Source organism: Phyllobacterium sp. TAF24, from assembly GCF_052113785.1.
Classification (GTDB): Bacteria; Pseudomonadota; Alphaproteobacteria; order Rhizobiales; family Rhizobiaceae; genus Phyllobacterium.
In genome coordinates, this window is record NZ_JBFRDN010000007.1 from 1 (window position 1) to 57164 (window position 57164).

At 54.8% G+C, this 57164-nt stretch carries 55 protein-coding genes and 3 tRNA genes; 28 read left to right on the forward strand and 30 right to left on the reverse strand.

The genetic code is table 11. The features are described from left to right. From AB4Y96_RS08065 to AB4Y96_RS08075, 3 genes are all read right to left on the reverse strand, one after another. Window positions 1–373 (reverse strand): GTP-binding protein (locus AB4Y96_RS08065; RefSeq protein WP_441916555.1); only part of this gene is annotated, 373 nt, incomplete at its 3' end. Between the two features lie 240 nt (window positions 374–613). Then, window positions 614–687 (reverse strand) — tRNA-Gly (locus AB4Y96_RS08070). A gap of 123 nt (window positions 688–810) precedes the next feature. Continuing rightward, a tRNA-Tyr gene (locus AB4Y96_RS08075) sits at window positions 811–895 on the reverse strand. Between the two features lie 258 nt (window positions 896–1153). Here AB4Y96_RS08075 and rlmB point away from each other — a divergent pair. The 5 genes from rlmB to AB4Y96_RS08100 all read left to right on the forward strand — a co-directional run bounded on the left by rlmB (window position 1154) and on the right by AB4Y96_RS08100 (window position 5441). Next, window positions 1154–2017, forward strand: a complete 864-nt coding sequence (gene rlmB, locus AB4Y96_RS08080; protein WP_091877016.1) for a 23S rRNA (guanosine(2251)-2'-O)-methyltransferase RlmB — start codon at window positions 1154–1156, stop codon at window positions 2015–2017. A 99-nt stretch (window positions 2018–2116) separates the two neighbouring features. Beyond that, complete coding sequence (locus tag AB4Y96_RS08085; protein ID WP_441916556.1) at window positions 2117–2707, forward strand: cytochrome b; 591 nt, start codon at window positions 2117–2119, stop codon at window positions 2705–2707. Further along, a complete protein-coding gene (locus AB4Y96_RS08090; RefSeq protein ID WP_441916557.1) occupies window positions 2704–3297 on the forward strand; it encodes a YceI family protein in 594 nt (197 codons plus the stop codon). Before AB4Y96_RS08085 ends, AB4Y96_RS08090 begins: the two co-directional genes overlap by 4 nt. Window positions 3298–3463: 166 nt before the next feature. Beyond that, window positions 3464–4534 (forward strand): GSCFA domain-containing protein, encoded by a 1071-nt coding sequence (locus AB4Y96_RS08095; RefSeq protein ID WP_441916558.1) that lies wholly within the window; start codon window positions 3464–3466, stop codon window positions 4532–4534. 13 nt (window positions 4535–4547) lie between these two features. Then, complete coding sequence (locus AB4Y96_RS08100) at window positions 4548–5441, forward strand: WcbI family polysaccharide biosynthesis putative acetyltransferase (RefSeq protein WP_091877023.1); 894 nt, start codon at window positions 4548–4550, stop codon at window positions 5439–5441. Window positions 5442–5458: 17 nt separating this feature from the next. Here the strand turns inward: AB4Y96_RS08100 and AB4Y96_RS08105 are convergent, their stop codons facing one another. Together AB4Y96_RS08105 and AB4Y96_RS08110 are read right to left on the reverse strand one after the other, a co-directional pair. Beyond that, window positions 5459–6433 (reverse strand): sterol desaturase family protein, encoded by a 975-nt coding sequence (locus tag AB4Y96_RS08105; RefSeq protein WP_441916559.1) that lies wholly within the window; start codon window positions 6431–6433, stop codon window positions 5459–5461. 356 nt (window positions 6434–6789) lie between these two features. Continuing rightward, on the reverse strand, window positions 6790–7794 hold the full coding sequence (locus AB4Y96_RS08110; protein WP_441916560.1) for an alpha/beta hydrolase: 1005 nt from the start codon (window positions 7792–7794) through the stop codon (window positions 6790–6792). 251 nt (window positions 7795–8045) lie between these two features. On the opposite strand from AB4Y96_RS08110, the gene AB4Y96_RS08115 reads away from it, so the two are divergent. Next, entirely contained in the window at window positions 8046–8621 is a 576-nt protein-coding gene (locus AB4Y96_RS08115) for a transglycosylase SLT domain-containing protein (protein WP_091877028.1), read from the forward strand. Between the two features lie 104 nt (window positions 8622–8725). Here AB4Y96_RS08115 and AB4Y96_RS08120 read toward each other — a convergent pair whose 3' ends face one another. From AB4Y96_RS08120 to AB4Y96_RS08130, 3 genes are all read right to left on the reverse strand, one after another. Beyond that, the gene (locus AB4Y96_RS08120) at window positions 8726–9847 is read right to left on the reverse strand and encodes an ABC transporter substrate-binding protein (protein WP_091877030.1); all 1122 of its coding nucleotides are present in this window, start codon (window positions 9845–9847) and stop codon (window positions 8726–8728) included. A gap of 164 nt (window positions 9848–10011) precedes the next feature. Next, entirely contained in the window at window positions 10012–10932 is a 921-nt protein-coding gene (locus AB4Y96_RS08125) for an aminoglycoside phosphotransferase family protein (RefSeq protein WP_441916562.1), read from the reverse strand. A gap of 12 nt (window positions 10933–10944) precedes the next feature. Further along, entirely contained in the window at window positions 10945–11478 is a 534-nt protein-coding gene (locus AB4Y96_RS08130) for a cupin domain-containing protein (RefSeq protein WP_441916564.1), read from the reverse strand. A 168-nt stretch (window positions 11479–11646) separates the two neighbouring features. Here AB4Y96_RS08130 and AB4Y96_RS08135 point away from each other — a divergent pair, with 168 nt between their 5' ends. Beyond that, window positions 11647–12135 (forward strand): RrF2 family transcriptional regulator, encoded by a 489-nt coding sequence (locus tag AB4Y96_RS08135; RefSeq protein ID WP_091877036.1) that lies wholly within the window; start codon window positions 11647–11649, stop codon window positions 12133–12135. Here AB4Y96_RS08135 and AB4Y96_RS08140 read toward each other — a convergent pair. From AB4Y96_RS08140 to AB4Y96_RS08155, 4 genes are all read right to left on the reverse strand, one after another. After that, the gene (locus tag AB4Y96_RS08140) at window positions 12118–13137 is read right to left on the reverse strand and encodes a mechanosensitive ion channel family protein (protein ID WP_441916566.1); all 1020 of its coding nucleotides are present in this window, start codon (window positions 13135–13137) and stop codon (window positions 12118–12120) included. The genes AB4Y96_RS08135 and AB4Y96_RS08140 overlap by 18 nt on opposite strands. A 68-nt stretch (window positions 13138–13205) precedes the next feature. Continuing rightward, window positions 13206–13628 carry a cupin domain-containing protein gene (locus AB4Y96_RS08145; RefSeq protein WP_091877040.1) on the reverse strand — a complete coding sequence of 141 codons (423 nt, stop codon included), beginning with the start codon at window positions 13626–13628 and terminating at the stop codon, window positions 13206–13208. 35 nt (window positions 13629–13663) lie between these two features. Next, window positions 13664–14416 carry an SDR family oxidoreductase gene (locus tag AB4Y96_RS08150; RefSeq protein ID WP_441916568.1) on the reverse strand — a complete coding sequence of 251 codons (753 nt, stop codon included), beginning with the start codon at window positions 14414–14416 and terminating at the stop codon, window positions 13664–13666. 61 nt (window positions 14417–14477) lie between these two features. Further along, window positions 14478–14957 (reverse strand): carboxymuconolactone decarboxylase family protein, encoded by a 480-nt coding sequence (locus AB4Y96_RS08155; protein ID WP_441916570.1) that lies wholly within the window; start codon window positions 14955–14957, stop codon window positions 14478–14480. Window positions 14958–15085: 128 nt separating this feature from the next. Between AB4Y96_RS08155 and AB4Y96_RS08160 the strand changes: the two genes are divergently transcribed. Both AB4Y96_RS08160 and AB4Y96_RS08165 read left to right on the forward strand, forming a co-directional pair. Next, window positions 15086–16015: a LysR family transcriptional regulator gene (locus AB4Y96_RS08160; protein WP_441916572.1), complete on the forward strand. Its 930-nt coding sequence runs from the start codon at window positions 15086–15088 to the stop codon at window positions 16013–16015. A 143-nt stretch (window positions 16016–16158) separates the two neighbouring features. Next, a complete protein-coding gene (locus AB4Y96_RS08165) occupies window positions 16159–16596 on the forward strand; it encodes a VOC family protein (RefSeq protein ID WP_091877049.1) in 438 nt (145 codons plus the stop codon). A 263-nt stretch (window positions 16597–16859) separates the two neighbouring features. Here AB4Y96_RS08165 and AB4Y96_RS08170 read toward each other — a convergent pair whose 3' ends face one another. Further along, complete coding sequence (locus tag AB4Y96_RS08170) at window positions 16860–17174, reverse strand: PepSY domain-containing protein (RefSeq protein ID WP_441916574.1); 315 nt, start codon at window positions 17172–17174, stop codon at window positions 16860–16862. A gap of 105 nt (window positions 17175–17279) precedes the next feature. Between AB4Y96_RS08170 and AB4Y96_RS08175 the strand changes: the two genes are divergently transcribed. After that, a complete protein-coding gene (locus tag AB4Y96_RS08175; RefSeq protein WP_441916576.1) occupies window positions 17280–17555 on the forward strand; it encodes a hypothetical protein in 276 nt (91 codons plus the stop codon). A gap of 330 nt (window positions 17556–17885) precedes the next feature. On the opposite strand, the gene AB4Y96_RS08180 is transcribed toward AB4Y96_RS08175, so the two are convergent. Next, window positions 17886–18206 (reverse strand): hypothetical protein, encoded by a 321-nt coding sequence (locus AB4Y96_RS08180; RefSeq protein WP_441916578.1) that lies wholly within the window; start codon window positions 18204–18206, stop codon window positions 17886–17888. A 262-nt stretch (window positions 18207–18468) separates the two neighbouring features. On the opposite strand from AB4Y96_RS08180, the gene AB4Y96_RS08185 reads away from it, so the two are divergent. Both AB4Y96_RS08185 and AB4Y96_RS08190 read left to right on the forward strand, forming a co-directional pair. After that, entirely contained in the window at window positions 18469–18993 is a 525-nt protein-coding gene (locus AB4Y96_RS08185; RefSeq protein ID WP_441916580.1) for a hypothetical protein, read from the forward strand. A 173-nt stretch (window positions 18994–19166) separates the two neighbouring features. Continuing rightward, entirely contained in the window at window positions 19167–19454 is a 288-nt protein-coding gene (locus AB4Y96_RS08190; RefSeq protein WP_441916581.1) for a putative quinol monooxygenase, read from the forward strand. 157 nt (window positions 19455–19611) lie between these two features. Here the strand turns inward: AB4Y96_RS08190 and AB4Y96_RS08195 are convergent. Beyond that, window positions 19612–19687: transfer RNA gene (locus tag AB4Y96_RS08195), tRNA-Thr, on the reverse strand. A gap of 155 nt (window positions 19688–19842) precedes the next feature. Between AB4Y96_RS08195 and AB4Y96_RS08200 the strand changes: the two genes are divergently transcribed. From AB4Y96_RS08200 to AB4Y96_RS08210, 3 genes are all read left to right on the forward strand, one after another. Then, window positions 19843–20616 carry an NAD kinase gene (locus AB4Y96_RS08200; protein WP_091877056.1) on the forward strand — a complete coding sequence of 258 codons (774 nt, stop codon included), beginning with the start codon at window positions 19843–19845 and terminating at the stop codon, window positions 20614–20616. 189 nt (window positions 20617–20805) lie between these two features. Beyond that, window positions 20806–22341, forward strand: a complete 1536-nt coding sequence (locus AB4Y96_RS08205) for a DEAD/DEAH box helicase (protein WP_441916583.1) — start codon at window positions 20806–20808, stop codon at window positions 22339–22341. Window positions 22342–22351: 10 nt separating this feature from the next. Beyond that, window positions 22352–22753, forward strand: a complete 402-nt coding sequence (locus AB4Y96_RS08210; protein WP_441916585.1) for an NUDIX domain-containing protein — start codon at window positions 22352–22354, stop codon at window positions 22751–22753. A gap of 60 nt (window positions 22754–22813) precedes the next feature. Here AB4Y96_RS08210 and AB4Y96_RS08215 read toward each other — a convergent pair whose 3' ends face one another. Both AB4Y96_RS08215 and sufA read right to left on the reverse strand, forming a co-directional pair. Further along, window positions 22814–23131, reverse strand: a complete 318-nt coding sequence (locus tag AB4Y96_RS08215) for a TfoX/Sxy family protein (RefSeq protein WP_091877061.1) — start codon at window positions 23129–23131, stop codon at window positions 22814–22816. Window positions 23132–23208: 77 nt separating this feature from the next. Beyond that, window positions 23209–23583 (reverse strand): Fe-S cluster assembly scaffold SufA, encoded by a 375-nt coding sequence (sufA, locus tag AB4Y96_RS08220; RefSeq protein ID WP_091877062.1) that lies wholly within the window; start codon window positions 23581–23583, stop codon window positions 23209–23211. A 126-nt stretch (window positions 23584–23709) separates the two neighbouring features. Between sufA and AB4Y96_RS08225 the strand changes: the two genes are divergently transcribed. After that, window positions 23710–24327 (forward strand): hypothetical protein, encoded by a 618-nt coding sequence (locus tag AB4Y96_RS08225; protein WP_441916587.1) that lies wholly within the window; start codon window positions 23710–23712, stop codon window positions 24325–24327. Window positions 24328–24332: 5 nt separating this feature from the next. Here the strand turns inward: AB4Y96_RS08225 and AB4Y96_RS08230 are convergent, their stop codons facing one another. The 7 genes from AB4Y96_RS08230 to AB4Y96_RS08260 all read right to left on the reverse strand — a co-directional run bounded on the left by AB4Y96_RS08230 (window position 24333) and on the right by AB4Y96_RS08260 (window position 31544). After that, window positions 24333–24590 carry a hypothetical protein gene (locus AB4Y96_RS08230; RefSeq protein WP_139210358.1) on the reverse strand — a complete coding sequence of 86 codons (258 nt, stop codon included), beginning with the start codon at window positions 24588–24590 and terminating at the stop codon, window positions 24333–24335. 220 nt (window positions 24591–24810) lie between these two features. After that, the gene (locus tag AB4Y96_RS08235; RefSeq protein ID WP_091877068.1) at window positions 24811–25230 is read right to left on the reverse strand and encodes an SUF system Fe-S cluster assembly protein; all 420 of its coding nucleotides are present in this window, start codon (window positions 25228–25230) and stop codon (window positions 24811–24813) included. Between the two features lie 5 nt (window positions 25231–25235). Continuing rightward, window positions 25236–26477, reverse strand: coding sequence for a cysteine desulfurase (locus tag AB4Y96_RS08240; protein WP_441916589.1), 1242 nt, complete (start codon window positions 26475–26477; stop codon window positions 25236–25238). A 68-nt stretch (window positions 26478–26545) separates the two neighbouring features. Further along, complete coding sequence (gene sufD / locus AB4Y96_RS08245; protein WP_441916591.1) at window positions 26546–27817, reverse strand: Fe-S cluster assembly protein SufD; 1272 nt, start codon at window positions 27815–27817, stop codon at window positions 26546–26548. A gap of 11 nt (window positions 27818–27828) precedes the next feature. Next, a complete protein-coding gene (gene sufC / locus AB4Y96_RS08250; RefSeq protein WP_091877072.1) occupies window positions 27829–28584 on the reverse strand; it encodes a Fe-S cluster assembly ATPase SufC in 756 nt (251 codons plus the stop codon). Window positions 28585–28674: 90 nt separating this feature from the next. Continuing rightward, window positions 28675–30201, reverse strand: coding sequence for a Fe-S cluster assembly protein SufB (sufB, locus tag AB4Y96_RS08255; RefSeq protein WP_091877074.1), 1527 nt, complete (start codon window positions 30199–30201; stop codon window positions 28675–28677). Window positions 30202–30368: 167 nt separating this feature from the next. Next, window positions 30369–31544 (reverse strand): cysteine desulfurase family protein, encoded by a 1176-nt coding sequence (locus tag AB4Y96_RS08260; RefSeq protein WP_441916592.1) that lies wholly within the window; start codon window positions 31542–31544, stop codon window positions 30369–30371. A 206-nt stretch (window positions 31545–31750) separates the two neighbouring features. Between AB4Y96_RS08260 and AB4Y96_RS08265 the strand changes: the two genes are divergently transcribed. Beyond that, on the forward strand, window positions 31751–32425 hold the full coding sequence (locus AB4Y96_RS08265) for an alpha/beta hydrolase (protein ID WP_091877079.1): 675 nt from the start codon (window positions 31751–31753) through the stop codon (window positions 32423–32425). Window positions 32426–33238: 813 nt separating this feature from the next. On the opposite strand, the gene AB4Y96_RS08270 is transcribed toward AB4Y96_RS08265, so the two are convergent. Continuing rightward, entirely contained in the window at window positions 33239–34372 is a 1134-nt protein-coding gene (locus AB4Y96_RS08270; protein WP_441916594.1) for an anhydro-N-acetylmuramic acid kinase, read from the reverse strand. Between the two features lie 110 nt (window positions 34373–34482). Between AB4Y96_RS08270 and tyrS the strand changes: the two genes are divergently transcribed. Then, window positions 34483–35736: a tyrosine--tRNA ligase gene (gene tyrS, locus AB4Y96_RS08275; protein WP_441916596.1), complete on the forward strand. Its 1254-nt coding sequence runs from the start codon at window positions 34483–34485 to the stop codon at window positions 35734–35736. A 328-nt stretch (window positions 35737–36064) separates the two neighbouring features. Here tyrS and AB4Y96_RS08280 read toward each other — a convergent pair whose 3' ends face one another. After that, on the reverse strand, window positions 36065–39400 hold the full coding sequence (locus AB4Y96_RS08280; RefSeq protein WP_441916598.1) for an RNA-binding protein: 3336 nt from the start codon (window positions 39398–39400) through the stop codon (window positions 36065–36067). A 208-nt stretch (window positions 39401–39608) separates the two neighbouring features. Here AB4Y96_RS08280 and bcp point away from each other — a divergent pair, with 208 nt between their 5' ends. Both bcp and AB4Y96_RS08290 read left to right on the forward strand, forming a co-directional pair. Beyond that, window positions 39609–40076: a thioredoxin-dependent thiol peroxidase gene (bcp, locus tag AB4Y96_RS08285; protein WP_091877088.1), complete on the forward strand. Its 468-nt coding sequence runs from the start codon at window positions 39609–39611 to the stop codon at window positions 40074–40076. A 96-nt stretch (window positions 40077–40172) separates the two neighbouring features. Then, complete coding sequence (locus AB4Y96_RS08290; protein ID WP_441916600.1) at window positions 40173–41465, forward strand: M23 family metallopeptidase; 1293 nt, start codon at window positions 40173–40175, stop codon at window positions 41463–41465. A gap of 9 nt (window positions 41466–41474) precedes the next feature. On the opposite strand, the gene AB4Y96_RS08295 is transcribed toward AB4Y96_RS08290, so the two are convergent. From AB4Y96_RS08295 to AB4Y96_RS08310, 4 genes are all read right to left on the reverse strand, one after another. Further along, entirely contained in the window at window positions 41475–41918 is a 444-nt protein-coding gene (locus tag AB4Y96_RS08295) for a hypothetical protein (RefSeq protein WP_441916602.1), read from the reverse strand. Between the two features lie 225 nt (window positions 41919–42143). Further along, window positions 42144–43272 (reverse strand): peptide chain release factor 2 gene (gene prfB, locus AB4Y96_RS08300; RefSeq protein ID WP_441916604.1). Its coding sequence is split into 2 segments (ribosomal slippage): window positions 42144–43202 and window positions 43204–43272, totalling 1128 coding nucleotides; the frame shifts between segments, so codons are not numbered across the junction. A gap of 114 nt (window positions 43273–43386) precedes the next feature. Next, on the reverse strand, window positions 43387–45846 hold the full coding sequence (locus tag AB4Y96_RS08305) for a penicillin-binding protein 1A (protein ID WP_441916606.1): 2460 nt from the start codon (window positions 45844–45846) through the stop codon (window positions 43387–43389). Between the two features lie 268 nt (window positions 45847–46114). Further along, a complete protein-coding gene (locus tag AB4Y96_RS08310; RefSeq protein ID WP_441916740.1) occupies window positions 46115–47344 on the reverse strand; it encodes an N-acetylmuramoyl-L-alanine amidase in 1230 nt (409 codons plus the stop codon). 715 nt (window positions 47345–48059) lie between these two features. Between AB4Y96_RS08310 and AB4Y96_RS08315 the strand changes: the two genes are divergently transcribed. The 8 genes from AB4Y96_RS08315 to AB4Y96_RS08350 all read left to right on the forward strand — a co-directional run bounded on the left by AB4Y96_RS08315 (window position 48060) and on the right by AB4Y96_RS08350 (window position 57027). Then, the gene (locus AB4Y96_RS08315; protein WP_441916607.1) at window positions 48060–50963 is read left to right on the forward strand and encodes an Rne/Rng family ribonuclease; all 2904 of its coding nucleotides are present in this window, start codon (window positions 48060–48062) and stop codon (window positions 50961–50963) included. A 185-nt stretch (window positions 50964–51148) separates the two neighbouring features. Next, the gene (locus AB4Y96_RS08320; RefSeq protein WP_441916742.1) at window positions 51149–52552 is read left to right on the forward strand and encodes a M48 family metalloprotease; all 1404 of its coding nucleotides are present in this window, start codon (window positions 51149–51151) and stop codon (window positions 52550–52552) included. A 41-nt stretch (window positions 52553–52593) separates the two neighbouring features. Continuing rightward, window positions 52594–53382: a DsbA family protein gene (locus AB4Y96_RS08325; protein WP_091877102.1), complete on the forward strand. Its 789-nt coding sequence runs from the start codon at window positions 52594–52596 to the stop codon at window positions 53380–53382. 140 nt (window positions 53383–53522) lie between these two features. Further along, entirely contained in the window at window positions 53523–53966 is a 444-nt protein-coding gene (aroQ, locus tag AB4Y96_RS08330; RefSeq protein WP_091878367.1) for a type II 3-dehydroquinate dehydratase, read from the forward strand. A 38-nt stretch (window positions 53967–54004) separates the two neighbouring features. Beyond that, complete coding sequence (accB, locus tag AB4Y96_RS08335) at window positions 54005–54475, forward strand: acetyl-CoA carboxylase biotin carboxyl carrier protein (protein WP_441916609.1); 471 nt, start codon at window positions 54005–54007, stop codon at window positions 54473–54475. A gap of 12 nt (window positions 54476–54487) precedes the next feature. Next, complete coding sequence (accC, locus tag AB4Y96_RS08340; RefSeq protein WP_441916611.1) at window positions 54488–55852, forward strand: acetyl-CoA carboxylase biotin carboxylase subunit; 1365 nt, start codon at window positions 54488–54490, stop codon at window positions 55850–55852. Further along, complete coding sequence (gene aat, locus AB4Y96_RS08345; RefSeq protein WP_091877108.1) at window positions 55849–56463, forward strand: leucyl/phenylalanyl-tRNA--protein transferase; 615 nt, start codon at window positions 55849–55851, stop codon at window positions 56461–56463. Before accC ends, aat begins: the two co-directional genes overlap by 4 nt. Window positions 56464–56619: 156 nt before the next feature. Next, complete coding sequence (locus tag AB4Y96_RS08350) at window positions 56620–57027, forward strand: VOC family protein (protein ID WP_091877110.1); 408 nt, start codon at window positions 56620–56622, stop codon at window positions 57025–57027. Window positions 57028–57164: the final 137 nt, after the last annotated feature.

Sequence of the window (57164 nt, forward strand, 5' to 3'; positions counted from 1 at the left end):
CAGGAACACCAACCTGACGGGCAAGCAGGATGTGCTCGCGGGTCTGTGGCATCGGGCCGTCGGCAGCCGACACAACCAGGATCGCGCCGTCCATCTGCGCGGCGCCGGTGATCATGTTCTTCACATAGTCAGCGTGGCCGGGGCAATCAACGTGTGCATAGTGACGCGCTGGCGTCTCATACTCAACGTGTGCCGTCGAGATCGTGATACCGCGGGCCTTTTCTTCAGGCGCTGCATCGATCTGGTCGTAAGGCTTGTACTCACCAAAATACTTCGTAATCGCTGCTGTCAACGACGTCTTGCCATGGTCAACGTGACCAATCGTGCCGATGTTGACGTGCGGCTTGTTACGTTCAAACTTGCTCTTAGCCATAGCTGTCGTTCTCTCGTCATCACAACCGGTCTAGGGCCGGTACCATGTTTGTAGCTCAGACGAGACAGCACGCCGTCCGTCAGCTCAGTCGCCCGCCCGATCAGTTACGATCAATCCGGGTTAGCTTTGTCCTGATCATGCTCGTTCATATGGGGACACATGAGCGGCGTGCAATGCTCAAGACAAAAATCGAAGAGCACCAATACACGCTCACGCGTGCACGCGGTGCTCTTGTAAATCTGGAGCGGGTAGCGGGAATCGAACCCGCATATTCAGCTTGGAAGGCTGCTGCTCTACCACTGAGCTATACCCGCACACCTTACTGTGCCGTGCATTCATGACGCACAAGGACAACAGTAACACTCATCACAGCGCACAAGCCATACCAAAACCATTTCAGGTCTTGGCGGCGTGCGCCAGGCGGGCGGTTCCGGCAGTGGTGGAGGAGGTTGGATTCGAACCAACGTAAGCCAAGCTAACGGATTTACAGTCCGTCCCCTTTAACCACTCGGGCACTCCTCCGGTCACTGCCGTGGAACCGCGCCATCAGGCACTCTGCAAACCGTCTGCCGAATTTGTTTTCCAGCGGCGGCTTGCGGGTGGCCTTATGCCGACTAGCTTTCGTGGTGTCAACAGTCTGCAGAAGAAAATGACGGGCCCTGTGAAAATCAATGCTCCGGGGCGCCGGTTCATGCCGTTGCAGCGCAGAAAACCGAAATGCCCGCATTTTCGCCAATAAGCATATATCGCCGGGCGAGCTGAAAGGTTATAGGTTGCGCCATGAGCGAAGATAAACCATCCCACACACCCAAAGATTCCCACTATGCCACGCTGCGTCGCCAGTTCCGCGACAAGAAGGCAGGAGGCCCGCCACAAGCGCAGCGCCCCACACGGCCAGCGACGGAAGGCACGCAGGCGCCGGAAGGACTGGTGCGCCTTTATGGCCTGCACACGGTGCGCGCGGCGCTGGATAACCCAAATCGCCAGATCAAGCGCATGCTTGTGACAAAAAATGCCCTCGACCGGCTGGAAATTGCCGATTCGGACGCCCTGCCCTTTGATGTCGATATTGTCGATCCGCGTGCTATCGACCGGGAGACCGGTTCGGAAGCCGTGCATCAGGGTGTGATGATCGAGGTCAAACCGCTAAAGGCCCAGTCGCTGAAGGCGCTCAAAGACAGCAAGCTCCTGCTGATTCTCGATCAGGTCACCGATCCGCACAATGTCGGCGCCATCATGCGCTCTGCCGTGGCTTTCGGTGCCGGTGCCATTGTAACGACAGCGCGTCACAGCCCGCAGGAATCGGGTGTATTGGCCAAGGCTGCCTCCGGCGCACTTGAACTTATTCCGCATATTGAGGTGCGCAATCTCGCCGAAGCGATCGACGAACTGCACGAACTTGGCTTCGCCACGATCGGGCTTGATTCGGAAGGCCCGCTGGAGCTGGAAAAAACCATGGCAGGTGATCGCATCGCTCTGGTTCTCGGTGCAGAAGGCAAAGGCCTGCGCCAAAAGACGCGTGAAACAGTGACCCACCTCGCCCGGCTCGACATGCCCGGTGCGATCAAGTCACTTAACGTTTCCAATGCGGCGGCTATATCGCTTTATGCAGCTCAGCGTTTCCTGACTGCCAAGGCCGATTAAAAAAGAATCATCGATCTGAATATTTTTCGCTGCTGCGGTGTTCATTCCACGTCAGGGCACGCACTTGAATAAGTGGTGCCCTCCTGACGGAGTGTACCGATGCTGCGAAATAATACGGAATCTTATGGGCTGGTGACGATCCTATTCCATTGGATCATTGCCATCATCTTCATAGGGCAGATTCTGCTCGGCTATCTGATGGTTCGAACCAGCGATTTCGCGCTGCAGTTCAGCCTTTTTCAATGGCACAAGTCCTTCGGATTTCTCATTCTTGGCCTTTCAGCATTCCGGCTGCTCTGGCGAATGGCAAATCCGCGCCCGCGCGATCCGGTTGATATGAGCCGCATTGAACGTTTGGCAGCGCATATGGCGCATGGCATCCTTTATCTCGCGCTCTTCCTCATTCCATTGACTGGCTGGGCACTGGCGTCGAGTTCACCGCTGCAGATACCCACCTTTGCCTTCAATCTCGTCGTCATACCGTCGCTACCTCTGACAATATCAGATCAGGCGGAAGCATTCTGGACAGCCAGCCACGCCTGGCTGGCCTATCTCTCCGCATTCATAGCCGCCGCACACATATTGGCGGCCTTTCATCACCATTTCTGGAAGAAAGACGCTGTCTTGCGGCGCATGCTCGGTTGGCATTCTCGCATCCGCATCGCCGCACAAAAGGATATCAGATCATGAAAAACGCCAAGAAATTTGCTTCAGGCATAGCAAGGACTGCGGTGGCTTTGTTCATCGCTATAGTGCCCGCCATGGCCAATGCAGACACCCTGTCGGAGGTGGCGGGCCGCTATCAGATAGATGCCGCTTCCCGTATCGGGTTTGTTGTCGCCCAAATCGGCGGCGGCGGCATATCGGGTAACTTCAAAAAGTTCTCCGGCGTGTTTGCCCTTAACAACAGCGACATCAGCCGGTCGACCATCGAATTCACGCTCTTTCCTGAGAGCGTCAGCACTGGTCAGGCCCGCATTGAGAGTTTCCTGCGCTCCGACGCAGTGTTTGATTCGCAGAATTTTCCAAAAGTGACGTTCAAGTCGACACAAATCACCCAGACCGGCCCCAGCACGGCCAATGTCGATGGCATATTGACCGCACGCGGCAAAAGCAGCCCTGCCAGTTTCCAGGCCAGCCTTTCCACCCACGACAAGAATGCGATTGTCTTTCATGTCGAAGGTAAGGTCATGCGCTCGCGCTATGGAATGGATGTAGGCACACCAATCTATTCCAATGTTGTACAGTTCGACATGACAATCCACGGGCAGAAAAGTTAGTACAAATTACGACAATTAAAGACAATTTACGGTTTTTACTTGCTAACGCGTTAATCATCAAATCGCGAATAGACAAAATTGGCAGAATACACTGAACGTAACAGGGGTTATCCATTGTCATATACTTTAGTATGAATTAGCTTAACCGTGTGTTGGAGGAAGATTCATGTCGCATCCGTACCGTGATTTACCTGACCACCAATATTGGCGCCGCGCGATAAGCTCGCACACCTGGGACGAAATCGATCCAATTGTTGATACACCCGTCAAACTGCAGCGAACCACACGGGTCGCCACAGCGGGCAGTTGTTTCGCCCAGCGGATTGCGGCCTCGCTAATGGATCAGGGCTACTCCTATCTCAAGACCGAAGATCCTCCGAAGGGTCAGGAAGAGAACCCGCTCTACGGGCAGTTCTCCGCCGCCTATGGCAATGTATACACGGTTTTGCAGCTCCACCAGCTGATGGGGAGAGCCTACGGGACCTTCAAACCGGAAATCAATTACTGGGTCAATTCACAGGGCCGGTATATGGACCCGTTCCGGCCTGYGGTACGGGAAGAAGGTTTTGAAACTCTGGAAGAGTTGCTCGATCTGCAAAAATCGCATCTTCGCGCCGTTCGCAGGGTTTTTGAAGAGTGTGAAGTCTTCCTTTTCACCTTCGGTCTGACCGAAGGCTGGCTGGCAAAAGGCGACAAAGCCGCTATCCCGGTTGTTCCCGGCGCCGTTGACTGCCCGGACTGGAATGATCGCTACGAGTTCCACAACGCCCGTGTCCATGAAATGAACGAGTTGTTGAATGCGTTTTTGAAGGATTTGCGGCTCGTCAATCCGACGGTCGAGGTAATCCTGACGGTTTCCCCGGTATCGATGATTGCAACCTACGAAAAGCAACACGTCCTTCTTTCAAACACCTATACCAAATCTGCTCTCAGGGTTGTCGCCGAAGAAACGGCTAGAGACCACGATTTCGTCTCGTATTTCCCATCATYTGAAATGGTTCACGCCCACCCGTCGCAAGCCCAATACTATGAAGATGATTTTCGTCTTGTTCGTTCTGAAGGCGTGGCACGCGTCATGGCAATGTTTGCAAAACATTATCTTGGCAACGACGATTCCCAGAAACCTCGGTCCAAGCCCGCTCCGCGCAGTGCCAACAAGGAATTGGCCGAAGAGACGGCACGGGAATACGCAAATGTTGCGGGCGTTCTTTGCGATGAGGAAAGACTGGCATTTTAGGAGCTGAAGTCGAATGACCGTACGCGTAGCTGTCGTTGGAAACTGTGCTGCACTTGGTATTGCGAATGCTGTTCAGGCATTATCACCCGATACTTATGTTCAACATTTCAGCGTTGCTGATATTTATGGCCTTGATCCGACACAGATCAAAGAGATGTTTGACGGGTTTGATCTAAGCTTGTCCTTCTCCGAAATTGGCAGCTATCAGGCAATTCACCAACAGGTCCTGAAGATTAACCGCTCCGTCATGTGGCCAAGCATTGTGTTTGCCGGATATCATCCGGATATCGCCTATTTTGGCATTGACGGTCGCATCGCCAGCTCCTGCCTTGGCGCATATAACTCACGCATAGTCGCACTGGGTTTTGCCCATGAGATGTCGGTGGAAGACACTGCCGAACGTTTCAACGCTTTGACTTACGGCCGCCTCGGCTATTTTGACGCCTATGATCTGGGCCGCGAAGAGTTCTTGCGCACGGCTCGCAATCACAACCTTGATCTTGAAGCAGATTTTGCAAAATGGGAGAAAACCGGCCCATTCATGTACACATCCAATCATCCCAAAATACAGGTGATTAATGATGTGGCTCGTAAACTGATCGAGGCATCCGGACTGGAGATTACCGGGGATATGGACACGGACGCCACCGTGCCCGATTATTTTGCCAACAACATCGTTTGGCCTCTTTACCCGGAACTCGCAAAACGCATTGATAATCCGAATGGCTCATACGAGTTCAGACCGGCTGGCCATCTCCACAACCCATCAACTGTATTGAATTTGGAAGAATTCGTTGATGGCTGTTTCAAGAAATACACGACTGACGGATTTACCCCCGCTCAGTTCAGAAACACCGGCCTTTATACCGTGCTGGGTCCGCGAATGGGCCTCGACCTGCGCCACTGACGCCTGCTACGACCACATCAATCCTTGTCCCCGACCGCTATCTCTGCCACGGCAGGTTGAACGGTTACCTCTTCGCTCTTTCGCGGAGCATAGCCAAGGATTTGCCGGACGCCTTTTGCTGAAAAGGGTTGAGCAAGCTGGCCAAGGAAACTCTTGGCGACACGGCCACTGATGCCGATGTCCACTGGTGAGGGGCGTGGAGGGTTAAAGTAAGTTCCGAGTATCTGGTCCCAAAGCACTAGATTCTCACCATAATTGGTGTTTCCCTCAGAGAGTTCCTTCGAGTGGTGCCAGCGATGCAGACGCGGCGTGCTCAAGAACCAGTCGAGGGGTCCGGTTCGTACATCCACATTGCAATGGGTCAAAAGACCGGTGAACGCAGTAACGGCGCTGATCCAGAGGAACACTGGCAATGGCGCACCTAGCAGATAGAGCGGTATCTGGCTGAGCACGATCTTGAACAGCGAGTCGATCACGTGGAACCGCCCCGTATTGACGACCCACAGACGCTCGACACTGTGGTGCAGCGCGTGAAACCGCCAGAGTGCAAGTTTCTCGTGAGCCAATCGATGCGCAATATAGAGCCCGAATTCCGCAATAATCAGCCCGAGAACGACCTGAATCGCCAGCGGCCAGTCGCTTGGCCATATATGCACGGATGTTGCGAGAACCGGCTGGGCAATGATGGCCACGGCCATGGGGAACGATGCTCCAATGGCAGCAGCGATCTGCACAGCGCCCTTTGTCAGCATTGTATGGGCGATATCATTGAACGTCTCGCCATCCCGTTTCAGCCATGTCTCCTCATAGGGCATGATGCGTTCGAATACGGCGATCAACGCCACCACGGAAAAATAAACCACATTGAACCACAGCAGCGGCGATTGGGTCTGGAAGGCTACATAAGTGCCGATGAGACCGACAATGTAGAACAGCGGCCAGAGCGAAAGGGAAAGCGCCGCATAGAGCCATGAATTTCTGGGGATTGTCATTTGAAAATCCCCCTATTTTGGATCGTCAATCTGTATTCCATTTTTGTCGCAGTCATATTGCTTCACGCGGTGTTAATTCAACTGGCTTGCTTCTCGCGCCAGGCAAGGAGGCTTTTCACCAGAAAAAGCAGAAGGAAGAGCAGACATCAAATCCTGGCGGGCACGGCAAGTTGGGTTTTCACTAGTTTAGATTGCAGGAACATTGCATGAAATCCTGATTATGACATTCCCAACCGGAACTTTTATTTGATTCCGCGGTTCAGTCATCGCTGGATTTCCAGCAGAGGCTTGACATTATTACCTGCTCTCCAAGTTGGTTGGTGGTCAAGCCTCTCCTATTTGGGACGTGCAAAGCGTCAACTCAAGGCCTTGGCGATAAACGGCAGACTTATGTCCATGCGATAATCCACAGCCGTATGATTGTCATCGAACTCCTCATAGCGATGGCTGATGCCAAGTCGGTCAAGCGTGCGATGGATGCGGCGTGAGCCGTAAAGGATGTTGTACTGATCCTTGGTGCCGCAATCGAAATAGACCGCTTTCAGTTTCTTGAGATTATGGCCATGCGTTTCCGCCAACTGTGCCGGGTCCCAGGCCAGCCAGTTGGCCCACCGCTCCTCGATAAGTTCACAGGTTTCCAGATCGATGGGTAGACGCAATCCAAGAAACGCAGCCGGGTCAGGGTCAAATGTTGCGGCTTGAGCCAGTGTCATGATCACCAATGTGTCATTGTCACTTTTCTTCGGCTTCGCCTCGAAAGCCTTTATCCAGGCTTCGATGGACAGGTCGTGTTCAGCCAAAGCCCGCAACACACCGGGGAACTCCGCGAGATAGAGCTGTTCAAACCCCGCATCGCCGGAATGGCTGGCCGCCGCCGACCAGACGTCAGGCCGGCGCATTGCGTGCACATGCGTGCCATAGCCACCGGAGCTTTTACCGAAAACCCCACGCTTGCCAAAACCACCGCAGCGAAACTGGCCTTCGACCTTCGGCAACATCTCATCAATGAGGAAATCTTCCCAATTGCCCATTGCCGCACTGTTTATGTACTGGTTGCCACCCAGACGGGTAAAACAGTCAGGGAATGCAACGACCACAGGCGGCATCTCACCACAACCAATCAACCGGTCGAGCCGCTCCGGCACATTCTCGCCAAACCCCTTCCAGTTGGTATGCGCAGGACCGCCAGCCGTGAAACCAACCAGATCGACAAGCAGTGGCAGGCCCGCGCCATCATGGCCGGCAGGCACATAGACATCGACAATTCGATCGGTCGGATCGCCCAGAACATTATTGCGAAGATGCACGCTGTTGATATCAAGGCGGTGCACAGTTCCGGCCGGATGATTGGTGACACGCATGGGAAAGCCTTCGGATAATTGACAAGCGAGCCTCCGCCACAAGGACAGATTCGCGTGATCAAACGTGCTACCGGCGCAGCGCGAAGGCAAGCCTGTTTGTAACCGCTACCCGTCGCATCACGCCGCTTTACTGGCGGATCAATAAATTATCACATCAAATTTGATCGAAGCCGGTGGTCCTCACAACCCATTTGGTAAGATTCCGTTAGGATTTGAGGACTAGGTGATTGGGGAAGACAAAGGACTTGCCCATGCGCCGCGTGATGATGATTGCTTTGTTGTTGCTGACAGGCTGCGCCTCAGCGCCCACTCAGACCAACAATGTTTGTGCCGTGTTCGATCAAAAGGACGGCTTTTTCAACAATTGGTATTCCTACGCCAAGGGAGCGGAAGCTCAATATGGCGTGCCGGTTCCTATTCTTATGGCAACGATCAATACGGAATCCGGCTTCCAGGCGCGCGCAAGACCCCCGCGGACCAAATTGCTTGGCTTTATTCCATGGACACGCCCATCCAGCGCATATGGCTATTCCCAGGCGCTCGACGGGACATGGGCCGAATTCCAGCGCAGCACCGGCCGGTATGGCAGCGGACGGACAAGTTTCGCCGACGCTGTCTATTTCGTCGGCTGGTACCATGCACAAAGCCACCAGAAGAATGGCATTGCGCTCAACGACCCCTACAATCTCTACGTCGCCTATTATGCCGGTCCCAAGGACTACGCACGGGGCACATGGAGAAACAAACCTGATATCGACCGGGTCGCGCGCCGTACCGCTGCTATGGCAAGCAAATATGCGGCGCAGATGCAAAGCTGCGGCATGTAGATTTACAGCGTGGATCGCGGGCAACCCGCCTCAATCATCAATCAAACGAAACGGGCGCCATGAGCGCCCGTTCTGTTTATCGAAACAATGATGTTACGAATGGCTTATGGCTTCATCGCCGTGTACGCGCCATCATGCCAGACATTGATGTCATACTTGGCATCCTTGATGTCGCCCTTCTCATCAAAAACAACAGCACCAACAACGGTGTTAACAGGCTTTCCATCCTTGAGTGCGGCGGCAACCTTCACCGCATCGTCGCTGCCGGCGCGTTCCACGCCCTGGGCGATAGCTTCAACAACAGCATAGGAGAAAAGCGTGAAACCATCAGGCGTGAAGCCACTGGCCTTGATTTTCTCGACTGCTGCCTTTGCCTCAGGACGTGCCTGCGGATTTGCCGGGAACGTGAACATCACGCCTTCGCCAGTCTTTCCTGCCACCGCCCAGAACTCAGGCGAAGCAATGGAGTCACCCATCATCAGCTGGAACTTGACGTTCTGATCTGCTGCCTGACGCAGGATGAGACCGGCTTCCGGATGATAACCGCCGAAATAAACAAAGTCTGCCTTTGCTTCCTTCAGCTTGGTAATCAGCGCCGAATAGTCCTTGTCACCAGCATTGATGCCTTCATAGAGGACTTCCTTCAGTCCGCTCTCGTTCATCTTGCCCTTCACCGCATCGGCAAGGCCTTTGCCGTAGGCTCCCTTGTCATGCAGGATGACGACGCGCTTGCCCTTGTACGTCTTGGCAATCCACGGTCCGACAAATTCGCCCTGACCATCGTCACGCGTGTAAAGGCGCATGATCGTCGACCAGCCTTTTTTCGCGGCTGCTTCGGTCAGATCAGGATTGGATGATGCTGGCGTCATCATCAGCACACCGGCTTCCGCATATACAGCCGAAGCGGGAATGCTGGAGCCCGAGCAGGCATGACCGTCAACAAACTTGATGCCTTCCGCAACAATGCGATTGGCAATCGATACAGCCTGTTTTGGATCGCAGACGTCATCTTCGAACACCAGTTTGATCTGGCGACCTTTGACACCGCCCTTTTCATTGATTGCAGCGGCTGCCGCCTGTGCACCCTGTTTGAATTGATCACCGATATTGGCAAGCTGTCCGGTCATCGGACCGGCGACTGCGATTTTCAGATCGTCAGCCAAAGCTGCCGGTGCGCCCAAAGCAACACCCAGTAACGCAGCTTGCATTATTCTTTTTAACGGCATGTTTTTTCCCCTCATTTTTCTTCAATTGTCCCCAAGGACGAGCGAACCGTACTATAAGTAAAATTGAAATACCACGGCTCCCATATGATCATTTAGTAGGAAAAACGCTGCGTTGGTTAGTGAAATATTAGAATGATTTTCCGCCGTTTCGCCTATTGCCAATTTTACGGATTTTTTGTCGAAAGCTCATAATCAGCAAGGACTTCTTCGAGAACCTTGCGGGAATTCTCTGCTTCAAGCGGATTGGTACCGGCAAGTCCGGCATAGACAATCAATGCCTTCCACAATGTCCAGCCACGCCCCCGCACCCATGTTGCCTCGTCAAGTGGCAAAGCAGCGCGAAATGCCCCTCGGCTCTCGCCGTGAAAGAACGTCCAGGCGATGGCCAGATCGCAGGACGGATCACCTACACCTGATGTGCCGAAATCAATGACTGCGCTCAGCGTGCCATTCTTGACCAGAAGATTACCGAAGCTGATATCCCCATGAAACCATACAGGCGCACCGTGCCATGTTGCATCAAGCGCAGCATCCCAGGCGGCGGTGGCCGCATCGGTGTCGATCTTGCCCCGCAACGCCACAATAGCTTGCCGGGTTTGCCCGTCATAAATGGTCAAGGACCCACCACGATAAAAGTTGTGCGCCCCGGGTGCGGGCCCATCTGTTGCATCGGCTCTTTGCAAAACGGCGAGAAACGCCGCCAGATCGATAGCAAACTGTTTGAGATCGCCAATACGTTCCGGTTTGGCAACCTCCCCCTCAAGCCATTTATAAACGGACCAGTGCCATGGATAGTTATCGTCAGGGATTCCCATGGCCAACGGCGCCGGGATCGGCAGGGGCAAATGCGCCGCCAGCTTTGGCAGCCAGAACTGTTCCTTCTGGACTTGTTCCGCATAATCCCTGCTGCTCGGCAACCGCACCGTCATTGCATCGCCAAGATGAAACGTGCGGTTGTCCCATCCGCCATGCTCGACAGGTTTAACCGGTAGAGCAGCCCATTGCGGAAATTGCGTGGCAACCAGCCTTCTCACCAGCGCAACATCGATCACCGGCGCGCGGTCCTGCGGCTCATCCTCAGACATTGGCGACCACTCCTAATCCGGTTTGGCTTGCTTGGCCGCTTTCAAGACCCGCCGCTTGTCCGTTAATCCGTCGTGATCACCCATTGTTCGCTCTGGCGGATTCTCCCACCAATCGGAACGAAGCGGCTTTCGTTCTGGGTTACGGGGATAGTAGATGAGATTCTCCGGCTTTGGTGTTTCCCCCACAACCAGCAAACGCACCTCTTCCTCAGTATTGTTGAGAAAGCTGTGACAAATCCCCGTCCCTGCGGGAAAACCGACACCATCACCGGGCTTCAACCGATGCAATACCCCATCAATCCACACGTCAGGTGTACCGTGGATTACATAGACAAATTCTTCCTCTGCGCTTTCGGCATGCGGGAACGATGTGCGCCGTCCGGGCAGCAACCGCTGATGGTGGATACCAATTCTGCCAAGCCCGAACTGCTGCCCGAATGATGCATCCACGGCGAGCAGTTCATCATCGCCCTTGTAGTGATCTTCATCCGGCCGCTCGATATCGGACCAGTGCGCAATAAAGGGCGGACGCCCTGTTGATGTCATGTCATGCCTCCCGATCAAACGAACAGCGCGACGATAGATCGTGCAATTGATGCCAGCAACATTGATCGCGGTCTTTCCGCTGGCATTTGCGTGTTTACATGGCGATTAAATAGGGATATTTATTGTCCTTAATAAAATGCCGATTGTGTTCGGCTATGGAATGAATTCATGATCCTGAAAAGCCAAGTCGAATGGGCGTTGCATTGTTGTGCCATCCTCGCAGGTCTGCCTGACGGCCGCTATCTGTCAACCAAAGCACTCGCCGAGTTCCACGGGTTACCGAAAGAATACCTCTCAAAAGCGCTACAGAGCTTATCGCAGGCAGGTCTCGTCCACACGACGCTTGGTCCGTCAGGTGGATACAGATTGGCAAAGTCTCCAGCTGAACTCAGCTTCCTCGACATTGTCGAGGCGGTAGAGGGCAAGACCAGAACCTTTGTCTGCAACAATATTCGCGCCAACAACCCTTGCCGCCCGCAAGGCTATTGCGAAAGCAGCCCATGCGCCGTTGCCCGCATCATGTGGGAGGCCGATGAAGCGTGGCGTGAGCGGTTGCGCAGTGTCAATCTGGCTCAACTGACGGAAACCCTGTCTCAGGAGATACCGTCCAAACTCTGGAAGAGTAGCTTCGAATGGGTGTTAGACCGCGCGGGGTGAAGGGGCGGCCGCAGGCAGCGCATGCTGCGCAGCGGGCGTCTGGAACAGATAACTCTGCGGCGGCATCGCCAGAGAAAGGCCGCTGGCCTCACATTGGCGATAGACCAGATCAATCACCTCATTTTTCGCGGGCGTTCTATTGGCCGGGCTAGGCACGCGAAAGAATAGCTCCGCTTCGATTGCAATCGCATCGATTGTTTTGAGGGCGACGATTGGCGGCGGGTCCTTGATGATTTGCGTGCAGCCTTGCAAGGCAGCTTGCATGACATTCTCAATAACTTGCGGCCTGTCTGTTGCGGCAATACGCACCGTCAATACCATCTGATAGGCCTCATCGGGACGGCTGAGATTGGTCAGTCCGACCTTGGCCAACACGCTGTTTGGCAGAATGATAACGTTGTGTGAGCCGGTTAAAAGATAGGTGGAGCGCCAGTTGTTTTCGGTGACGCGTCCCTCCGTGCCATCACCCAGCAAAATCCAGTCACCGATAACGAAGGGCCGTCCCAGCGTTAGCGCAATGCCGGAAAACACATCACCAAGCGTGTTCTGTAGCGCGAGACCAAAAATAATGGCAACCACGCCTGAAGTTGCGACGAGCGTACCGATAGGCACGTCAAAGACGAAGGCCAAAATGGATAGGAAAACCCCGAGATAGACTGCCGCAACGATCAGATCCTGCAACAGGCGTGCTTCCTGCGGCCTCCGCTCCACAACAATATAGATACGAACAAATCCAATCATCGCCCAGGCTAGGTGTGTCCACCAGAGAATCTGCGCGGACATGGCCAGAAATGCCGCCACGCCTTGCAGGTGTTTCTCCGTGAACCGATGCGGCAGAATCCCATTGAAGCCAAGTATGGCAGTCATAACGACGAAGAAAACAATCTGGACGACAAGCCGCGCCGTCGGGCGGCCGCGACCCTGCAAAAGCCAAACGACGACCCCCGCAACGCCGAAAAGGTCGATCAGGATAAGCGGCAAGGGAAGATGATCATTGAACATGGCATGTCTCATTGGCACTGCATGGCAAAACCGGGTGCAATGAACGACACCCGGTTTTCATTTCTGACTTACTTCTTGATCGGAAAGGTCAGGCCCTTTTCTTTCGTATCGACAACGAAGACCGCCAGAAGCTTGGCCGGTTTTGTCTTACTGCCATTGGCACTGACACCATGGCGATCACCCGGCATTTCCGAAAAATTCTCGCCGGCATGGTAGACTTTCACCGGACCATCATTGACCTGACTGCGGATGGAGCCTTCCAGAACGGTGGCATAGATGAAAGCTGAGGTCGGATGCGTGTGGGCCTCGGACGAGCCGCCAGGTCCGTATTCGACCAGTATGCCCTTGATGCTCTTGCCGGGAACGTTCGGCAGTTCATGCTCATAGACGAGCGTGACTTTAGCGGTGTTTTCGCTTGCGGTGGCAGAGATTACCGGCGCGCCCAAAACCACGGTCGCAACAGCAAAGCCGGTGATGATTGATCTTAACATTTCAAAATCCTTTGTTTGGGTGGGATAAATGTCTTTTACGATTTCCGGCTGGTGGCAAACCACTGCTCGAACGTAATCCGGCCAAGCCGGGGATTATTGTCGGAGACCAGTGAACCTTCCTCCAGACGCGCACCAAAATAGCGAGCCTCCGGATCAGGCTGGACTTTGCGGGAATCGCCCATCGCCTTGAGGTATCGTTCGACCAGATCGCTCAGCCGCGAACGCTCCGGGCCAGCAATCTCAAGCGTCCCGTTGAGCGGTTGGGCAAGTGCGATATCGGCCATAACATCGGCAACGTCATCGGAAGCGATCGGCTGCACATAGGCCGGAGACAGATGCACCTCGTCACCCACTGTCCCGGACTGAGCGATGCCACTGAGGAATTCCATGAACTGTGTGGAATGAACAATCGTATAGGGAATGCCTGCGGCCCTGATCAGATTTTCCTGAGCAAGCTTTGCACGGAAGTAGCCGCTTTCCTGCAGACGTTCTGTGCCAACGACAGAGAGCGCGATATGATGTCTGACCGCAGCGGATTTTTCCGCCGCAATCAGGTTACGCCCTGAAGTTTCAAAAAACTCCAGCACGGCCTTGTCTTCGAAGGATGGCGAATTGGCCAGATCAATGACGACCTGCGCACCGGAAAGCGCTTCGTTCAGCCCCTCGCCTGTGATGGTATTGACGCCTGTGTTGGGAGATGCGGCAATCACCTCATGTCCTTGCTTGCGCAGGCGTTCAACTGTCTTGGAACCGATAAGGCCGGTTCCACCAATAATAACGATTTTCATATGACTTCTCCGTTCAAAGGGCTCTGTGCCCGCATGTATTTGTGACTGTTTGAAGGAGGCTTTAGTTCAAACCGGCTTTGTCGAGGCCGTAAGCTTTGTCGGCCGAACCCGGGACAGTCTTGAACGCGACGTTGACGCGGTTCCATGCATTGATGACCATGATCGAGAAGGTCAGATCGGAAACTTCCTTTTCAGATAGCTGTCCACGCACTCGCTCATAAAGCTCATCGGGAATACCGCTCTCCGTCAAGGTCGTGAGCGCTTCAGTCCAGGCAAGAGCAGCGCGTTCACGCGGGACGAAAAGGGTCGACTCTCGCCAGATTGCAACGTGATGGAGGCGCAGTTCACTCTCTCCGTGAATTTTTGCTTCCTTGACATGCATATCGAGGCAAAACCCACAGCCATTGATCTGTGACGCCCGGATATGGATGAGATCGTGGATAGTCTGCTCGATGGCACTGTCTTTCAGGGCCATGCTGAGGTCCAAAAGCTTTTTGAACAGTTCAGGCGATTGTTGAGCATAGTTCAGGCGCGACGTCATTGCTTTCTCCATAATTAAGGACATTTAATATCCTTATGGATAATTTATATCCTTAATTTCTGGACTGTAAAGCCATTCACGTATAAGTTGCAGACATAAGGCTTATGTCGAAAAGTATGAGGGTGACGATGGACATCGTATCTGCGTTGAGAACATTCCTTCGGGTGACTGAGACCGGCTCGTTTTCAGCCGCAGCAGCAAACCTTGATTTGACGCAGCCCGCCGTGTCCCGCCAGATATCGGCGCTGGAAGCGCATCTGAACACACGCCTTCTGCATCGCACCACAACTGCAATGACGCTGACCGTCGAAGGTGAGCAGATGATCCCGATGGCATTAAGGGTTGTCGAAGCGGTTGACGCTCTCGGCGAGGCAAGCTGCACGGAGAAGTCAGCCATATCCGGGAAAGTCCGCCTCTCCCTTCCTACGCCACTCGGGCTTTATGCAAGTGACAGGCTGGCCGGGTTGATCGAACGTCATCCGAACCTTTCCGTGGAACTGATCTTGCGCGAGGAACCATCAGATTTGGTTGGGGAAGGAATTGACCTTGAAGTTCGCCTTGGTCCGGTGGCAGACGGTAACCTGATCTGTCGCAGGATCGGATGGACAACCGCCTTTCTTGTCGCAGCACCGCACTATCTAAAAGGGCGAGTGGCCCCGGAAACGCCGGGAGACATCGACGCACATGATTGCATCTCCTATAGCCGCAGCGGGGATGGACGGGTTTGGTCGTTCTCCAGTGGCGCCAATGACATTGCCGTGCCAATTGCCCCCCGCATCATTGCAAACAACTCTGTCGCGGTTCATCGCGCGGTTCTGGCTGGAGGCGGGCTTGCGGTGCTTTCCCACATCCTTGTCTCCCGTGATCTGGAAGACGGCAGACTTGTCAATGTCATGCCCGATTTTCCACCAAGCCGCCTGCCGATCTGCGTTGTCTATTCAACCCGCCGAAACATGCCCCAGCGCGTCCGGATCGCCCTTGATTTCCTCATTGAGGCTGTGCGGGAAGACCCGATGATGGCGTCTTCGTCCTCGGCAAAAGGCATGGATGAGAATTAAGAACATCATGTCGGCGCGCCAAGCGGACACCCCTGAGCGCATTATTCACGCTTGACTCGCCATGGCAATGAGGCCCTGCTTCGGAAGATGCGGGGGCCCTCGTGGCCGTAGATGACACCTTGTGGATTGGAAAGGTTGGACACATGGCGCTGAAACGGATGGACAATATAGGAATCGTCGTCGATGACCTCGAAGAGACGATTGATTTCTTTCGCGAGCTTGGCCTTGAGCTTGAAGGACGGGCCATGATCGAAGGAGAATGGGCCGGGCGTGTCACCGGACTGGGCGATCAGCGCGTCGAGATTGCCATGATGCGTACGCCTGATGGCCACAGCCGATTGGAGCTATCCCGTTTCCTCACGCCACCTGTCATCGCAGATCATCGAAACGCCCCGGTCAATGCCTTGGGCTACCTGCGCGTCATGTTCACCGTAGATGACATTGACGACACGCTCGAAAGGCTCCGCAAGCGCGGTGCACAGGTCGTCGGCGAAGTCGTGCAGTATAAAGACGTGTATCGGCTCTGCTATATCCGCGGGCCCGGAAAACTTCTCATCGGACTCGCCCAAGAACTCAGCTAATTCGCACGATCGGGATCTGACAGGCATTTTCTCTGAAACGATGACAATAGAACAAGCCCTGATTGTTGGGCGCATCTTGAAATCGCCATATCGAAGCATCACGTTTTCTCTGTTGTCGCTCTCCAGGGTACAACATGAGGTCCGGCAACCCTTCCCCCGTTACTGCCGGGCCTCATCTTAGTTGAGCGAACCAACATTCCATCTTCCAGAAATGAAAAGCCCCACAATCCGCAGGAAAGTGGGGCTGATATAGCGCGGCCGATTTAATCGACCGAGATTACTTCTCCGGTTCGACGATCGACGGAGACTTTAATATCATCCCCTCGATAGTCGGTTCCCTCAATTATGAACCGCGACCGCGTTCTCGTAACATCGTCAACATCGCGAAGCCCCTCCGCACGCGCGATCCGCACGGCTGTTCTCTCGCTTATGTTGCTGATGCGCCGATAAGAACGTTCCATCTGAGGTTCAACAAGCCGAACCCCGCCCGGACCAATTTCGATGGATTGTGCGTATGATGGCGCTGAAGAAACCACCATCAGAGCCGCTGCTCCTGCCATTACCAGAACCTTGTGCATTACTCTCTCCTTAACTGTTCCTGCCAAGCTGTTTGACCAATGCTTCGCAGGCACCCCACAACTGACGGTTAAGAATCCGTTTAGGGCCATTGTGAGGCGAAAGGAATGAATGCACTGGCAAGGAGAAACAAGTTCCGTTCTCACAACCAGCTGTCGGTCGTCTCAAAGCAAAAGGACAACATCGTGCTTTATTTTCCGCCGGGCTTCTCAGATGCTGCCCGACCGCCACAGCGAGATCCGTCGGATGCAGTATCACCCGGATTATTGCACGGCCCCGCCATTGAAACGGAGCTTAAAAACATCGAAACTATAAATATTGACGAAATGATTACTTTCATTTTCTTTCCCCCTATTACGCAAATAATAGACATATATTTGTAGGTATTGTCAAAGTATATTTGTATAATATATATTTGAACTTGAGATAACACGTGTGTTAAGGTACCTTCAGCTACCGTTGATTGCAAACACTACAATTCCCAAGATCATAGCTGATACAAACAGCCATCCGATGGTGGGTTTAAAAATCAAGGCGGGTTTGAACATTGTTCGGCTCTTAGTTGATCGTCCTCGATGTAATGTCCAGACGTCTGGTCCATACATTTATCGATATGGTCGTTCACGACCCAACACCCGCGCATAACGAACATTGTCCCGGCGAACACCAACAACAGCAATGTCAACCAAAAGTATCTCTCCAGACGAGAAGTCTTATCCATGCTTGCGTTCTATAAGCATCCAAATCAATGAAGCAAATGTCGTGACCGCCAAACACGCCACTGCCATCATATGAAACTTTCCAAATTGCGTTGAATAATATTTTCCAATTTCCTTGAAGGCCATCAATTGACGTTTATTCTGTTCACGATAGATAGCTGCATTTTTTTCAGTGCTAGCAAACGGATTCCATGAAGGCATATTCGTTGGAAACAATCCGTTTCGCCGAACTATGCGAACAAAAAATACGACAAACAACGAGACCAAGGATAACCAAAACAGCACAAACGAAATTATCAATACGCCTTCGCCCATCACATGCTCCCTGCAATAGCTCAATGTCTTAAAAACACATGCGATCAGACTTCTTACAAACAGTCACATTCTCTTACCCGATGCCAACGCTGCAAGCACTACATTAAGCCGCGTGCTTGTTTTCCGCTGCCCTTCCCCTCAATTCACCCCGAAGTTCCTTTATCGCATCGTGGACAGGTTGGGACAGGAATGCAGCTATTTGTGTTCCGCCTGCTATGTCAAAGTCCTGTCGATACAATGATTGTATGAAAGGCGGATATCGGTGACGCAGCTCTTCTCGCAAAACATGAATGTCTATTACGGACAGATGTATTTTGAATTTGGGGCAACGTTTGATGGGGATATCGACAATTGTTTTCGCGGTCAAAGCAATGGAATATGTGGCGCGAGCGCTCCCAACTTGCTTTTCTTGATAACTGGCACACACACAGGCGAAGTTGGACTAACAATCAACCTCTTTGAAGCGGAACCCGGCATTGACGCGTCTTGGGACGAGATTGTTGAAGTTTCGTTATTATCCTCAACTGATACGGGCACGCTTCTCGAATGGGCAGCAGACAGCGGCCATGAATTCCCTATTCCTGCCGGTTCGTATCGGGCACGCTATTATGCACGCAACATGCAGGCGGGAAATGACTCCGATGGCAATGAAACATCCGTCCCAGCTGATATCTACCGACTGGATTTATGGAAAGCCGGGCCCTCGCATGACCATATCGTGAAACAAACCTCAGAGGTTGCCGCCTATTGGCACAACTGGGCGGCAAATCTGCAACGCAACAGGTAGCTGACGGGCCACACGCGTGAGCCATCCGAATATTTGCAATCTCCGGCCCTACATTGGCTGCATCGACTAAGTGTGCAGTAACTGCCCATAAGGGAGAAAAATTACCTTTGGCTGTCGGTTTTATCGCTCTCCACGCGTCTTCCTTACAAGGACATACTCAAGAGGAGACCAAGATGCTCATTATCGCAGGCCACTATTCCGTTTCACCCAAACTTCGCCAATCATATGTAGACGCTTTCGCCGATCTTGTTCACAGGGCGCGGGCTTATCCGGGCTGCATCGATTTATCAATCAGCGCTGACCCAATTGATCCAACCAGAGTAAATATGATCGAAATATGGACTTCCGACGAAGTGCTGGCGGCTTGGCGCAAGAATTGTAATCCGCCTAAGACTGGTGTCAAAATGCATGATGTCAAAGTGCAGAAGCACTATATCAGCCGGTCAGAAGCTCCATTCTGAATTTGGTACAACTCTCCATGGCGGTGAATGCCGTGGATCGAAAGATGCGTCGAATTAAGTCTTCGAAGCGCATTGCGGACCAGATTGAGAACGCATTGCCCCGCACCTTTAAAAAGGTGCTGGACAGTCAACAACTTAAGAATCGCTAAAAGAAAAATGGTGCCCCCGGAGAGACTCGAACTCCCGACCCTCTGATTACAAATCAGATGCTCTACCAACTGAGCTACAAGGGCAGCGGCGTCCGATTAGCACAAACATCCCGGATGTAAAATGGAAAAACAGCACTTTATGCAATTTTCCCGCTTTTTTTGATTGAGCAGCATTTTGCCAGATCAATCGCGCCGTGCTAGGCGATACGTCCTTGAGATGCTCGGACACGCAGGCAGCCATGAACCGGAATATTGAAACCTTCGCTTTTCTTTCCTCCGGAACACCGGAATCCGACGAGGCTATGCACAATCTCGTCAAGCTTTACGGCCAGACCGCACCGAAGGATGCCGATGTCATCGTCGCGCTGGGCGGTGATGGTTTCATGCTGCAGACCCTGCAGAACCACATGAACCAGGGCAAGATGACCTATGGCATGAACAGGGGCTCTGTCGGCTTCCTCATGAACGAGTATAGCGAGACCGACCTGAAAGAGCGTGTGGAGGCCGCACAGGCCGAAACGATCCGCCCGCTGAAGATGGTTGCAGAATCGCTTGAAGAGGGCACAGTGACCTCCTTTGCGCTCAATGATGTCTATCTGCTGCGACAGTCCTATCAGGCAGCCAAGATCAAGATCACCGTTGACGATCAGGTCCGGCTTGAAGAACTGATCTGCGATGGCGTGATGGTGGCAACCCCAGCCGGCTCCACCGCTTACAATCTGTCAGCTCAGGGCCCCATCCTGCCACTTGATGCACGGCTGCTCGCCCTCACCCCGGTTTCCCCGTTCCGCCCGCGCCGCTGGCGCGGTGCGCTCCTGTCAAACAAGGTCACGGTACGGCTCGACATCCTTGAACCGGAAAAGCGGCCGGTCAACGCTGTCGCTGATCACACGGAAGTAAAGTCGGTGCTTTCGGTGACAGTCGAAGAAGCATCCCAGTTGCGTGCAACCATTCTGTTTGACAAGAACCATTCATGGAATGAACGGATTCTCAAAGAACAGTTCCTTTATTGACAACATTAGACTAAAGTGATGCACAATTGTAACAGACTCTTAAATCTCAAGGGATGCAAGAGTTGACTTTTGTTGGTATGGGCCGTAACGCCATTCCTGCAAGACATTGTGCAATGAAAAGCACCCCATTCCATTGGCAAAATAACGGACATGTGCGGCATCGACTGCAGATAGAAAGTTAAATCTCCATTGACCACGTTCGCTGATCTGGGCCTTTCGCCGAAAGTGCTCGATGCTGTGGAAGCAGCAGGATACACCATCCCCACTCCGATTCAGGCTGGGGCGATCCCGCACGCGCTGCAGCGCAAGGATGTTCTCGGCATCGCCCAGACCGGAACAGGCAAGACTGCTTCCTTTGTGCTGCCGATGCTCACATTGCTTGAACAGGGCCGCGCCCGCGCGCGTATGCCCCGCACGCTGATCCTTGAGCCAACACGCGAGCTTGCCGCGCAGGTCGAGGAAAACTTTGTCAAATATGGCAAGAACCACCGGCTCAATGTCGCGCTGCTGATTGGCGGCGTTTCCTTTGATGACCAGTTGCGCAAGCTTGAACGCGGCGCCGATGTGCTCATTGCCACGCCCGGCCGCCTGCTCGACCATTTCGAGCGCGGCAAGCTGCTTCTGACCGGTGTTGATATTCTCGTCATCGACGAAGCCGACCGTATGCTCGATATGGGTTTCATTCCCGATATTGAGCGTATCTGCAAGCTGATCCCCTTCACCCGCCAGACATTGTTCTTCTCGGCCACCATGCCGCCAGAGATTACCAAGCTGACGGAACAGTTCCTGCATGCGCCCGTGCGTGTTGAAGTCGCCAAGGCCGCGACCACAGCCAAGACGGTTGAGCAGCAACTGGTCAAATCAGGCAAAAAAGATTGGGAAAAGCGCGCCAAGCTGCGCGATCTGATCCGCGCTGAAGAAGATGGCCTGAAAAACGCGATCATTTTCTGCAATCGCAAGAAAGACGTTTCCGAACTGTTCCGCTCGCTGGTCAAGCATGAGTTCGATGCCGGTGCCCTGCATGGCGACATGGATCAGCGCGCCCGCACGACGATGCTGGCCAATTTCAAGGACGGCAAACTGAAGATTCTCGTGGCCTCCGATGTGGCGGCACGCGGTCTTGATATTCCTGACGTGAGCCATGTCTTCAATTTCGACGTGCCTATTCATTCGGAAGATTATGTACACCGCATCGGTCGCACGGGCCGCGCCGGACGTTCCGGCAAGGCTTTTACGCTGGTCACGCCAGCCGACGTAAAACATCTTGCGTCCATTGAAAAACTGATCGGCGAAGATATCAACTGGTATGATGGCGATCTTGCCACCCTGCCCGTTTCGGAAGAAACCGACGAAGCACCACGCCGTGGCCGCAATGCCCGCGGCAAGAGTGAAACCAAGCGCAAGCCGCGCAATGAGGGCCGCGAACGCGAACGCCCGCAGTCGGAAATCGACATCATCGCCGCCGCCGAACGCGCCAAGGAAACCGGCGAACAGCCTGACGCCGTTGAAGTACCGGTCAAGAAGACCGCCGAGAAGCCGCAAAAAGCTGCCATCAAGGCCGACAATGAACAGCGCCGTGCCCGTCCTGCTGCCCCGCAGGAACAACCGCGCCGTGAACAGGAACCGCGCCGCGATCATCGCCGCGACCGAAATGACAATGATCCATCACCGGTTGGTTTTGGCGATGAAATCCCTGCCTTCATGCTGATCGATACAAAAATCTGAGGGCTCGATCGTGAATGCACCGGGCGTTGGATGTGGAATCGTCTTCTTAAGGGACGGCCATATCCTCTTGTTACAACGCAAGAAAAGCCCCGAGATCGGCGCCTGGGGTATCCCCGGCGGCAAGATCGATTTTCTGGAGACCGCCGAACAGGCAATCAGACGCGAAGCCTTTGAGGAGACCAGCCTTGAGGCTGGCTCCATCCGCCAGCTTGGCCTTAGCGAGCAGCTTTTCCACGATGAGCGCCAGCACTGGTTTGGCGTCCTGTTCCTTGCCGAAACATTTTCCGGCGAAATGCAGCTGCTTGAACCGGACAAACATGGCGGTATCGACTGGTTTCCTCTCGATAACCTCCCCGCGAAGCTTACGCTCCCGACCATTCATGCGCTGGAATTGATCCGTCAAGACGCCTGAGCCCCCTCTTACGGAGGGAGCTTTAATCAACGGGTCGGGCCATTCTGCTGACAGGTCCTGTTACTTCACCGCACGCAGCGAGGCCTCATAGGCCTTGCGCGCCCATTCGGTCATGATGTCAGGGTCATCAAACGCATCGGCAGGGATTGACCAATAAGGCATTTCGACAGTTTTTGATTTGCCTTCGTAGGTCCACCGCCGGCAACCGGCGGCCTCAAAATCCGGTGCAGAGACCTTGTCAGCCTTCAAGAGGATTTCGTCGGCAACCTCAAGCGCGAAAACCAGCCCGTGATGATAGATGCCCTTGCCGCCAAACATGCGTTTGATGGTGACGGGCCCGAGGCCGGAAAACAGGTCGTGAATCGCATCATTGTCCATGGCTTGAGTATTGCAGGCGCAAAGACGGGCGTCACGCCGAAAATTGCGCTGCCATGACGCAAGTGAGGCGGTATAACTCAGGAAGTGGCTGAAGCCAAAGCTTCCGGCTTGGCAGGGGTCAGCTCGACCGATTCGCCGCAGCCGCAGGCTGATGTCTGATTGGGATTATTGAAGACAAAGCCCGTGCGCAGAGTCGTTACTTCAAAATCCATCTGCGTGCCCAAGAGATAAAGCACGGCTTCCGGTGCTACAAATACCTTCGAGCCATCCTTTTCGACAATATCATCGCCGGGCTTGGCTTCTGTAACGAGATCAATGGTATATTCCATACCCGCGCAGCCGCCCTTCTTGATGCCGACGCGAATACCGAGCGCATTTTCGCGCGTCGCTACAATCTCGCTCACGCGGGATGCTGCAGCATCAGTCAACGTCATGACAGAAAAACGACCCATTTCTAATCTCTCTTGGTTCAGATCGTACAACGATCAGTCAATACCATAGTTAGTGTTACATAGTCGTCACCGCAAGTGTTCAAACTCACCCACGTCCCACAAACCCGCATGCAGAAGGCAGAAATCATGAATTACCGCCATCTCATTCTCTGTAGCGTCGCCGGTCTGGCGCTGAGCTTGACACCTGCGCTGGCCCAGGAGGCCAAAAAGCCCGAACCGCCAAAGCAGGAAACGGGGGCTAAGCCCGCAGCACCCACAGAGGCCGCGCCAGAAACCCCTGCCACCAAGGAAGCCCCGGCTGCCAAGGCCGAGGCCCCGAACCAGTCTGTGCCTGACTATCTTGACGACCGCAGCACGCCCGAACAGCTGGTCAAATCCTATTATAACGCCATCAACCGGCAGGAATATGCCCGCGCCTATAGCTACTATGCCGAGGAAGGCCACACACAGGCTTTCCCGCAATTCCAGGCTGGCTATGAAAACACCGTTTCAGTGGTCCTGCGCCTTGGCAAGGTTGAAAGCGAGGGCGCAGCCGGTTCCACCTATTGGAGCCTGCCATTGGCGATTGAATCGACCCAGAAGGACGGTAAGCGCACAGTTTATAACGGTTGCTATCGGCTGCGACTGGCAAATGCGGCCATTCAGGGCGTTCCCTTCGTGCCACTGTCCATTCTCGACGGCACCCTGCAGAAATTCGAGAAGCCACTGGATCAAAGCGTGCCTGAAGCGTGTGAAGCGCCCTGACGGCCTTAGAAATAACTGACAATGCTGACAATGGCGACCAGCAGGCATGCCAGCGCCGCAGCCATGGAGCCTTTTGCGTTCTGTTCTGCCTGTTCCAGCACGGATTCGGCTGCACAACTCATGGCAGACCGACCATCAAGCAATCCGGCAATATCAGCTCGTGTGAGAATCTCGGTCGATGAATGCCAGTGCCAAGCGGCCTTCAGCGCGAAGAAAATAACGCCCGCTGTGCCAAAACGCACAATCCATATGGCAATAGGCAAATCAAAAATCATAATAAAACAAATTCAAGCGCTGGGTGATGCCCCACCACATATTCGATGACATTATGTATCATCAATGGCATCCGGGACATAAACGGTTAAACTGTCTGCACCAAACGGTGCAGAGCGGACAACCATATCATGCTTGGCTACCGGACTTCTGGCAATTAGACTTTAGACGTAAGACCTTAGATTAATATCTGAGATGCGCGCGACTGGATCAGTACCAGCCGACGGCGACCTGCGCTTCTTCCGACATACGGTCGGGCGTCCATGGCGGATCGAAAGTCATGCTCACGTCAACAAAACTGACGCCTTCGACCGAGCTTACCGCATCTTGCACCCAGCCCGGCATTTCACCGGCAACCGGGCAGCCCGGCGCTGTCAGGGTCATTTCGATCTTTACGGACCGGTCGTCCTCGATATCGATCTTATAGACAAGGCCCAGCTCATAGATATCAGCGGGGATTTCCGGGTCATAGACCGTCTTCAGCGCGCCGATAACATCATCGGTCATGCGTGCCAGTTCATCGGCTGGAATAGCAGACGCAGAAACAGCACCGCTTACCTCGGAAGTCTCTACAGGTGCTTCCGGCTTCACAGTTTCGTCTTTTTCCAGTGTCTCGACTTTATCGGTCATCGTTTTCACCCAAAGAATTTCCGCGCTTTTTCCAGCGCATCGGCGAGAACATCGATCTCGTCTCTTGTATTATACATCGCAAACGATGCACGGCATGTGGATGTTACGCCGAAACGTTTCAAGAGCGGCTGGGCACAATGTGTGCCTGCGCGCACCGCAACACCCGCCCGGTCGATGACCATCGACACGTCATGGGCGTGAATGCCAGCAAGTTCGAAGGAGATGATCGCGCCCTTGCCCTTGGCATCGCCGAAAATACGCAGCGAATTGATCTGGCGCAGCCGCTCATGCGCATAATCGCGCAAATCTTCCTCATGGGCGAGAATGGCGGCGCGGCCAATCTTTTCCACATATTCAATGGCTGCCCCAAGACCAATCGCCTGAGCAATCGGCGGTGTGCCAGCCTCGAAGCGGTGCGGTGGATGGTTATAGGTGACAATATCCTCAGTCACCTCTTCAATCATCTCGCCGCCGCCCTGGAAGGGGCGCATGGCTTCCAGCTTTTCCTTGCGGCCATAGAGCACGCCGATGCCGGATGGGCCATAAATCTTGTGGCCAGTGAAAATATACCAGTCGCAGCCGAGATCCTGCACATCAACAGGCAGATGCACCGCGCCCTGACTGCCATCGACAAGCACCGGAATGCCGCGCGCATGGGCGATGCGAACGATTTCCTTGATCGGCGTCACCGTGCCAAGCACGTTGGACATATGGGTAATGGCAACCAGCTTGGTGCGATCAGTCAGCCGCGCCTCGAATTCCTCGATATGGAACGCACCCTGCTCATCAACAGGTACCCAGACCAGTTTTGCACCCTGCCGTTCACGGATAAAGTGCCACGGCACGATGTTGGAATGGTGCTCCATAATCGACAGGACGATCTCGTCGCCCTCGCCAATATTGGGCATGCCATAGCCATAGGCGACCGTATTGATCGCCTCGGTAGCGGACTTGGTGAAAACGATCTCGTCAACGGAAGCGGCATTCAGAAAACGGCGAACGCTTTCACGCGCCTTTTCATAGGCGTCCGTAGTGGCGTTCGACAGGAAATGCAGGCCGCGATGCACATTGGCATATTCATTCGAATAGGTGTGGGTGATCGCATCAATAACCGCCTGCGGCTTCTGTGCCGAAGCGCCATTGTCGAGATAGACAAGCGGTTTGCCGTAGACTTCACGCGACAGGATGGGAAAGTCGCGGCGGATCGCCTCGACGTCATAACCGGCTTGAATGATCTTCGTATCCATAGTGCCCGCGCTTTCCTGCGTTTGGGTCAAATGTTGAATGCCCGCCGGATCAACCGGCAGGCGAACAATCAGACATGAGCAGCCAGCCACTTGTCGAGAATAGCTTCCAGAGCTTCGACCAGCGGTTCGCTTTCCAGTTCTTCGATGATTTCAGCCACGAATGCCTTGATCAGCAGGCCGCGTGCATCACTTTCGGGGATGCCGCGCGCCTGCAGATAGAACAGGTGGTTGCTGTCGATTTCCGTCACCGTTGCACCATGGCCGCAAGCCACATCATCGGCAAAGATTTCGAGTTCCGGCTTGGCATCAAATTCACCATCATCGGACAGAAGCAGCGTGTTGCAGGCCATGCGCGCATCGGTCTTCTGGGCGATCCGGTTAACCTTGATCTGACCCTGAAAGACACCGCGCGCGCGATCTGTCACCACATTGCGGATGATCTGCACCGACGTGGTGTTTTCGACGAGATGACCGAGCGTCATGGTCACATCCGTATGGCTGTCGCCACCCAGCAGATTGACACCGCGCAACTGGAAATCCGAGCCTTCGCCCTTGGACAACACATGCACTTCCTGACGCACCAGCTTGCCGCCCGCATTGACGATATAAACCGTCAGCTTGGCATTGGTACCGATGGTCGCGGTGAACTGGGCAAGCTGTGTGGCTTCAACGCCCTGTTCGCGCAGGATGATCCAGACAATCTCTGCATCATCGGCAACAGTGATATTGCTGACGGACGTTGAAAAGCCCTCACCCTCGCCGCCAGTCTGACGCTCGATAATGGTTGCCTTGCTGCCCTTGCCGAACTTGACGGCAAACCGCACATGGCCCTGCCCACGCACCTGCGCATTCTGCAGTTCCAGCGGCGCTTCAAGCTCAACACCGTCGGCAAAGTTCACTGACCAGCCATCGGTCACGTAAGCGGCATTGATCTGGCCGATTGCATCGTCACCACCACGAATGGCAAGATCACGGATCGCCGATCCATCCGCCAGTCTTTCGCTGTATTTGGTGAATTCGACACCTTCAATCCGCGGCGCATTCAGTGCAACGCCGTTGGAAACGGTGGCAACAGCTGATCCCTGAATAACGGCCGGCAAGGCATTGGTACCAGCCGCGCCATCATAGGCAGCAACGCTACGCAGCAAGGTGCGCAGATCGGTATAGTGCCAGCTTTCGACGCGGCGCGACGGTAGGCCCTGCGTCTTCAATGCCTCGATGGCATTGTCACGCGCGCTGACGATTTCCGCATCGCCCGGCAATTCGCCCATCCGGTCGACGAACGAGTCGACCAGCGCCGCTTCTGCGGTTGTCGGCTGGCGTCCTGTATGAACATTCATAACGTCGCTCCTCAGGCTGCCTCGCCGATGATATCGGCATAGCCGTTCTCTTCAAGATGGAGGGCAAGGTTCTTGTCGCCCGACTTGATGACCTGTCCCTTGTAAAGGACATGGACACTATCAGGAACGATATAATCGAGCAGACGCTGATAGTGGGTGATGACAATCACCGCACGGTCAGGCGAGCGCAGTGCATTGACGCCATCGGAAACGATCTTCAGCGCGTCGATGTCGAGGCCGGAATCGGTCTCATCGAGCACACAAAGCTTTGGCTCCAGCAGTTTCATCTGCAGGATTTCCGCCCGCTTCTTTTCGCCGCCGGAGAAACCGACATTGAGCGGACGCTTCAGCATGGCGATATCCATATCGAGCGATGCTGCCGCGGTTTTAACGCGGGCGATGAAATCAGGAATTTTTAGTGGCTCTTCCCCGCGCGCCTTGCGCTGCGAGTTCATCGCCACTTTCAGGAATTCCATCGTCGCAACGCCAGGTATTTCCATCGGATACTGGAATGCCAGGAAAATGCCCTTGGCCGCACGCTCGGACGGATCGAGTTCCAGAATGGATTCGCCATTGTAAAGAATGTCGCCCGACGTGACTTCGTAGTCTTCACGGCCCGCAAGAATATAGGACAGCGTCGACTTGCCGGACCCGTTCGGCCCCATGATCGCCGCCACTTCGCCCGCCTTGACCGTAAGGTTCAGGCCGCGAATGATTTCGGTGTCCGTATCTGCGATCTTCGCATGAAGGTTGATGATCTCGAGCATTGTATTACCCTTTGAATTCCATGGGATCAGCCTTGGCGATCCCTAATATGATCTTGTTTGGCGAATGGCTGGCCCTTGGCCGCCACATGGCTATCCGACTGAGCCCTCAAGGCTAATGCCGATCAGTTTCTGCGCTTCCACGGCAAATTCCATCGGCAGTTCCTGAATGACTTCCTTGACGAAGCCATTGACGATCAACGCAATAGCCTCCTCTTCCGGAATGCCGCGCTGCATCACATAGAACAGCGCATCTTCGGAAATTTTTGAGGTCGTCGCTTCGTGTTCGAACTGGGCCGTGGCGTTCTTTGCCTCGATGTAAGGCACCGTATGCGCACCGCAATCATTGCCGATCAGCAGCGAGTCACACTGGGTGAAGTTACGCGCATTCTCCGCCTTGCGATGGGCCGAAACCTGACCGCGATAGGTGTTGTTCGACTTACCAGCCGAAATACCCTTGGAGATGATGCGGCTCGACGTGTTTTTGCCGAGGTGCAGCATCTTGGTGCCGCTGTCGATCTGCTGATGACCATTGGAAACCGCGATGGAATAGAATTCGCCGCGTGAATTGTCGCCGCGCAGGATCACCGATGGATATTTCCATGTGATCGCCGAGCCGGTTTCAACCTGTGTCCACGAAATCTTGGAGTTCTTGCCACGGCAATCGCCACGCTTGGTCACGAAGTTGTAAATGCCGCCCTTGCCTTCCGCATCACCGGGGAACCAGTTCTGCACGGTCGAATATTTGATCTCGGCATCATCAAGTGCAATCAATTCCACAACTGCCGCATGCAGCTGGTTCTCGTCGCGCTGTGGTGCCGTGCAGCCTTCGAGATAGGACACATAGGCGCCCTCTTCGGCAATGATCAGCGTGCGTTCAAACTGGCCGGTATCCCGCTCATTGATACGGAAATAGGTCGAAAGTTCCATCGGGCAGCGAACACCCTTCGGCACGTAAACAAACGAACCATCGGTAAAGACGGCCGAATTCAGCGTCGCATAGAAATTATCAGAGACCGGCACAACGGAAGCCAGATACTTTTTGATCAATTCCGGATGTTCGCGGATTGCCTCGGAGATCGAACAGAAGATGACGCCCGCTTTGGCCAGTTCCGCCTTGAAGGTCGTGACAACGGACACGCTGTCAAACACCGCATCCACAGCCACACGGCCTGACTTATAAACATTATCGCTGGCTTCTTCCTCATCGGAAGGGCTCGGCTCGCCCATTTTGCGCACGCCTGCGAGGATTTCCTGCTCTTTCAGCGGAATACCCAGCTTTTCATAGGTGCGCAGCAGCTCAGGATCGACCTCGGCAAGCGATGTCGGGCCGGTCTGGTTTTTTGGTCCAGCGTAATAAACCATGTCCTGGAAGTCGATCTTCGGATAATTCACCCGCGCCCATGTGGGCTCTTCCATGGTCAGCCAGCGTTCATAGGCTTTCAGACGCCATTCCAGCATCCACTCCGGCTCGTTTTTCTTGGCCGAAATAAAGCGGATAATATCTTCGCTAAGGCCCTTTGGCGCCTTATCCATTTCGATAAGGGTCTCAAAGCCATACTTGTACTGGTCCACATCCAGGGTGCGGACCTGATCAATAGTTTCCTGCACGGCAGGCATTGGCGTTCTCCATCCTCGCGGGATTCAAGGTCCCGCAGTTGCAAACGTCAAGGCGTGTGTCGTCTTGAATATTTGCCTCAATGTAGTGTGCTAACGCACGATTTAACACCGGTAATCACCGGATATTTTGTAATTATCGGCAAGTTGTTGCCAATAATCGCAATATTTTACGCCGCATCGGCAGCAGCCAGCTTCGACCGGTCGCGCCGCGCAACAATTTTTGTCAGCGCATCCAGAAAAAGCGCTATCTCGTCCTGCGTGGTTTCAGGCGATGTGGAGACCCGCAGGCCGCCTGTTCCATTACCAAAACCCATGGCCGCAAGCACATGGCTTGGTCCAACTTTTCCCGAAGAACAGGCAGATCCTGCCGATAGCGCAATTCCCGCCAGATCGAAAGCGATTTGAACGGTTTCCGCCTTCATATCTGCAAGACTGAAGAAGGTCGTATTCGCAAGCCTGTCGACCGTATCGCCATAGATAACCGCATCGGGTGCTATTGACCGGATACCGTCCTCGATGCGCTGCCGGTTGGTAAGCCCCCAGCCACCGGATTCAAGCTGCTCGCGGGCAAACCGCGCCGCTGCGCCAAAACCTGAGAGGATGGGCAAGGCTTCCGTTCCGGCGCGATGCCCCTTTTCCTGTCCACCGCCGCGCACGAGTGCTTTGGGCATGACCAGATCGGAAACAGCGATAATTGCGCCAACGCCCTTGGGGCCGCCGATCTTGTGTGATGACAAAATGAGATAATCAGCAGAAGCCGTTGTGATATCGAGAGGAATCCGCCCTGCTGCCTGCACGGCATCCACCACAAGAAATCCTCCTAACTCTTTGACAATCCTGCCGATTTCGCCAATGGGCTGCAAAACGCCGGTTTCATTGTTGGCAGCCTGTACGGCAACCAATGGCAGGCCCTCGCTCTTGTCATGGGCAGCGAGACGTGCGCGCAGTTGGCCAAGGTCAAGCAGGCCATTGCTATCAACGGAAACCGTTTCAATCTGCTCCGGCGCGAACTGACCGCCTGCCAGCACACATGGATGCTCGCTGGCACTGACATAAAGCCGCGAAAGCCGTACCGGTGCCCGTCCCATCACATAATGCGGGGTGAGCAGGGTTGACGCGGCCTCGGTGGCACCCGATGTAAAGAACACATGATCAGGTTTGGCATTGACGAGAGCGGCCACTTCGCGGCGGGCGCTTTCAAGAATTGCTTTTGAAGCACGGCCTTCCTGATGAACAGACGATGGATTGCCCGTCTGCGCCAAAGCATCGACCACAGCGTCGCGCGCCACCGCAAGCAGCGGTGCACTGGCATTGTAGTCGATATAGGCGCGTTTTTGGGCCATACCTGTCGCAAATCCTGTTCTTTTGAACTATGCGCTGGCGAAAAGCGCAATTTTCTTGAAATTCAACCTCGGACCAGCCTATTAAGCCGCTTCGAGACAAATTCTACACCAGTTTTGAACGGTTCTAAACTGGTTTTATGGGTGCTGTTGATCGCCGTCAAGTCCGGCTGATAAACAGGAACCCTGTGGCGAAGAGTGGAGTACACATGCCTGAAGTAATTTTCAATGGACCTGCGGGCCGTCTTGAGGGCCGTTATCAGCCTTCGATGGAAAAAAATGCGCCAATAGCCATCGTGCTGCACCCGCATCCACAATTTGGCGGCACCATGAACAACAAGATCGTCTACGATTTGTTCTACATGTTCCAGCAGCGCGGTTTTACGACATTGCGGTTCAACTTCCGTGGCATTGGTCGCAGCCAGGGCGAATTCGATCATGGTTCGGGCGAACTGTCCGACGCCGCCGGTGCGCTTGATTGGGTTCAGTCGCTGCACCCTGATTCGAAAACCTGCTGGGTCGCCGGTTATTCCTTCGGTGCGTGGATCGGTATGCAGCTTCTGATGCGCCGTCCGGAGATCGAAGGCTTTATTTCCGTTGCTCCCCAGCCCAACACCTATGATTTCTCGTTCCTCGCACCCTGCCCCTCATCGGGTCTGATACTGCATGGCGATCAGGACAAGGTTGCCCCGGCCAAGGACGTTCAGGGTCTGGTTGACAAGCTGAAAACACAGAAGGGCATCACCATCACCCAGAAAACGATGGTCGGCGCCAATCACTTCTTCACCGGCATGACCGATGAAGTCATCGTAGAATGCTCCGATTATCTCGACCGCCGTCTGAATGGCGAACTGGTCGAAGCCAAGCCAAAGCGCCTGCGCTAACGGCTTAGGGCATTCTTGCTGCATTGCAAATCCTCGGGCCCAAACCCGAGGATTTTTGTTTTGAGCAAGTTCTGTATGAAAGTGGTTCGTGGTTCGTGGTTCGACAAGCTCACCATGAGGGGAGGAGTGATGAAAGGGAGCCAAGTTCTGCAACCCTTGCGCTGCAATCTCTGCGATTAGCATTGCAACCCTCCCTCTCCCTCATGGTGAGCTTGTCGAACCACGCACGATGTTGCTGCAGCCATCAATTTAAAAAAATCATGCCAACTTATCCAACACCATCTCACCTCGCTTATTCTGATGGTGTCCTTTCCGGCGGGAATGCTCCGGAAACCTTCTGAAGTCAGGAAAGGATCGGTGATTTTGTCTGCGGGGAGAACCCAACCGCAGGGGAAAGGTTTTATCTCACAAGGGTAAAACCAGTCATCGGGACGGGTGATCCGGGAGTTTTCTTGGTTGAAACAGGAAAATCTCTGGGGAACGCATTGATTACACTACCAATACCAAGACACCCGCGTTCCCCTTATGGATCGCCCGTCTTTCCCACCTTTTCAATAGCCAGACGCGAAAGCGGGTGTGGTGATGGGGAAGCTTGTGCAGCAACTGCAATGTTGGTAGGTGTATTCACCCCCCTCTGTCCTGTCGGACATCTCCCCCACAAGGGGGGAGATCAGCCTTCAATACGGCCTTTGCACAATCTGAAACATTTCCGGTTGTGCAAAGGCGCTGATGTCAATGTGATCTCCCCCTTGTGGGGGAGATGCCCGACAGGGCAGAGGGGGGTGAGCGCTGCCGGTGCGTGGTTCGTGCAATCTACTTCCTACTCCCAACAACCACTCCACCCGGCACCGCCACATCACACCCCGTTGTCGTCGGAAACGTCAGCGGCAAGCCATCAACGGCGCGCACGGCGAGATAGGCCCAGGCCTCCGCTTCCATCGAATCGCCGTTGAGACCCAATTCCTCAGCTGCGATAACCGCTGCACCGGTCTTGGCTGCCCCATCAGTCAGATCAGCCATGATAGTCGCATTCTTGCGACCGCCGCCGCAGATCACCCACAGCGCGGGCTTGTCAGGCGCATAGGCGCTGGCTTCGAGGATTGCATCGGCGGTGACCTTGGCGAGCGTGCGCGCGCCATCCGCAAGCTCGGGATTGCCCAGATCTTCGAGCGTGAAATCATTGCGGTCGAGCGACTTTGGCGGTTTCAGAACAAAGAACGGCTTGGCCATATAACGCCCCACGGCCTCGGTCAGCACCTGACCTTCGCTGGCAATTGTTCCACCGGAATCATAGGCGATTCCCGCCTTGTCCTGCACCCATTGGTCGATCAGCGTGTTACCGGGACCCGTATCAAAGGCGATCGGATCGGCGGTCCCCGATATAATCGTCACATTGGAAATACCGCCAATATTGACAAAGACGACCGGCCTGCCCTTGCCAAGCTCGGCAGGAACCCGTGCAGCGAGCGCCTGATGATAGACGGGCACCAGCGGCGCGCCTTGCCCGCCATGCACCATGTCATTGGCGCGCATGTCGTAGACGACAGGAATAGCGGTCAGATCAGCCAGCAACTTGCCATCCCCCAACTGTACCGTCAGTTTCTCCAGCGGCCGATGCAAAACTGTCTGGCCATGAAACCCAATAATATCAATGGCATCGGCGCTTAGCTTGTGATCGGAGAGAAAGCCGAGAACCGCCTCGCCATGCCGCCTGGTCAATTCCTGTTCAATTGCTGCGAGACTGCCGGGCCGTTCATTGCGCGTGCGAATGGATTTTGCTTCACCAAGCCCCGCTTCGATGCGGCGGCGGAATGCCGACTCATAGGCGACAAAGCCTGACGGACCGCGCCGAACCTCGTTTTTGCCATCGGTTTCGAGGAGCGCGATGTCGATTCCATCCATGGATGTTCCGCTCATCAGGCCAATTGCCCGCCTTATCGCTGTCACGTCACACCCTTTCTTGTGATTCGGTTCGGAATGATGTTAAACGGCCACGTCTTGTTCGGCACGTTTCTTCATGCCGGATGCTTCCCTACGTAAAAGTTTCAGGAAAAATCATGTCTGCCTTCAAATCCGACTTTATGCACACGCTTTCCACGCGCGGCTTCATCCATCAGGTCTCCGACGAGGCTGGTCTGGATGCGCTTTTCGCCAAGGAGACAGTGACTGCCTATGTTGGATATGATGCGACGGCCACGAGCCTGCACATTGGCAACCTTATTTCTGCGACCATGCTGTATTGGCTGCAGGAAACCGGACACCGCCCCATTGCCCTGATGGGCGGCGGTACTTCCATGGTCGGCGACCCCTCTTTCCGCGATGAACAGCGCAAGCTGCTGACACCCGAGGCGATCAACACGAACATTGAGGGCATCAAGCGGATTTTCGCGCGCATTCTGCGTTTTGGCGATGGCCCGACCGATGCGTTTCTGGTCAACAACGCCGATTGGCTGATGGGTCTTGGCTATGTGGAATTCCTGCGCGATGTCGGCCGCCATTTCTCTGTCAATCGGATGTTGTCCTTCGACAGCGTCAAGCTGCGGCTGGATCGGGAGCAATCCCTCTCCTTCCTCGAATTCAACTACATGATCATGCAGGGCTACGACTTCGTTGAACTCAACCGTCGTCATGGCTGCGTGTTGCAGATGGGCGGCTCGGATCAATGGGGCAACATCATCAACGGCGTTGATCTTGGCCACCGCATGGGAACCCCGCAGCTCTACGCTTTGACCACCCCGCTGCTGACCACCAGTTCGGGTGCCAAGATGGGCAAGTCAGCCTCTGGCGCCGTGTGGCTCAATGAGGACGCCTTCAGCCCCTATGATTTCTGGCAGTACTGGCGCAACACGGAGGATGCCGACGTCGGTAAATTCCTGAAGATTTTCACACGCCTTTCGCTCGATGAAATTGCCCGGCTGGAAGCACTCGGCGGCTCGGAAATCAACGAAGCCAAGAAAATCCTCGCAACGGAAGCAACCGCTATCGTGCACGGCCGCGAAGCCGCAACGATGGCCGCCGAAACCGCCCGCACAACCTTCGAAGAAGGCGCATTGGCCGCCAACCTGCCATCCATCGATATTGCCACGGGCGAACTTGATGACGGTATCGGTATCCTGACACTGCTTGTGAAGGCTGGTCTTGCCAGTTCAAACGGTGAAGCCCGCCGCCACATTCAGGGCGGTGCTGTCCGTGTCAACGATGCCAGTGTTTCCGATGAAAAGGCGCAGGTTTCAACGGTTGATGTGACAGGTGATGGTGTGATCAAGCTGTCACTGGGCAAGAAGAAACACATTCTGGTCCGCCCTGCATAACAGGCCGATTTTGTGTGGTTCGTGGTTCGATATAACAACCATGAGGGAGATATCTTTCGCGGGATACTTCCATCTCCGTCATCCTCGGGCTTGACCCGAGGACCCACGGTTAAGGAGATTGAACGAACTTGGATGCTTGGCGCTTTTAAATTATGGGTCCTCGGGTCAAGCCCGAGGATGACGGAGATGGTGAGGTTGCAGGGAGCACTATTCTGCAACACTTGCGATTATCGTTATATCCACACTCTCCCTCATGGCGAGCTTGTCGAACCACGAACCACAACCCCGCTCCCACAACAAAAGCCACCCACAATGGTCGTGGTTTTCCTCACTGAAACTCAAATATCGACCTGAATATCCCCGGAGCAATCACCGAAATCGGATTGACGATAATCTGTGGCTGTTTGATTGGGCCCTGCAGCTTATAGGTAATGCCGATCAGGCCGCGATCCCGGCCATTGCCGAGCAGCAGGCCGAGCACCGGCAGTTCGCCAAAGATGCGATTAATGCCATAGGCGGGCATGAACGTGCCTGTCAGAGCCATATTGCCCTGAGGATCACTCAATACACCTTGGAACGTCGTCCCAATAGTCGAACCGCGTACAACGCCATTGGCGAGATTGATATAATTCTTGCCCTTTTCGATCTGGGAAAAGCCCCGCTCGAAAGTAACCGTCGACACATCGATATTCTTCTTCACCGCGTCGTTAAGGCTGGTACCGTTTGGCGACGAAGAAACGAGGCTCGCCAATCTCGGTTCATTGACGAGGGTGAAATCTCGCGCATCGATCTGCCCGCGCAATGGGCCATCGCCTTTGGAATCGAGCGTGACGGTGATGCTGCCGCCCTGCATCTTGTCGTAGAAGCCGGTAAAGCGCAGCACGGCCCCTGCATCCTTCGACTGAAGGTTGACGGAACGCGCGCCACTTTCCGAACTGTCCGTGGCGATGACCTTCTGGCCGGATTTCGTTACCGCGTTGAAAGCCAGACCGGAAACATTGGAACCGACGCTCTCATAGGACAGTGATACATTGCCAAAGCTTTCCGAAAAGAAGCCTTGAACATCATCAATATCCGCATTGACGAGAACACGTTTCTTGTCGCTGTTATCGCCGCTCTGCTTCTTGTCGGTCACCTGATTGAGCAGGGAGCGCGCGTCAAATGACTTGCCTTTGACATCCGCCCGGTAGCCATAGCTGGTGCGCGATACCTTGACGGCAATATCATCGGTGCGGTTGAGGCTGACCTGACTGAAATCCGCACTGGCAAGGTCGCCTTTGACCACGGATATGTCTCCGCGCAACCGGAAGGTTTCGCCGGAGATATCGAGATTTTTGATGCTGATATTGTCCGCATCCTGCTGCAGGCCGAATTTCGCCGTGGCTTTCACCCCGGCGCCTTTGGTCCAGCCAAGCTGTGCCAGCTTCACTTCGGCTTTGCTCAGGTCAGCAGTAGCAACCTGACCGCCATCAGCCGATTTATCGATATCGACAGTAATTGGCCCCGAAATAAACGGATCAAGGCTTGGGAATAGCGTATTGCGCGTTTTATCGTCCAGTTGCAGCGAGACCGATTGCCTGCGCTTGGCAGGATTGCTGCCGAGCGGTTCAAACAGTGTAATATTGGCTGGAACACCATTCAGCTGCGCCTTGACGTCAATATTCGCCTCGGTGTCATTGACGTTAAGCGTGCCGTTGGCATTGGTGATCGTCTGGCCATCGAACTTCTTGGAAAGGTTCACGCCATTCAGATCGATCGCGGCTGACCATTGTAAACTTCCCTGCGGCGCGTGGCGTGTCACCGGAAATGTCACAAGAACATGGGTTTTGACATCGCCGCTAATATCATCTGGCGTAAAGGGCACACCCTTCACCGCATTGATCGGCTTAAAACCGGCGATCTCGGCAATAGCAGAGGCATCACCGGCAATGTTCAGATCAAGCTCTGAAAGCACCGGACGTTGCGGACCCCATGGAATGATCAGCGTACCATCAACAATGCGCGCCTCGCGGTTGCCGGGCGTAAAGGCCGAACCTTTCAGCAGCTTGATGGTCGTATAGGCGCCGCGCACGCTGATAGCCCCATCAGCATCGCGGATAGGCGGCAAATCTCCAACAATGTCGAAGCGCGTATCCTTTACGTTGAAATCAACCTGCACTTCATCGGCCGTCAAGGGCGGTGGTTTGCCGGGACCATCGAAACGGCCAGCGGCAAAAATAACGTCGATACGGCTGTCCTTTACCTCGCCGCCCACGATATTATCGAGAACCCAGCGACGCGCACCGGTGGCAATCCAGATCGGCCATAGCTGCTTGACCTGCGCTGACGGCATCTTTGGTACACGCAGCGCAAGCGTCATGGCTGGCGATCCCTTGCCGAAGGTTGCACTGCCCTGCCCGTAAAGTTCGTTCTCGCCATCGCTGCGCACGGCGATCTCGGACAGGTCCAGTTTTTTCTCACCCGGCGCGTATCGTCCGGTCACTCGCGCATTGAACACAAGCGGTGGCTCTGTGGAATCCTGCGGCGCGGAACTGGCTTCCTGCGTGAGCAGCTCAAAACGATATCCGGGATTCGCGACCTCTCCCACAGCTGTTGCATCGTCAGGCAATGGCTCTGGCCCGATGGCACCTTCAACAACGCCCTTGAAACCACCGAAATGGATGCTAGACGGTGTAATCTCGACCTTTTTCGTGCCGAACACATGTTCGAAATTGATCTGGGTGCTGGCGCCCATGTCCGAAACATTGCTGATACTGACGGGACCTTCGCTCACATTGAGCGAACCCCAAACCCGCATCGGCACGGTCGGCGCACCGGCAACCCCGTCTAGCTTGATTTCAGCTTCGTTGTTATAGGCAAAATACGAACCATCGGGCTTTATGCCATCGGCATCCGGTACAGGCGCTATGCCGTGCGTGCCAATGAGCGGAATCTTGCTGATCGCCAGTGAGAATGAATCGATCTTGGCACCGATGGCTGCGCGTTTGACCTGCGCCGACACATCGATCACCTTGCCCCGCCATTCGACTGTTCCCTTGATCGCGACGGGACCGCCCGTTTCAGCCAGTTCCAGATTGATAATGCGCAGGCTTTCCGGCTGACCGGCAACGGTGAAATCAAAGGTCGTATCGGAGACTGTGATGTCACGGGTTTCGCGCTGATCCAGCAAGGAAACAGCATTCTGCAACCCGGTAAAAAGCAGCTCCGAAATGCCATCAAGATTAACAAGACCGCGATCATCCTGCGGCACAATCGACATGAAGTCGAAAGGCTCCTGACTGGCAACCTTGATCTGCGCCCCATCAAGCCCAAGACTCTGTACCTGCACATTGCCCTGTAAAAGCGGCAGCGTGGCCAGACCGATGCGCACCGAGCGGATATTCTTTATCTCCACACCGCGTTTGACGTCGGAAATGTTGACATTGCGCGCTTCAAGCGCGACGTGCCTGCGTTGATCAAGCGAGATTTGAGCCGATTGGATCGTGGCATCGGTATCGGGGCCGACAACGGATTTGAGCGCAGTCTGCGCGCGCTGGGTGAGCGCTTCGCCGCCAATGCCGACACGCAACACCACAAAGGCTATTCCGGCGAGAACCACAAGAAGAAGCAGGAATGACGCCAATGCGCCACAGACGAATCGAAACCGCGAGCGGCGGGCAGGCATAGCTACCGGCACCTCGCCCTGCTCGACCGCAGACGGGTAATGATGAAATTTCAGGAAGTCGCGCTTTGTAAAACGGACTCTTTTCGGTTTCTCTGTCAAATTCCCAAGCCAATTGAGGAATCATGTGGGAAACCGTAGACGATTCCCTTGCCTCTCTTATAGTTGCCCAAGTGAGGCTCGCATTCAATGATGAAAGAAAGGCATTCCTATGACAACTCTGGAAATCGGCAATCCCGCTCCGGACTTTACCCTTCCCCGTGACGGTGGCGGCACGCTTTCGCTGGCGGAATTGCGCGGAAAACCTGTTGTCCTGTATTTTTATCCAAAGGACGATACAAGTGGTTGCACTCAGGAAGCCATCGAGTTTTCCGGACTGAAGCCCGAATTTGAAAAGCTTGGCGCGAAAGTCATCGGCATGTCCCCCGATCCAACCAAGAAGCACGACAAGTTCAAGACAAAGTATGATCTGAAGGTTGATCTTGTTGCCGACGAGGAAAAGACCATTCTGGAAGCCTATGGCGTCTGGGCTGAAAAGAGCATGTATGGCCGCAAATATATGGGCGTTGAACGCACGACCTTCCTGATCGATTCGAACGGCAAGATCGCAAAGATCTGGAACAAGGTGAAGGTTCCGGGCCACGCAGCCGAAGTTCTCGCGGCCACCAAAGCGCTCTAGGTCATCTTGTCCTTGAAATGAATGGAAAAATGCTACTCCGTTAGGGTTTGTTAACCATAACGGAGTGTAATGCCCGTCAAGAACTGAAGCTAAAAAATGACGAGCAAAGCGGCCATGAAGAAGGCAAAACATTCCCCCATCTTCAGCAATCAGAAAGAACCCCACACGGTCATCATCGCGCGGGGCGAAACTATTCGTCATTTTACCCTGCGGCCCTGGGCAGCCATTCTTGGCGGTACCCTCGCCTTCGCGCTGGCGGGAACCTATCTGATTGCCACGTCCTATCTGGTTTTCCGGGATGATCTGATCAACGGCAGCGTTGCCCGTCAGGCACGGTTGCAGCAGGCCTATGAGGACCGCATTGCCAATCTGCGCACCCAGCTTGATCAGGTCACCAGCCGCCAGATGCTCGACCAGCAGCTTATGGAAACCAAAGTATCCGAACTGATCCGCCGCCAGAAATCACTGGCTGAGCGGCATGACAAGCTCGCACCCATGCTGGAGCGCGCCGAACATGCGGGTGCTGCCATTCCACCGGTTGTGGAAGACAACGCGCCGATGGACAGCAACGGGCAGGACGTCGTGAAATCGCAGGATGACGAAGCGTTCTATGGCATCGATCCCATCATTACGGGACCAACGCCGGTCTCGCACAAGCCTGCACCACGCAGCGAAAAGCCGGTGAAAAGTGTCGACAAGGCGGAACTTCTGCTGAAATCAGTCAATACATCGCTCACGGACATCGAAGCCAAACAGATCGCGCAGATGCAGACGCTGTCCAATACAGCCTATGAAAATGCCGACAAGATCATGGAAGCCTTGGCAGCCACCGGCGTCAAACCGGTTTTCGATGAAAAGTCAGATGTGGGTGGCCCCTTCATTCCCGCCGGTAGTGTTGCTCCCTTTGATGCCAAGCTGAATGACCTCGATCAGGCGCTGGAACGGCTGGAAAGCGCCAAAAGCCTCGCCAAAACCATTCCCATTTCCAATCCGGTTCCGGGCATGCCCGTGTCCAGCACTTTTGGCGTGCGCAAGGACCCGATCATCGGCTCCATGGCGTTTCATTCCGGCATGGATTTCCGCGCCATATCAGGCTCGTCAGTACATGCAACAGCCAATGGTACAGTCACCGAGGCAGGTTATAATGGCGGTTATGGCAATATGGTCGAGATCGACCATGGAAACGGCCTGTCGACCCGCTATGGCCATATGAGCCAGATTCTCGTCAGCGTCGGCCAGAAGATCAGCATCGGCGATATTGTCGGCAAGGTCGGCAGCACGGGCCGCTCCACCGGCCCGCATTTGCACTATGAAGTACGCAGAAACGGCAGCGCCATCAATCCTGCCGGTTTTCTCACAATTGGCCGCGAGGTCGCTACGGCGCTTTAAGCCAATGGTCTAGATTTTTCCTTGTTTCTTCAGCACGTCCGCTGCATCAAACGCCCCACGCGCACCACCTTCATTTGCCCGGAACATAACAACCGTAACTCCAACATTGGCAGTTGGTGCATAAACCGGAGTTGCGAACCCCTGGCCCGCATAGGTGCCGTAAGCAGTGTTACCGTAAACATTTGCGCTTGCTGTGCCTGAACCATAGGTTTGGACACCAGCAAGTCTCTGTCCTTGTGAAGTCGAGGCTTGTTCCAGACGGAAGTGCGTATAGCCCCGCCTTAAAGTTGCTTCAGCTGCCTTCTTCATGGTCATGCTGGGAGCGCTGCCTACAAACAAAAGTCCACTCGCTTGTGTGTCCAACCTCACCATGTTCTGTGCCAATGGCATTTCACTCGTTGTGGCACAGGCAGTGACGAACAACGACATAAGACCGATTGCGATACGCTTCATATTCCCCCCAAATATTGATAGTCCACCCCGGACGCGGCGAACCTATCTAGAGAGACCCGTAGCTGCAATATCCAACTTATTTGTAATTTCGTAATATGAGCGAACTTACCCGGCGAAGTGTATCGCAATCACACACAAATATTAAAACGTGTTGGATAGTAAGCGTAAAAAAACCGGCAGGAAGATATCCTGCCGGTTTTCTGATTTGGCAATGTGCCAGAACTTTTAGGCGATATCCTGCACGTCCGCATCGGTGCCGTGCACGCGGTGTGCCAGCGCTGCTTCCATGAACATATCAACATCGCCGTCGAGCACGTCCTGCGGGCTGGTGCTTTCAACACCCGTCCGCAAATCCTTGACCAGCTGATAGGGCTGCAGGACGTAGGAGCGGATCTGGTGGCCCCAGCCAATATCGGTCTTGGATGCGGAGATGGCGTCGGCTGCCTGCTCGCGCTTTTCCAGTTCGGCTTCATAGAGACGCGCGCGCAACATGGACCACGCCGTGGCGCGGTTCTTGTGCTGGGAGCGTTCCGCCTGACACTGGACGACGATACCCGTGGCGATATGCGTGATACGCACGGCGGAGTCTGTCGTGTTGACGTGCTGCCCCCCGGCACCGGAAGCGCGGTAGGTATCAATGCGAACATCGGCTTCTGTCACCGCGATCTCGATATTGTCGTCGACAACCGGGTAAACCCAGATACTGGAAAACGATGTGTGCCGCCGCGCATTGGAGTCGTAAGGCGAAATGCGTACCAGACGATGCACGCCCGATTCTGTCTTCATCAGACCATAGGCATTGTGCCCCTTGATCAGGATGGTGGCGGACTTGATGCCGGCTTCTTCACCGTCATGGATTTCGAGCAGTTCGACCTTCATGCCCTTGCGATCGGCCCAGCGCGTGTACATGCGCAAAAGCATCGACGCCCAGTCCTGGCTCTCCGTGCCGCCAGCACCCGAATGCACTTCGACATAGGTGTCATTGGCATCGGCTTCACCGGACAGAAGTGTATCGATCTGGCGCCGGTCGACTTCCACCTTGATGGCGCGAATGGCCTCTTCCGCCTCGGCAACGATGGACTTGTCGCCCTCCTCATCACCCATGGCGATCAGCTCGATATTGTCTTCGAGCGACTGGCTGAGTGTGCGGATGGAGTTGATGCCGTCTTCCAGCTGCTGGCGCTCGCGCATGAGCTTCTGGGCTTCCTGCGCGTCATTCCACAGTGCGGGGTCTTCGGCAAGCTGGTTCAGATAGCCAAGGCGTTTGATTGACGTATCCCAGTCAAAGATGCCTCCTCAGCAGGCTTATGGCCTGCTTGATCTCATCGACCAGCGTCTCGATTTCAGCGCGCATTGGCTGTCCGTTCCTTCTGCATTTATCGTTGTTTTCGAATTGCGGCGGACCATATTCACTGGTCCGCGCGATGTAAAGTCTTGAAGCTTTACGAATTATCCGGGTTTGAGGCTGTTAGAAAAGCCCGCCGCCGCCGCCCTGAATGGCCCTGTTGACGTTCGGTGACTGCACCTCAACCGGCGCACCTTCCGAGAACGTACCCATGCCGATGACGGAGTAGCTGTCCGCAGGACCTGTGCCCGGCTTGAAGGCTTCCATGATCACATTGGGCTGGCCTTCGCTAGCGCGCATACCCGTCTTGCGATCGATAGCGACAACAGTCATGCCCTCGGGCACGCGAAAGTCAACCGAACGCTGGCCCTGCATGGCAGCTGCAAAGAAATCCTTGGCCACCGGCGCGGCAAGCCCGCCACCAGTGCCGCCATGGCCCATCGCCGTCGGTGTGTCATAGCCAAGATAAAGGCCAATCACCAGATCAGGCGTGAAGCCCATGAACCAGGCATCCTTTTCATCATTTGTCGTACCTGTTTTACCGGCGATAGGACGGTTCAGGCTTTTCAGGATCGTTGCCGTACCACGCTGGATAACGCCTTCCATCATCGATGTGATCTGATAGGCGGTCATCGGGTCAAGCACCTGATCACGGTCATCAACCAGTTCCGGCTCCGGCTGGTTCTTCCAGTCTTCCGCCGTACAGGTTTCGCACTTGCGCTCATCATGCTTGAAGATGGTCTTGCCGTAACGGTCCTGAATACGGTCGATGATCGATGGTGTGATCTTGCGACCGCCATTGGCGATGATCGAATAACCGGTCACCATGCGCATCACGGTCGTCTCGCCCGATCCGAGCGCCATGGCCAGAACCGGCAGCATCTTGTCATAAATGCCAAAACGTTCGGCATACTCAGCCACAAGCTTCATACCCATATCCTGCGCCAGACGCACGGTCATCAGGTTACGTGACTGTTCAATACCGTAGCGCAAGGTCGATGGTCCGGCAAAGTTGCCGCCGTAGTTCTTTGGCGCCCACACACCGAGGCTGCCGCCCTGATCAATGGAGATCGGACCGTCAAGCACCACGGATGCGGGTGTATAGCCATTATCAAGCGCCGCTGAATAGACGAATGGCTTGAAGGACGAGCCGGGCTGACGCATCGCCTGCGTTGCACGGTTGAATTCGGATTCGGCAAAGGAGAAGCCGCCAACCATCGCCAGAACACGGCCCGTATGCGGGTCCATGGCAACCATGGCGCCTTCAATCCCCGGCACCTGATGCAGATCGAAGGCCGTATCGCTGCCCTCTTTCTTCTGCACGAACACAACATCACCCGGCTTGAACACGCCTTCCAGCGATTTTACCGGCGTGCGCCTGCCATCCTTATAGAGGTTCATGGCCCATTTGATATCAGCCGCCGCAATCGTACCCTTCTTGCGCTCGGGTACCAGACCGTTTGCATCGTTACGCTCCGGCTGAAGACCAATCGTGGCCTCGGTGGGCGTCACTTCAAGAATGACCGCAAGCTGCCAGTCGGGAACATCGGAAAAAGGCTTGATTTCTGCCAGAGGAATACCCCAGTCGCCAATGGTCGAGATGGTCTTGTATGGGCCGCGATAGCCCTTGGCCTCATCATATTTGAACAGGCCATGCTGCAGGGCGGCACGCGCCTGCACCTGCATTTTCGGATCAAGCGTTGTGCGCACCGACAGACCGCCCTCATAAAGAGCGTTCTCGCCATATTTGCCGATAATCTGGCGGCGAACTTCTTCGGTGAAATATTCAGATGCGAAAAGATAATTGCCCGTATGGCGCGGCGTCACACCAAGCGGCTCAGCTTTTGCTGTCTTCGCCTCTTCGGCGGTGACATAGCCGTTTTCGGCCATACGATCGATCACCCAGTTGCGGCGTTCAATCGCCCGCTCGGTCTGGCGGAAGGGATGGTAATTGGATGGCCCCTTGGGAAGCGCGGCGAGATAGGCAGCTTCTGCAACGGTAAGTTCATTGACCGATTTGTTGAAATAGGTCAGCGCCGCGCCAGCAATACCATAGGAGTTCAGGCCAAAGAAAATTTCGTTCAGATAAAGCTCAAGGATGCGGTCCTTGGAATAGGCCTGCTCGATGCGGAAGGACAGGATGGCTTCCTTGACCTTGCGGCCCATCGTCTGATCGGAAGAAAGCAGGAAGTTCTTGGCGACCTGCTGGGTAATTGTCGATGCACCAACCGGACGGCGTGAGCCCCAGTTCTGAATATTGACGATGACAGCACGCGCAAGGCCACTGATATCAACACCGGGGTGCTGGTAGAAATTCTTGTCTTCCGCTGAAATAAAGGCAGCTTTCACACGATCAGGAATGGCCTGAATAGGCAGATAAAGCCGGCGCTGCCGTGCGAATTCTGCCATCAGCGCGCCATCAGACGCGTGAATGCGCGTCATGACAGGCGGCTCATACTTGGCCAGAACTTCGTAGTCAGGCAGGTCTTTCGATACATTGACCACATAAAGCGCCGCGCCGCCTGCCGCCAGAAGCGCCATGACGGTGCCGATTCCGAAAAAATATCCGATCAAGCGTATCATTTGTATCCGGAACCCGTTTCATCCATTGGCATGTCGATAATCGATGCACGATCTTTATCAATGCAGATTGCACCCCGGGAAACCGTTCCCCGGCACTTCAAACCGGAATACACAACGCCCGGCAAACTCAGTGACGCAATTGAGCGACAAATGTGACAAAGGCAAGGACAACCCGGTTCTGCGCACAATTTAAATACCAATTGTGGAGTTTCGGCAACGCACGCGTGAATATACTAAACGTTACAACTCAACCGGCGGTCGGAAACTGTCAGTTCAGTGCGCCTGCTGTCTTTTTTCCGGAAAATTCACCAACGGCAGTGGCAAGGCGCTCGGCCACGTGGCTGCGCCATGCGGGGTCCTGCATCAGTTTTGCATCTTCTTCATTGGACAGGTAGCCGATTTCCACCAGCACCGAAGGCACATCCGGCGCACGCAGCACCTGGAACCCGGCAAAGCGATGCGGATTGTTGATCATGTTCACATCGCCCTTCAGCGCACGCACCACGCCTTTGGCAAAGCTCAAGGAGAATGTGTGCGTCTCGCGCCGTGTGAGGTCCATCAGAATATCGGCGATCTCAGGCGTCTCATTATCAAAGGTGACACCCGCCACCGCATCCGCCTTGTTTTCGCGGTCGGCCATGGCGCGCGATGCCGCGTCGGAAGCCTTGTCGGAAACCGTATAGACAGTCGCGCCGCGAATGCTGCGCTGGTTGATCGTATCGGCATGAACGGAGATAAACAGATCGGCTTCGTACTGGCGGGCAATCCGCACCCGTTCGGTCAGGCGCAGGAATTCATCGCTGTCCCGCGTCATTTCGATCCGCAGGCCGGGAATCTTGCGCAACTGGTCGCGCAATTCCCGCGCAAACATCAGCGTAACGTCCTTTTCCATGATACCGCCGGTGCTTTCCGCACCACTATCGATACCGCCATGCCCCGCATCCACCACAACGGTGAAGGGTTTAGGCGTTTTGCTGACCTCATTGGGCGCAGCGCTTGCAAGACGATCACCCTTCGGCGCCATCTGCGTGGAAGCGGTTGTTGCATTCTGGTTTTTGATGGCTTCGGCAAACTCGCGGTCAGAAGACGCCACAAGGTCGGCCACAAGGCGATAACCGGGGCTGTTATCATTCTTCAGAACATCGACCCGCTCGACACTGAATGGGCCTTTCACCGTAAAAATAAGCCGCGAACGGGCATCATCAATCATGCCATAGCGCACGTCATCAATAAGACCGCGCGGCTCAAGCGACTTCTTGTCAAAGGCAAACACGGCTTTGGGCAGGTCAATCACCAGACGGTGCGGCTGATCCAGCATTAAAGTGGATACTTCGGGTTCACGATCGAAATTGATGACAACACGGGTCCGCAACTCGTCGCCTGCAGCCTGATAGGTCAAGGCGGCAAGTTCATTGGCGGCACTGGCTTTCTCGCTCGCCTGCACAAATGCAAGCAAACCCAAAAAGACAGTAACAAATACCCGGCAGATCACATTCATTTCATTGCAGATCGACGTCGGCACGCGCCGGACATCATCCCCTCTGGTGCTATTTCGTATCAGACGGAGCACGATTGTTACATCGCTTTAGCCACATTATATGTGAATGATAGGTAACGCGTCGTGGTTAATTTAGTCTTATTAACTGACTTGTCCCGCCATCTTGGCCGCCACTTCTGTGCCACCCTGATGACACGATTATGAAGAAGGCCTTGTCATAACGCGACACACCTCCTAAAAGCAAAGGTGGGTTACTTCCTGCCCTCCGGAATCAGGCTCCTTCGTGTCACGGCAAATGACCTGCTGACACTGAAGACAGAGACATGGAGCAGCAAGGGCGAATTTCGCTGTAGGTAACCGGAAAAGAATTTGGCGTGAGCAGACAGAAAATGTCGGCCAGCGCTTTTTGTGAACGGCAGATAGCGCAGACAAGGCGCGTCGAGCCAGCCCTTTCGGGGGTGTTAAAGTGTCGGCACTGCTTCAAGGCGTGCCATTCGTGAGGTCGTTTCGTCAGGAACAGAGATGTTTGATACAGACGTGACTATAATCGGCTTGAAAGCCGCGGGTGCTGAAACGCAACCCCGCGTGATGCCGTGTCTGTCTGTTTCTGCGAACCTTAATATATCCGGCAAATGTGAAAACGCGGCTCCGGCACCCCTACGGGCGTCCCGGTTGCACCGCGTTTTGAGCGTTTCAGCCGGGGAGAAGAATTATAATGTCGGACAAAATGCTAATCGACGCCTCCCACCAGGAGGAAACGCGCGTTGTCGTGGTTCGCGGCAACCGAATTGAAGAATTTGACTTTGAGTCGGAACACAAGAAACAGATCAAAGGCAATATCTATCTGGCGCGTGTCACACGTGTAGAACCATCGCTTCAGGCAGCATTCGTTGAATATGGCGGCAATCGCCATGGCTTTCTTGCGTTCAGCGAAATCCACCCTGATTATTACCAGATCCCTGTTGCAGACCGTCAGGCGCTGATCGAGGCGGAAGCCGAGGCAGCCAGCCAGGACGAAGACCATGAGGAAGCTGCCGGCGAGCAGCGCAGCCGTGATCGCAATGATCGCGGCCAGCGCAATCGCCGGGGCCGCAGCCGTCGTGGCACCCGTCAGGGCGACGATGCGGTCAAGCTCGATGCCGCAGACGAAGAGAACGCATCCGCTGACGAAGCCGGTGACGCGCACGAATCGTCGGAACAAGGCGGATCGGACGAAAACCCCTCTTCCGAAGACAATGGCGGCCAGACTCTGGCTGCTGCCATAGACGCTGATGTCATTTCCGAAGCCATCATTGTTGAGACGGACGAAGCTACCGACGCTGAAGAAAAGGCTGACGAGAGCGATAATCACACGCGCAAATCCAAGCGCCGTTCGCAGGACGACAAGGAAGAGCCGCATGACGAGCTTGACGAAGTCGATTCCATCGGTGCCGAAGATGCCATGGAAGAAGTTCCGACGCATCAGCGCTTCCAGCGCCGCCAGTACAACATTCAGGACGTTATCAAGCGCCGCCAGATTCTGCTGGTGCAGGTCGTCAAGGAAGAACGCGGCAACAAGGGCGCGGCCCTGACCACTTACCTGTCACTTGCCGGTCGCTATTCAGTCCTGATGCCAAACACTGCCCGTGGCGGTGGCATCTCGCGCAAGATCACCAGCATTCAGGACCGCAAGCGCCTGAAAGACATCGTCAAGGATCTCGAAGTGCCCAAGGGCATGGGCGTGATCCTGCGCACCGCCGGTGCCATGCGCACCAAGCCCGAGGTCAAGCGCGACTACGAATATCTGATGCGCCTGTGGGAAAATGTCCGCAGCCTTACCCTTGCCTCCAGTGCGCCGACCCTCGTCTATGAGGAAGGCAGCCTGATCAAGCGCTCAATCCGCGATCTTTATAATAAAGACATCACGGAAATCCTCGTTGCCGGTGAAAACGGTTACCGCGAGGCAAAAGACTTCATGCGCATGCTCATGCCGAGCCATGCCAAGGTGGTGCAGCCCTATCGCGAGTTAACGCCGATCTTTGCGCGCAATGGTATCGAGGCACAGCTCGACCGCATGTTGCAGCCGCAGGTCACGCTGAAATCCGGTGGCTATATTATCATCAACCAGACCGAAGCGCTGGTGGCGATCGACGTTAACTCCGGGCGCTCGACACGCGAACACTCGATTGAAGACACCGCATTACAGACGAATCTTGAAGCGGCGGATGAAGTTGCGCGGCAATTGCGTCTGCGCGATCTCGCCGGTCTGATCGTTGTCGACTTCATCGACATGGAAGAAAACCGCAACAACCGTGCGGTGGAAAAGCGGATGAAGGATTGTCTGAAAGACGATCGCGCCCGCATTCAGGTTGGTCGTATCTCGCATTTCGGCCTGCTCGAAATGTCGCGCCAGCGCATTCGTGCCAGTGTTCTGGAAAGCACGACACAGGTCTGCGCGCATTGCGGCGGTACCGGTCATGTGCGTTCCGCCTCGTCGATTGCGCTGCATGTCATGCGCTCGATTGAGGAATATCTGCTGCGTCATTCGCAGAACAACATCATCGTTCGCACCACTGTGGCCACGGCGCTTTATGTTCTCAACCACAAGCGCCAGAACCTTGCCGATCTCGAAACCCGTTTCGGTCTGACAATCAGCATTGAGGCGGATGATAGCGTTGGCGCCCAGCATTTCGCCATCGACAAGGGCTCCATTGCGCTTGGTCCAATTGTTCCGCTGACGGAAACGCCAGCACTCGGCATTATTGATGATTTTGACGAGACCGATCCGGTCATCGAAGAAATCGATGATGAAGCCGAAAGCGAAGCGCAGGCCGGCGAAACCGCTCGCACTGGCGACAATGACGAATCGTCCCGCAAGCGTCGGCGCAAGCGTCGTCGGCGTGGCGGTCGTGATCGTCAGGACGTCGCTGCCGGTGAACCCGGCCAGGCTGTACGCAGTGACACCGATAGTGACGATGCGGATGTTCCTGCCGTTGAAGGCGAGGATGCCGCCGCTGCCAAGGCACGCGAAGAAGAGAACGAACGCCGCAAGAAGCGCCGCCGGGGCCGTCGTGGTGGTCGCAAAAATCGCCGTCCGGAGGATGGCGATGATCATCAAATCGCCGCCAAGTCCGTGCCTGATGCAGAACCTGTTTTCGTAAGCATTCCGCTGCCGGATTTCAGCAAGCCTGCCACGGTTGAAACCAAGGCAACGGCTGTCGAAGAGGCTGTTTTCGTCGAAAGCACAATCGTTGAGGTTGTTGCGGATGCGGAAGAAGCGCCAGCAAAACCAAAGCGCGCCCCTCGCAAGCCGCGCGCCAAGGCTGGAGCCGAACCCGCTGAAACTGTAGCGGAAGTTGTATCTGTCGAGGCTGAAGCACCGGCAAAGCCAAAACGCGCCCCTCGCAAGTCGGCCAAGAAGGCTGTTGTCGAGGAAACCGTTGCGGAGGTAGTTGCAGTGGAAGCACCGGCAAGCGCGCCGGTTGAGGTTGAACCTGCACCGGAACCCGTTGCTGCGCCAAAGCCTGAGCCAAAAGTGGAAAATGCTGCGCCGGTCGTCACCTCCAGCTCCACCAAGGACAAGAAAGACGGTGAAGCGTCGCCGAAACGCGGCTGGTGGCAGAAGAAGGGTTTCTTCTGAGCCTGAAAAACGCGTGGATAACTGAGTTGAAGAACCGGCATCATTGCCGGTTCTTCTTTATCAAGACTCCCTGTATCCTCTGCGGAAGCCGCAGATTTGCCTGATTAATCTGCATTTTCACAATTAAGGGAACGCGATTTGCTTCTCTTTCAATAAGAGACTGACTTCGATACGAATAAGCCATGATGACAGTTCGACAGATCATTTCACGTCAATCGTTTACTGCCATGGCGCGCAGCGCAGGTGCTGCACTGGTCGCGGGAGCTATCAGTCTCGTTCAGACTGACATTGCCGCCGCACAATCCAACGTGCCCATTGTCCGCGACGCGGAAATCGAAGCGCTTGTAACTGACTATGCCACCCCGATCATCAATGCAGCGGGTCTTGGCAAGCACGCTATTCGCATCGTTCTGGTCAACAACAACAGTTTCAATGCATTTGTCGATGGCCGCCGCATCTTCATCAATACGGGTGCTCTTCTTCAGGCGGAAACGCCCAATGAAATCATCGGCGTTCTGGCCCATGAAACCGGGCATCTGGCCGGTGGCCACCAGTTCCAGTTGCGTGAGCAATTGGCACGCGCCAAGACGATGGCCGTTGTCGCAGGGCTGCTTGGCCTTGGCGCCGCCGTTGCTGGTGCTGCAACCAAGCAAGGCAGTGTGGCGCAGGCGGGTGCCGGTGTTGCCATGGGTGGCACGGAAGTCGCCATGCGCAGCCTCCTCAGCTATCAACGTACGGAAGAGATGGCGGCAGACCGGTCCGCGATCACTTACCTCGCCAATACCGGGCAATCAGCCAAGGGCATGCTGGTAACGTTTGAACGCTTCTCGAACGCCCTGTCATTGACGGGCACGCGCACAGACCCCTATCGCATCAGCCATCCTCTGCCGCGCGAGCGCATCGCCAATCTGGAAACGCTCGCCCGCGCCAGCCCCTATTTCGACAAGGCTGATAGTCCTGCCCTGCAGCAGCGTCACGACCTGATGCGCGGCAAGATCGCGGCCTATACCGGTGGCGGTGCCAGCGTACTGCAAAGCTTCCGCAAAGACCCCAACAACATAGGTGCGCGCTACGGCAACGCCATTGCAACCTATCTCAACGGGTCGTCGCAGGAAGCGCTCGGGAAAATCGACGCGCTGATCCGCGAACAACCCAAAAACCCATATTTTCACGAAATGCGCGGCGAAATTCTGCTCAAACAGAGCAAGGTGACGGAAGCGGCAGAGGCCTATAAAAAGGCCGGAGCCCTCGATCCACGCAAATCAAGCCTTATCCGGATGAGCTATGGCCGGGCGCTTATGCTCAGCGGCAAGCCTGCCAATCTGAAAGCGTCGATCAAGGAAATTCAGGCCGGTATCGACCGTGACCGCGAATTCCCCGATGGATACGGTTATCTTGCCCAAGCCTATGGCCAGCTCGGCGATGGCCCGCGTTCGGACCTCGCTTCAGCAGAACAAAAATACTACTCCGGCAAGATTCAGGAAGCGCAAATTTTTGCCATACGGGCCCAGAGAGCCCTTCCCAACGGATCACCAGACTGGGTTCGCGCCCAGGATATCATCAATTCCAAGCGCAAATCAGAAGACTGAAGCTGCTTTGCCGACATCGATACAAACAAGGACATGACAATATGAAAAAAGTCGCTCTGGTAGGTGCATCCGCAGGCCTCGCCGCCCTCGTTGCGCTCGGTTTCAGCCAACAGGCTGTTCTGGCCCAGACCAGCACCGCTGCCACGTCGCAGCCTGCCATGTCTTCAAACGTCAATCGCGCTGAAATCGAAGCGATCATCAAGGATTACCTGATCAAGAATCCGGAAGTGCTGCTCGAAGCACAGGCGGCTCTCACTGCCAAGCAGGAAGCGACACAGCAGCAGGCGCAGGGACAGATCATCAGCCAGAACAGCGACAAGCTTTTCAATTCGCCCGCCGATGCAGTCTTCGGTAATCCCAAGGGTGATGTCACGGTGGTTGAGTTCTTCGATTACAATTGCGGCTATTGCAAACGCGCCCTGCCCGACATGGATGCGCTGCTGAAGAGCGACACGAAACTGCGCTTCGTGATGAAGGAGTTCCCGATCCTCGGCGCCGATTCCACCCGCGCGCACATCGTGGCGAAAGCCTTCAAGGCGCTGATGCCTGAAAAATATCTGGAATTCCACCGCGACCTGCTTGGCCGTGATGGCCGCGCGACGGAGGATTCCGCCATGCAGATCGCCATCAAGCTTGGCGGCAACGAAAAACAGATCCGCGAAAAGATGAAGTCACCTGAAATCGCTCAGGCATTTCAGCAGAACTATGACCTAGCCAACAGCCTGAACATCAACGGCACGCCGTCCTATATCATCGGTAACGAAGTGGTTCCCGGCGCTCTTGGTGTGGATGCTCTGGCTGAAAAAATCAGCCATATTCGCAACAAATAGCGCTGTTCATATGCCAATGATTGCAAAAACCCGTTGTGGACAAGCAATCAAGTGACTTTGCAGGCTTTTCGCTTGCCGATAAGCCGTTTATATGGGACCCGTCATCGGGTCCCGAAACCCGTCAATATGTCCGGTATGGTATGAAACAGCTGATCTTTGTCCTCAATGGCCCGAACCTGAACATGCTGGGAAAGCGTGAGCCGGGAATCTATGGCGCTTCCACATTGAGCGATATTGAGGCTCTCTGCCGCACTGAGGGTGAAAAACTCGGCGTTGAGATCGAGTTTCGCCAATCCAATCAAGAGGGTGATCTGGTCACCTGGATTCAGGAGGCAGGCGAGAAAAAAGCCGCTGTCCTGATCAATCCAGCCGCCTATACACATACATCAATCGCATTGCATGACGCCATCCGCGCGGCCGCGGTCACGCTGGTGGAAGTTCATCTGTCCAATATTCACGCGCGCGAGTCATTTCGCCATCACTCCTACGTTTCCCCTTTGGCCAAAGGGGTGATATGTGGCTTTGGGGTGGACGGCTATGTGATGGGCCTGCGCGCACTCGTCAAAGCAGCGGCACCGCAATAACAAGGGCTGCCGAACAGAAATAAGGGGCTTGAAAAAGCATGGCTAGCAGAAACACCGGGATCGACAAGGTTATGATCCGCGATCTCGCAGAAATTCTGAACGAGACGGATCTCACCGATATCGAGATCGAACAGGGCGACCTGCGTATCCGCGTATCGCGCCAGATCACAATGCAGGCAGCACCGCAGGCAGTCTATGCACAGGCTCCAGCCGCCGCAGCACCGATTGCCGCCGCAGCACCCATTGAGGCAGCCAAGCCCGCTGGCGATCCATCGAAGAACGCTGTTCCTTCGCCCATGGTCGGTACAGCCTACCTTTCCCCTGCACCGGGTGCCCGCGCCTTCATCGAGGTTGGCACCAAGGTCAAGGAAGGCCAGACGCTGATGATCATCGAAGCGATGAAGACGATGAACCAGATTCCATCGCCTCGCGCCGGTACCGTTACGGCTATTCTCATTGAGGACAGCCAGCCGGTTGAATATGGCGAATTGCTAGTTGTGATCGAATAAATCGAGAGCGTGATGTTTCAGAAAATTCTCATAGCCAACCGCGGCGAAATTGCCCTGCGCGTCCTGCGCGCCTGCAAGGAGCTGGGCATTCAGACTGTCGCGGTTCATTCGACCGCCGACGCCGACGCCATGCATGTACGTCTTGCGGATGAAAGCGTCTGCATTGGACCGCCCCCTTCGCGCGATAGCTATCTGAATATTCACCAGATCGTTGCCGCCTGCGAAATCACCGGTGCCGATGCCATCCACCCCGGCTACGGCTTCCTSTCSGAGAACGCCAAGTTCGCGGAAATCCTTGAAGCGCACAACATCACCTTCATTGGCCCCACCGCCGCGCATATCCGCATCATGGGTGACAAGATCGAAGCCAAGCGCACCGCAAAGCGTCTGGGCATTCCTGTTGTTCCCGGCTCCGATGGCGGAGTGACCGATGACAAGGAAGCCGCACGCGTTGCTGCCGAAATCGGCTATCCCGTTATCATCAAGGCTTCAGCTGGCGGTGGTGGACGCGGCATGAAGGTTGCGCTCAGCGAGGACGAACTGTCCATCGCACTGTCGACAGCCCGCACCGAAGCCGGTGCAGCCTTTGGCGACGATGCTGTTTACATCGAAAAATACCTGCAGAAGCCACGCCATATCGAAGTTCAGGTCATGGGCGACGGCATGGGCAAGGCTGTGCATCTGGGCGAACGCGACTGCTCGCTGCAGCGCCGCCACCAGAAGGTATGGGAAGAAGCCAACTCACCCGCCCTCAATGCGGACGCGCGTGAGCGCATCGGCATGATCTGCGCCAATGCCATGGCCGATATGGGCTATCGCGGTGCGGGCACCATCGAGTTCCTCTACGAGAATGGCGAGTTCTATTTCATCGAGATGAACACCCGTCTTCAGGTGGAGCATCCGGTCACCGAAGCCATTACCGGCATCGATCTCGTACACGAACAGATTCGCGTTGCCTCGGGCGGCGGTCTTTCCGTGACGCAGGATGATATCCGCTTCCATGGTCATGCCATTGAATGCCGTATCAATGCGGAAGATCCTCGGACTTTCGCACCTTCACCTGGCAAGATCACCCATTATCACACGCCCGGCGGGCTCGGCATCCGTGTCGATTCCGGCGTTTACACCGGCTACAAGATTCCGCCTTACTATGACAGCCTCATCGGCAAGCTGATCGTGCATGGCCGCAATCGCGTGGAATGCCTGATGCGTCTGCGCCGTGCGCTGGACGAATTCGTGGTGGATGGCATCAAGACCACGCTGCCGCTGTTTCAGGACCTGATCAACAATCCTGATATCGCCAACGGTGATTACGATATTCATTGGCTGGAAAAATATCTGGCTGGCGATACGAAAACTGCCGAAGATGAGGCATGACGGGTAAAGACCCGGCAGAAAGCTTCCAAATAGACCCCGAGTTGTTGCTGCGCGCCTATGCAACCGGGGTCTTTCCCATGGCCGAAGAGGCCGACGATCCGGAAATTTTCTGGGTCCGTCCGGAAAAGCGCGGCATTATTCCCTTTGAAAATTTTCACGTCTCGCACAGTCTGCGCAAGACCATTCGTCAGGGCCGTTTCGATATCCGTTTCGATACGGACTTTGAGGGCGTTATTGACGGTTGTGCCAGCGGCAGCGGTGAACGGGCCCGTACATGGATCAACCAGCCGATCCGGGAAGCCTATGGCAAGCTGTTCGAGTTTGGTCACTGCCACACGGTTGAAGCATGGCAGGAGAACAGGCTCGTCGGCGGCCTTTATGGCATTTCGCTGGGATCGGCATTTTTCGGCGAAAGCATGTTTTCGCGTGAGCGTGATGCGTCGAAAGTCTGCCTCGTTCATCTCGTTAGTCATTTGATTGAAAAGGGTTTTACCCTGCTCGATACCCAGTTCACCACCACCCATCTGGAAAGTTTTGGCGCCATTGAAGTGCCCCGGCGTCAGTATCAAAAAATGCTCGACAATGCGCTGGCAGAGTCAGCAGAGTTCTGATMCGTCATAGTCTTCGTAAGAATATGAAGTATTGTCCTTTTTGTAGAAACTGCCGGAGAGCAGAGCGACGAAAGATATTTTTACGAGCAGTGTCGGGTTGGTGGTTTTCCAAACGTCCTTGAGCTGGAAGCCCCAACACAGGAGAGGAAAGCTGTTATGAAAATCAATGCTTATCTGAATTTTGACGGACAATGCGAAGAAGCATTCAAGTTCTACGAAAAGGTTCTGAACGGCCAGATCCAATATATCGCCCGTTTCGGCGATATGCCCGAAGGTGCAGGGATGCCCGGAGCGGAAAATCAGGTCATGCATGTGCACATGACCGTCGGGAACGCCGAGTTGATGGGCTCCGATGCACCGCCGCCCTATTTCGAAAAAGCGCAGGGTATGCACGTTGCGCTGCATCCAGACAGTGCCGAAGAAGCTGAGCGCATCTTTGCCGGTCTCAGCGACGGCGCCCGCGTGACAGCACCCATTGGCGAGACATCATGGGCCATACGGTTCGGCATGCTGGTGGATCGCTACGGTACACCCTGGATCATCAACTTCGCCAAGCCGATGTAAGTTTACACAAACAAGTTGATCCCGGTGCGGGTGTGCCGGGGTCACGGTTTTATCCCGATTACATAATCTATGGTTCGTGGTTCGTGGTTCGTGGTTCGACATAACAACCAGGTGATACAACGCAAATCGCAAAGGAT

Bases quoted from the DNA above. Each gene is read 5' to 3' on its own strand.
- rlmB (WP_091877016.1), top strand. From the start codon at position 1,154: ATGAGCGAAGATAAACCATCCCACACACCCAAAGATTCCCACTATGCC.
- AB4Y96_RS08085 (WP_441916556.1), top strand. From the start codon at position 2,117: ATGCTGCGAAATAATACGGAATCTTATGGGCTGGTGACGATCCTATTC.
- AB4Y96_RS08090 (WP_441916557.1), top strand. From the start codon at position 2,704: ATGAAAAACGCCAAGAAATTTGCTTCAGGCATAGCAAGGACTGCGGTG.
- AB4Y96_RS08100 (WP_091877023.1), top strand. From the start codon at position 4,548: ATGACCGTACGCGTAGCTGTCGTTGGAAACTGTGCTGCACTTGGTATT.
- AB4Y96_RS08105 (WP_441916559.1), bottom strand. From the start codon at position 6,433: ATGACAATCCCCAGAAATTCATGGCTCTATGCGGCGCTTTCCCTTTCG.
- AB4Y96_RS08110 (WP_441916560.1), bottom strand. From the start codon at position 7,794: ATGCGTGTCACCAATCATCCGGCCGGAACTGTGCACCGCCTTGATATC.
- AB4Y96_RS08115 (WP_091877028.1), top strand. From the start codon at position 8,046: ATGCGCCGCGTGATGATGATTGCTTTGTTGTTGCTGACAGGCTGCGCC.
- AB4Y96_RS08120 (WP_091877030.1), bottom strand. From the start codon at position 9,847: ATGCCGTTAAAAAGAATAATGCAAGCTGCGTTACTGGGTGTTGCTTTG.
- AB4Y96_RS08125 (WP_441916562.1), bottom strand. From the start codon at position 10,932: ATGTCTGAGGATGAGCCGCAGGACCGCGCGCCGGTGATCGATGTTGCG.
- AB4Y96_RS08130 (WP_441916564.1), bottom strand. From the start codon at position 11,478: ATGACATCAACAGGGCGTCCGCCCTTTATTGCGCACTGGTCCGATATC.
- AB4Y96_RS08135 (WP_091877036.1), top strand. From the start codon at position 11,647: ATGATCCTGAAAAGCCAAGTCGAATGGGCGTTGCATTGTTGTGCCATC.
- AB4Y96_RS08140 (WP_441916566.1), bottom strand. From the start codon at position 13,137: ATGTTCAATGATCATCTTCCCTTGCCGCTTATCCTGATCGACCTTTTC.
- AB4Y96_RS08145 (WP_091877040.1), bottom strand. From the start codon at position 13,628: ATGTTAAGATCAATCATCACCGGCTTTGCTGTTGCGACCGTGGTTTTG.
- AB4Y96_RS08150 (WP_441916568.1), bottom strand. From the start codon at position 14,416: ATGAAAATCGTTATTATTGGTGGAACCGGCCTTATCGGTTCCAAGACA.
- AB4Y96_RS08155 (WP_441916570.1), bottom strand. From the start codon at position 14,957: ATGACGTCGCGCCTGAACTATGCTCAACAATCGCCTGAACTGTTCAAA.
- AB4Y96_RS08160 (WP_441916572.1), top strand. From the start codon at position 15,086: ATGGACATCGTATCTGCGTTGAGAACATTCCTTCGGGTGACTGAGACC.
- AB4Y96_RS08165 (WP_091877049.1), top strand. From the start codon at position 16,159: ATGGCGCTGAAACGGATGGACAATATAGGAATCGTCGTCGATGACCTC.
- AB4Y96_RS08170 (WP_441916574.1), bottom strand. From the start codon at position 17,174: ATGCACAAGGTTCTGGTAATGGCAGGAGCAGCGGCTCTGATGGTGGTT.
- AB4Y96_RS08175 (WP_441916576.1), top strand. From the start codon at position 17,280: ATGAATGCACTGGCAAGGAGAAACAAGTTCCGTTCTCACAACCAGCTG.
- AB4Y96_RS08180 (WP_441916578.1), bottom strand. From the start codon at position 18,206: ATGGGCGAAGGCGTATTGATAATTTCGTTTGTGCTGTTTTGGTTATCC.
- AB4Y96_RS08190 (WP_441916581.1), top strand. From the start codon at position 19,167: ATGCTCATTATCGCAGGCCACTATTCCGTTTCACCCAAACTTCGCCAA.
- AB4Y96_RS08200 (WP_091877056.1), top strand. From the start codon at position 19,843: ATGAACCGGAATATTGAAACCTTCGCTTTTCTTTCCTCCGGAACACCG.
- AB4Y96_RS08215 (WP_091877061.1), bottom strand. From the start codon at position 23,131: ATGGACAATGATGCGATTCACGACCTGTTTTCCGGCCTCGGGCCCGTC.
- sufA (WP_091877062.1), bottom strand. From the start codon at position 23,583: ATGGGTCGTTTTTCTGTCATGACGTTGACTGATGCTGCAGCATCCCGC.
- AB4Y96_RS08225 (WP_441916587.1), top strand. From the start codon at position 23,710: ATGAATTACCGCCATCTCATTCTCTGTAGCGTCGCCGGTCTGGCGCTG.
- AB4Y96_RS08235 (WP_091877068.1), bottom strand. From the start codon at position 25,230: ATGACCGATAAAGTCGAGACACTGGAAAAAGACGAAACTGTGAAGCCG.
- AB4Y96_RS08240 (WP_441916589.1), bottom strand. From the start codon at position 26,477: ATGGATACGAAGATCATTCAAGCCGGTTATGACGTCGAGGCGATCCGC.
- sufD (WP_441916591.1), bottom strand. From the start codon at position 27,817: ATGAATGTTCATACAGGACGCCAGCCGACAACCGCAGAAGCGGCGCTG.
- sufC (WP_091877072.1), bottom strand. From the start codon at position 28,584: ATGCTCGAGATCATCAACCTTCATGCGAAGATCGCAGATACGGACACC.
- sufB (WP_091877074.1), bottom strand. From the start codon at position 30,201: ATGCCTGCCGTGCAGGAAACTATTGATCAGGTCCGCACCCTGGATGTG.
- AB4Y96_RS08260 (WP_441916592.1), bottom strand. From the start codon at position 31,544: ATGGCCCAAAAACGCGCCTATATCGACTACAATGCCAGTGCACCGCTG.
- AB4Y96_RS08265 (WP_091877079.1), top strand. From the start codon at position 31,751: ATGCCTGAAGTAATTTTCAATGGACCTGCGGGCCGTCTTGAGGGCCGT.
- tyrS (WP_441916596.1), top strand. From the start codon at position 34,483: ATGTCTGCCTTCAAATCCGACTTTATGCACACGCTTTCCACGCGCGGC.
- AB4Y96_RS08280 (WP_441916598.1), bottom strand. From the start codon at position 39,400: ATGCCTGCCCGCCGCTCGCGGTTTCGATTCGTCTGTGGCGCATTGGCG.
- bcp (WP_091877088.1), top strand. From the start codon at position 39,609: ATGACAACTCTGGAAATCGGCAATCCCGCTCCGGACTTTACCCTTCCC.
- AB4Y96_RS08290 (WP_441916600.1), top strand. From the start codon at position 40,173: ATGACGAGCAAAGCGGCCATGAAGAAGGCAAAACATTCCCCCATCTTC.
- AB4Y96_RS08295 (WP_441916602.1), bottom strand. From the start codon at position 41,918: ATGAAGCGTATCGCAATCGGTCTTATGTCGTTGTTCGTCACTGCCTGT.
- AB4Y96_RS08305 (WP_441916606.1), bottom strand. From the start codon at position 45,846: ATGATACGCTTGATCGGATATTTTTTCGGAATCGGCACCGTCATGGCG.
- AB4Y96_RS08310 (WP_441916740.1), bottom strand. From the start codon at position 47,344: ATGAATGTGATCTGCCGGGTATTTGTTACTGTCTTTTTGGGTTTGCTT.
- AB4Y96_RS08315 (WP_441916607.1), top strand. From the start codon at position 48,060: ATGTCGGACAAAATGCTAATCGACGCCTCCCACCAGGAGGAAACGCGC.
- AB4Y96_RS08320 (WP_441916742.1), top strand. From the start codon at position 51,149: ATGACAGTTCGACAGATCATTTCACGTCAATCGTTTACTGCCATGGCG.
- AB4Y96_RS08325 (WP_091877102.1), top strand. From the start codon at position 52,594: ATGAAAAAAGTCGCTCTGGTAGGTGCATCCGCAGGCCTCGCCGCCCTC.
- aroQ (WP_091878367.1), top strand. From the start codon at position 53,523: ATGAAACAGCTGATCTTTGTCCTCAATGGCCCGAACCTGAACATGCTG.
- accB (WP_441916609.1), top strand. From the start codon at position 54,005: ATGGCTAGCAGAAACACCGGGATCGACAAGGTTATGATCCGCGATCTC.
- aat (WP_091877108.1), top strand. From the start codon at position 55,849: ATGACGGGTAAAGACCCGGCAGAAAGCTTCCAAATAGACCCCGAGTTG.
- AB4Y96_RS08350 (WP_091877110.1), top strand. From the start codon at position 56,620: ATGAAAATCAATGCTTATCTGAATTTTGACGGACAATGCGAAGAAGCA.